Origin of the sequence: Ancylobacter moscoviensis (assembly GCF_007559435.1) — a bacterium.
Classification (GTDB): domain Bacteria; phylum Pseudomonadota; class Alphaproteobacteria; order Rhizobiales; family Xanthobacteraceae; genus Ancylobacter; species Ancylobacter moscoviensis.
On record NZ_VMBP01000004.1, the window covers coordinates 390,712 to 445,300 of the forward strand.

Consider the following 54,589-nt stretch of genomic DNA (forward strand, 5'->3'; position numbering starts at 1 on the left):
CCGAGCGTACCATCCAGATCGGCATTCGCGGCGGCGCCGAATTCCTGTGGGAGTTCTCCTACGACAGCGGCATGACGGTGATCCACGCCGAGGAAGTCACCGGCATGGGCGTACCGGCGATCATCGAGAAGGCGAAGCAGGTGCTTGGCACCGGCCCGGTCTATGTCTCCTTCGACGTCGACAGCCTCGACCCCGCCTTCGCGCCGGGCACCGGCACGCCGGAGATCGGCGGCCTCACCTCCCGCGAGGTGCTGGAGCTGCTGCGCGGCCTCAATGGGCTCGACGTGATCGGCGGCGACGTGGTGGAGGTCGCTCCCCAGTACGACGCCACCAGCAACACCGCCCATGCCGCCGCGCAGGTGCTGTTCGAGATCTTCTGCATGTCGGTGACGGCGCTGAAGGCACGGCGGGGCGACTGATGCGGCTTGCCCTTCTGCAGACGGCGGGCGATCCCGCCAACCGGCCGGCCGCCAATCTCGACCGGCTGGACGCGGCGGCGGCTGCCGCCGTGGAACAGGGCGCGGACCTGCTGCTGGCGCCGGAGATGTTCCTCTCCGGCTACAATATCGGCCGCGATGCCGCGCAGGCCCTCGCCGAACCCGCCGACGGGCCGAGCGCGCGGCGGGCCGCCGACATCGCCCGCACCCGCAACATCGCGCTTTGCTACGGCTACCCCGAGCGTGGGGCGGACGGCGCGATCTACAACGCCGCGCTGCTGCTCGACCGCGGCGGCGCGCCCTTGCTGAACTTCCGCAAGACGCACCTGTTCGGCGATCTCGACCGGGAGATGTTCGCCCCCGGACCCGGCACGGTGGAACTCGCGGAGATCGACGGTTACAGGCTGGGAATCCTCATCTGCTACGACGTCGAATTCCCGGAAGCGGTGCGCGCCCTGGCGCTCGGCGGCGCCGATCTCGTCCTCGTGCCGACCGCCAACATGAAGCCCTACGACGCCGTCTCCCATTTCGTGGTGCCAGCCCGCGCCTTCGAGAACGAGCTCTATGTCGCCTATGCCAACCGCTGCGGCAGCGAGGGCACGCTCGACTATATGGGGCTGAGCTGCGTCGGCGATCCCAATGGCGGCAATCTGGTGCTGGCGGGCGAAGGCGAGGAATTGATCGTCGTCGATCTCTCCCCCGAGCGGCTGCAGGCCGGCCGCGCGCTCAACACCCATCTGCGCGACCGGCGACCGGAGGTCTATGCGGGAGTGACCGGCGAGCGCTGAGCAATATCACACCGTCATCCCCGGGCTTGTCCCGGGGATCCACGCCTTTCTCCTGATTCGAGCTAGGAAGGGGCGTGGATGGCCAGGCCAAACTCGGCCATGACGACGCTCTGAATAAAAAAGCGCCGGGTACTGCCCGGCGCTTTTCGTTTCTCTCTTCGACGGTTTCAGTGCGCGGGCGACTGCTGGCCGACCGCCGCCCCGACGCCCTCCGCCTCCACCGCGCTGCTGGCGATGAAGCGCGCGCGCAGCGGCTTCAGCACGAACATGGCGAGGAAGGCCGCCGCCGCATTGAGCCCGACCGCGATGGCGAACACCGCGTACCAGCCATAGGCGGCCGCCACGATGCTCGCGAGCGGCACCAGCAGCGCCGCCGTACCCTTCGCCGTGTAGAGCATGCCGGCATTGGTCGCGGCGAATTTCGAGCCGAACGTGTCGCCGCAGGTCGCCGGGAACAGCGAGTAGATCTCGCCGAACACCCCGAAGAAGCAGGCCGTCGCCAGCACGAACACCAGCGGGTTCGAGCCGTGATAGACGAGCAGCAGCAGCATCGCGGCCGCGGTGCCGAAGGCGATGAACATGGTGTTCTCGCGGCCGATCCGGTCGGAGACGTAGCCGAAGATCGGGCGGCCGAAGCCATCGAAGATGCGGTCGAGCGAGATCGCCAGCGTCAACGCCACGGCCTGCAGGCCGAGAAGGTTCACTGGCACGTCGGCGACGCCGAGGTCGTGCGCGATGGGGCCGATCTGCGCCGCCGCCATCAGGCCGCCGGAGGCGACCATGACGAACATGAGGTAGAGCAGCCAGAACACCGGCTTGGTCACCGTCTGCGAGGGCTGGTAGTCGACCTTGCTCTGCGGCAGGCTCAGCGCCTTCTTCGGCGCGGCGATCTTGTGCTTGGGCGAACGCAGGAACAGCGACAGCAGCAGCACGATGGCGCCCTGCCCGATGCCGAACCAGAAGAACGCCGCCTGATAGCCGTGCGCGGCGATGGTGTTGGCGATCGGCACCACGGTCAGCGCCGCGCCGGCGCCGAAGCCGGCCGCCGTGGCGCCGGCCGCGAGGCCGCGCCGGTAGGGGAACCATTTCAGCGCGTTGCCGACGCAGGTGCCGTAGACGGCGCCCGCCCCGATGCCGGCGAAGACCGCGCCGGCATAGAGCATGGCCAGCGAGGTGGCGTAGGAGTTGACGATCCAGGCGAGGCCGATCATCACGCCGCCGAACATCACCACGACGCGCGGGCCGTAGCGGTCCACGAACCAGGCCTCGATCGGCACCAGCCAGGTCTCGGTCAGCACGAAGATGGTGAAGGCGGTCTGGATCGCCGCGCGGCCCCAGCCATGGGCCTGGTCGATCGGATCGACGAACAGCGTCCAGCCATATTGAAGATTGGCGATCATCGCCATGCAGAGAATGCCGCAGGCCAGCTGGAACCAGGGTTCCCAGGCGCGTGCGGTCGATGAGCTCGCTTCCATTGACGTTTCCTCGACCTGTTGGACAAGCGCGGCTCTTTTCGGCCGCTTACGGGATCGCAATCGCGCGTATGAGGCGCTGCAAAGGACGCATGTCCGGATGCGCAAGGGCGGGCCCCGCCGCCCGCCGCCTATACTTACCGAACGTCAAATAGTTACGCTTAGTAAGACCTTTAAAGCTCCAGGCACGCGCCATTTGACCAATGCATGACAGATATCAGTTCTTGAAATGGATTCAACATGAAATATACCAAGGTATGTTTACCTAACGATACATCTCCATCTCTTCAATGGTGTCGCCAGTTCATGCGGCATTACGTCGTAGCGGCAGCGATTGTTTTTCAGCGCGCACGGCGCCGCGTTGAATGTGTTGCTCCGCCGGCCGATGTCTTGCGCGGCGCATGCCGCAGCGGCGGATAGCGACCAATGCTTTCCGTCTTCACGGCATCGCCGGCATGTGCCGGACCGCCACCGCGGAGGCCGGGCGATGCGTTGCGTCATCCGCAGGGGAAGGCGTCCGGGAACCGTCCCGGCACTTCCGGCGTTCGGGTACCGTTGCGGCGCTGCCGTGACGGGGATGAACCGGAAACGGGAGAGCCAGATGAACCGGACCCTACTGACCGTCGCCGTCGTGGTGCTGGCGGGCGTGGCCGCCTTCTTCGCCTACCGGGCCTATGAGCGCGACCGGAACTCGCTGCAGATCGAGGTCGGGCCGCAGGGGGTGAAGGTCGACCCGCCCGGTTGAGGCGGGGAAAGGCCGATGCGGCGCGCCGTCCGTTCGAAAGTATGAGCCCGGCCCGCTGCATTTGCCGGCTTCGTGGTCTAAAAGGGCTTCCGAAACTTGCCGTCCCGCGTCCCGTTGCCCGGCCGGCCTGCCGTTTTCGGAGCCTTGAATGTCTTCCACCCTTGTCGCCCCGCATTCCGGGGCCGTTGCCAATCCGCGCTCCCGCGTCATCCTGGCGAGCCTGATCGGCACCACCATCGAGTTCTACGACTTCTACGTCTACGCCACGGCCGCGGTGCTGGTGTTCCCGCACCTGTTCTTCCCGGCGGGCAATGACACGGCGGCGCTTCTCGCCTCCTTCGCCATCTTCGGCGCCGCCATGGTGGCGCGCCCGCTCGGCGCGATCTTCTTCGGCCATCTCGGCGACAAGCGCGGGCGCAAGGCGACGCTGGTCGGAGCGCTGCTCACCATGGGCGTCGCCACCTTCCTCATCGGCCTGCTGCCGACCTACGATCTCGTCGGCTGGTTCGCCCCCGCGCTGCTGGTCGTCATGCGGCTCGCCCAGGGCTTCGCGCTCGGCGGCGAGTGGAGCGGCGCGGCGCTGGTGGCGACGGAGAACGCCCCGCCCGGCAAGCGCGCCGTGTTTGGCACCTTCCCGCAGCTCGGCGCGCCGATCGGCTTCATCCTTGCCAACGGCCTGTTCCTGATCATCGCCGCGGTCATGCCGTCGGAGGATCCCTCACGCCCCTCCGACGCCTTCCTCAACTGGGGCTGGCGCATTCCCTTCCTGTTCTCGATCGTGATGGTCGCCATCGGTCTGTGGGTGCGTCTCAACCTCGTCGAGAGCGCCGCCTTCGAGAAGACCGTCAAGGCCGGCAAGGTCCACAAGCTGCCGCTCGCCTCGGTGTTCCAGACGCACTGGAAGGAGCTTATCCTCGGCACCTTCTACATGCTCGCGACCTACGTCCTGTTCTACCTGATGACGACCTTCTCGCTGAGCTACGGCCGCGCCGGGGTGAACGCCGGACTGCCCGGCCTCGGCTACGATTACACGACCTTCGTGCTGATGATGATCATCGGCGTCGTGTTCTTCGGCATCTTCACCATGCTCTCGGGGCCGTGGGCGGATCGCTGGGGCCGGCGGCGTACCCTCATCTGGGTGACGCTCGGCATCGTCGCCTTCGGCCTCATATGGGTGCCGATGCTCGCGGCCGGGCCGGCGGGCGTGATGGCCTGGCTCATCCTCGGCTTCAGCCTGATGGGCATGACCTTCGGCCCGATGGGCGCCCTGCTGCCGGAACTTTTCCCGGCCAATGTCCGCTACACGGGCTCGGGCATCGCCTACAACGTCTCGTCGATCCTCGGCGCGGCGGTGGCGCCCTTCATCGCGGTGGCGCTGTGGAGCCTCGGCGCCGGCAGCCCGTTCTGGGTGGGCGTCTATCTCTCGTCCATGGCCGTGTTGACGCTGATTTCGCTGCTGCTCGGCCACGAGACCCGCGACGTCGACATGGAAGCGTGAGCGACAGCCGGGAGCCTGCCGCGCACGCGGTCGGCTCCCGGCTGTCTGTCAGTTCGCCGACGATGCGCCCCGCCGTGCCGCGCGCACGGCTTCGCACTGCGCATGGAAACGCTCCGGCAGCTCTTCTTCGTCGAGTTCCTCGATACGGGTCAGCAGCCGCCAGAAATGGCCGGACGGATCGTAGAACTGCACCAGCCGGTCGCCCCAATAGCCGTCCTGCGGCTTTCCATCGGCAATCTGCGGCGAGGCGCCGGCGGCGACCGCCCGGGCGAAGATGGCGTCCACATCGTCGACATAGAGATTGATCCCCGTCGATGGCGCTCCGGCGGAAAGCGGCGAGCGCGGCCAGTCGGCGCGCGGTGCCTCGCCCCAGCGGGGGTTCTCCTTCACCACCGTCAGATAGGCTCCGGCCAGCTCCATCTCGGACGAAAGCGCTTCCTCGCCCGGGGCCTCTCCATGATTGTGCATGTAATTACGGCGCAGCTCCCGCGCGCCCAGCACGTCGCGATAGAAGTCCGCCGCCGCGGCCACGTCCCGCACGATCAGCGTCATGCCGAACTGCCCGACCGCCTGTCTGCCCCGGATCGCCATCATCCCCTCCACCGAATCGCCGTTCATGCAATGTTCCCAGCGTCCAGCAGGGCAAGCAAGCGCCGGGGGCACGGCCGAGGCACGCGGCGCGGCTAGTCGCCGGCCCGGTAGCCGATGCCCGGCTCGGTGACGATCAGCGCGGGATTGGCGGGGTCCGCCTCCAGCTTGTTGCGAAGCTGGCCGACATAGACCCGCAGATACTGCGTGTCGTGCTCGTGCGCAGGGCCCCATACGTCGCGCAGGATCTGGCGATGGGTCAGCACCTTGCCGGCGTGGCGGGCGAGGAAGGCGATCAGCTCGAATTCCTTCGGCGTGAGCTTGATCTCCGCGCCGTCGCGCACCACCCGATGGCGGGGAATGTCGATCTCGATCCCGCCGAGCCGCAGCACCGGCGTCTCGCCCTTCTCCTGCATGCGATGGCGCAGAGCCGCCCGCAGCCGCGCCATCAGTTCGCCGATGCCGAAGGGCTTGTTGACGAAATCGTCCGCCCCGAGGTCGAGTGCCTCGATCTTCTCGATCTCGCGGTCGCGTGCCGAGAGCACCACGACCGGCACGTCCGACCATTCGCGCAGGCGCCGGAGCACCTCCTTGCCGTCCATGTCCGGCAGGCCGAGGTCGAGCACGATGATGTCGGGCCGCCGGTTCACCGCGAGCGACAGCGCCTGCGTGCCCGTGTCGGCGCGCATGGCCTCATAGCCGTTCGCCGCCAGCGCCGGCGCCATGAAACGATGGATGGCCGGCTCGTCGTCGACGACAAGCACACTGATCCCGCTCATGCCGCCTCCTCCTCCGCCGGTGCCTCCGGCGGCAGCGGCAGCCGCAGGGCGATGCGCGTGCCGCGCCGCTGGCCCGGCGCCGGGCTGCGGGCGGAAACGCTGCCGCCATGGGCCTCGACGATTCCCTTGGTGATGGCAAGGCCGAGCCCCGAGCCGTCGCCGCCATCCCCGGAGCCGCGCGAGGCGCGCACGAACTTCTCGAACACATGCGGCAGGGTCTCGACCGGGATGCCGGGCCCGTCATCGGTCACCGCGATCACCAGCTGCCCCTCGATGACGGTGGCGGAGAGGCCGATGCGTGCCTCCCGTCCGGCATAGCGTACGGCATTGGCGACGACATTGCCGAGCGCCTGGTCCATCAGGCTCTGGTCCGCCTGGATCAACGGGAGGTCGGGCGCCGCCGTCACCACGAAGCGCTGCGTCGCGCCGCGCCGGCGCACCGCCGAGACCGCGCGGTTCATCAGCTCAACCGCATCGACCCAATCCTTGTGGATCTCCAGCGCCCCCGCCTCCAGCCGCGTCATCGACAGGAGGTTGCGCACCATCTGGTCGAGGTTCTCCGCCTCCTCGCGCATCTGCACCAGAAGGTCGCGGCGGGTCTCCGCCGGTATTTCCGGCCCGTAGTCGATGAGGCTGGTCGCCGCGCCGAGAATGGAGGCGAGCGGGGTGCGGAAATCGTGGCTGATCGAGGCGAGCAGGATGTTGCGCACCCGCTCGGTCTCGGCAGCAGTGCGCGCCCGCGTCACCTCGGCCGACAGCATGGTGCGCACCAGCGCCGCCGCGGTCTGCTCGCACAGCGAGCCGAGGATGCGCTCGCTCTCCGCGTCCAGCATGGGCGCCTCCAGATCGCGCTCGATGCCGACCACGCCGATATGCGCCCCGCTCTCGGCGGCGCCGAGCGGCTGGAACAGCCAGGGCACGCGCGGCAGCGTACCGGTGCCCGCCCCCGCCGCCTCACCATGCTCGAAGGCCCAGGCCGCCGCCGTCATCGAGCCGGTGTCGAGCCGGTCCTCGGGCGGCCAGGCGGCGGCGATGGAGAGCTCGCCATGTTCCGACAGCAGGATCACGCTCGGATGGCCGAGCGCCGCGTGCAGCTCCACCGCCGCGGCCTCGGCGACGGAGGTCCGGTCGGCGAGCGAGGAGAGCTTGCGGGTGAACTCGTAGAGCCTCCGGGTCGCCCGCATGCGCTGGGCGGCGATGCGGGTCTGCTCGCGCGCCTGCCCGGCGAGAGCCGAGATGATCACCGCCACGATGAGGAACACCAGCAGCGCCAGCAATTCGTGCGGGCGGGCGACGGTGAAGGTATCCACCGGGTCGATGAAGAAGAAATTATAGGCGAGGAAGGACAGGCCGGAGGCGGTGATCGCCGGCCAGACACCATAGAGCAGCGCCGGCAGCAGCACGGCGAGCAGATAGAGCATCGAGACGTTGGGCAGCGGCACGAACCGGGACAGGAACAGCCCGACCACGGTGGCGATGCCCACGCCGAGCGAGGCCGCGACATAACCCATGAACGGCCCCGCCGGCGGCAGGGCGAACCGGCGGCGCGCCGGCACCTCCCCCGCCTCGGCGGTGACGACGTGGATCGCCACGCCGTCCGCCCGCTTCACCAGGACATCCGCCAGCGAGGCGCGCAGCCATGAGGTCAGCCGGCGCCGCCGCGCCTTGCCGATGATGATCTGGGTGACGTTCTCGAAGCGTGCGAAGCGCAGCAGCTCGGCGGCGACGTCCGCCGCGACCAGCGACCGGGTTTCCGCGCCGAGCGTCTCGGCGAGCCGCATGCCGGCCTCCAGCCGCTTGCGGTCGTCGCCGGACATGACGTATCCAGGCCGCTCGACCGTCACCGCGAACCAGCTCGCATCCATCAGGTCGGCGAGGCGCTTGGCCTCGCGCACAACGCGCTCGGCGGCGATGTCCGGCCCGACGCAAACCAGCAGCCGCTCGCCGGCCGCCCAGGGCCCCTCGATGGCCGAGCCCTGCATGCGCTCGACGAGATCGCTGTCCACCCGCGCCGCCACCCGGCGCAGCGCCAGCTCCCGCAGAGCGGTGAGGTTGGACGGCTTGAAGAAGCTTTGCGCGGCGCGGGTCGCGGTGTCCTCGACATAGACCTTGCCGTCCGCCAGACGCTTGATCAGCTCGTCGGAGGGCAGGTCGACGAGGATGATCTCGTCCGCCTTCTGCAGCGCCGTGTCCGGCACGGTCTCGCGCACCCGGACGCCGGTGATCCGCTGCACCACGTCGTTGAGGCTTTCGAGGTGCTGGATGTTGAGCGTGGTCCACACGTCGATGCCGGCCGCGAGCAGGTCCTGCACGTCCTGCCAGCGCTTGGGGTGCCGGCTGCCGTCGACGTTGGAATGGGCGTATTCGTCGACCAGCAGCAGACCCGGGCGGCGGGCCAGCGCCGCCTCGAGGTCGAACTCCAGCACCAGCCGTCCGCGATAGGCCATGCCCTTGCGCGGGAGGATCTCCATCCCCTCGACCAGCGCCTCGGTCTCGGCCCGGCCATGCGTCTCGACGATGCCGACAACGATGTCGCCGCCCGCGGCCTTGGCGGCGCGGGCGGCGGAGAGCATCGCGTAGGTCTTGCCGACCCCGGGGGCGGCGCCGAGATAGATGCGCAGCTTGCCGCGCGCCTCCCGCTCGGCCGCCGCGAGCAGGGCTTCCGGGTCGGCGCGCGGCGGATCCTGTGCGCTCATGAAGCCTTTCCGTCAGGAGCCCGACACAGTGGCCGGCGCCGCCTCGCCCGGAGCCGGGCGGCCTGGCGCCTGCGGCGCGGCCGCGTCCAGCGCTATATTGAGCGCCAGCACGTTGACGCGCGGATCGCCGAACACGCCGAGCGGGCGCTTCTCTATGTGCGCCGTGACGAGATCGCGCACAAGGGCCTCCTCCACGCCGCGCGCCCTGGCGATGCGCGCAACCTGGGCGAGAGCGTTCGCCGGCGAAATATCGGGATCGAGGCCGCTGCCCGAGGTGGTGACGGCGTCGGCGGGGATCTGCCCCTCGACGCCGGCCCCCCGCAGTGCCGCCGCGTCGGTCTTCAGCCGTTCCGCGAGCTTGGCGCTGGTCGGGCCGAGATTGGTGCCGGACGAGGCCGCGGCGTCGTAGCCGTTGCCGGCGGCGGACGGGCGGGAGCGAAAGTAGCCCTCTCCGGCGAAGCCCTGGCCGATCAGCCGCGAGCCCACGACCACGCCGTCCTTCTCGACGAGCGAGCCGCGTGCCTGCGCCGGGAACAGCGCCTGCGCCACCTCGGTCATCGCCAGCGGATAGGCGATGCCGGTGAGCAGGGTGAAGGCGATGAGCAGTGTCACCGCCGGACGGAGTTGAGCGAGCATGATGGTCTCCTCAGGCGAGGCCGATCGCCGTGATGGCGAGGTCGATGAGCTTGATGCCGACGAAGGGCAGCACGATGCCGCCGCCGCCATAGATCAGCAGGTTGCGCGCCAGCACCGTGCCGGCCTCCTGCGCGCGGTACTTCACGCCCCGCAGCGCCAGCGGGATCAGCGCGATGATGATCAGCGCGTTGAAGATGACCGCCGACAGGATGGCACTCTGCGGCGTCGACAACCCCATGACGTTGAGCAGGCCGAGCTCGGGGATGGCGGCGATGAACAGCGCCGGGATGATGGCGAAGTACTTCGCCACGTCGTTGGCGATGGAGAAGGTCGTCAGCGCCCCGCGCGTCATCAGCAATTGCTTGCCGATGCCGACGATCTCGATGAGCTTGGTCGGATCGCTGTCGAGATCGACCATGTTGCCCGCCTCGCGTGCCGCCTGCGTGCCGCTCTGCATGGCCACGCCGACATCGGCCTGGGCGAGCGCGGGGGCGTCGTTGGTGCCGTCGCCGCACATGGCGACCAGCCGGCCGTGGCGCTGCTCGGTGCGGATATAGGCGAGCTTGTCCTGCGGGGTGGCCTCGGCGATGAAATCATCGACGCCGGCTTCCGAGGCGATGGCGGCGGCGGTGATGGGGTTGTCACCCGTCACCATCACCGTGCGGATGCCCATGCGGCGAAGCTCGGCGAAGCGGTCCTTGATGTCGGGCTTCACCACGTCCTTGAGATGGATGACGCCCAGCAGCCGGCCGTTCTCGGCAAGGCCGAGCGGCGTGCCGCCGGAGCGGGCGATGCGCTCCACCGCCGCGTCGAAGGCCGCGACGCCGATCGCCGCCTGCGGGTCGACCGAGAGCACGAAGCGCTTGATGGCGTCGACCGCGCCCTTGCGGATGCGCCGGCCGTCGACATCCACGCCCGACAGGCGGGTTGAGGCCGAGAAGGGCACGAAAGACGCCCCGTCCAGCGCCACGCGGTCGGCGGCGATGCCGAATTTCTCGCGCGCCAGCTCCAGGATGGAGCGCCCTTCCGCCGTCTCGTCGGCGAGGCTCGCCTGCACGGCGATCACCGCCGCCTCGTGCTCGTTGATGCCGGGAACGGGGATGATCTCCGACGCCATGCGGTTGCCGAAGGTGATGGTGCCGGTCTTGTCGAGCAGCAGCGTGTCGACGTCGCCCGCCGCCTCCACCGCGCGGCCGGACATGGCGAGCACGTTGTGGCGGATGAGCCGGTCCATGCCGGCGATGCCGATGGCCGAGAGCAGGCCGCCGATGGTGGTCGGGATCAGCGTGACCAGCAGCGCGACGAGGATCGGCACCGGCACGTCGGCGGCGGAATAGCGGCCGAGGCCGGCAAGCGAGACGACGGCGATCAGGAAGATCAGCGTCATGCCGACGAGCAGCACCGAGAGCGCCAGCTCGTTCGGGGTCTTCTGCCGCTCCGCGCCTTCGACCAGCGCGATCATGCGGTCGAGGAAGGAGGAGCCCGGCGCCGCCGTGATGCGCACGACGATCCAGTCGGAAATGACCGTGGTGCCGCCGGTCACCGCCGAGCGGTCACCACCCGACTCGCGGATGACGGGCGCCGACTCGCCGGTGATCGCCGCCTCGTTGACCGAGGCGATGCCCTCGACGATCTCGCCGTCGCCGGGGATCAGGTCGCCCGCCTCGACCAGCACATGGTCGCCGACCTTGAGGTCGAGCGCCGAGATCCGGTCATGGGCGGTACGGGCGGCCGGATCACGCAGCCGCTTGGCCACCGTGTCGGTGCGGGCCTTGCGGAGCGAATCCGCCTGCGCCCTGCCCCGCCCCTCGGCGATCGCCTCGGCGAAGTTGGCGAACAGCACGGTGAACCAGAGCCAGGCCATGATCTGGCCGGTGAAAGCCAGCGGATTGCCGACCAGGAAGTCCCGCACGAACAGCACGGTGACGAGGGCCGCGACGATCTCGGTGACGAAGATCACCGGGTTGCGCATCAGCACGGCCGGATTGAGCTTCACGAACGCGTCCCGGATCGCCCGCCCGATCAGCTCGGGCGAGGCGAAGGCGGAGCCGCTTTTCGCGGAGGCGGATTTTGCGTGGGGGGAAGCGGTGGACATCGAATGTCTCCGAACGCGATCTGTCAGAAGGTCTTGCCGGCCAGCATCTGCACCTGCTCGGCGATGGGGCCGAGGGCGAGAGCGGGGAAGAACTGCAGACCGCCGAGGATCAGGATGACGCCGACCAGCAGGCCGACGAACAGCAGCCCGTGGGTCGGGAAGGTGCCGGTCGAGGCGGTGAGCCGCGTCTTGGAGGCGAGCGAGCCGGCAATCGCCATCATCGGCACGATGTAGGCGAAGCGCCCGAGCAGCATGGCGAGGCCGAGCGTGGTGTTCCACCAGGGGCTGTTCGCCGAGAGGCCGCCGAAGGCCGAGCCGTTGTTCCCCGCCGCCGAGGAATAGGCGTAGAGGATCTCCGACAGGCCGTGCGGTCCGGCATTGCCGAGGCCGGAAAGCGCGGTCGGCAGAACCGCTGCCACTGCCGAGAAGCCGAGGATCGCCGTCGGCAGGATCAGCACGGCGAGGATCGCCATCTTCACCTCGGCCACCTCGATCTTCTTGCCGAGATATTCCGGCGTGCGCCCGACCATCAGCCCCGCCACGAAGACGGCGATGATCGACATGACGAGCAGGCCATAGAGGCCGGAGCCGACGCCGCCCGGCAGGATCTCGCCGAGCTGCATCAGGAACATCGGCGCGAGCCCGCCCAGCGGCGTGAAGGAGCCGTGCATGGCGTTGACGCCGCCGTCCGACAGGCCGGTGGTCACTGCCGCGAAGAGCGAGGAAGCTGCGAGGCCGAAGCGGACCTCCTTGCCTTCCATGTTGCCGCCGGCGGGATCGACGCCCGCCGCGAGGAGCGAAGGGGTGCCCGCCGCTTCCGCCCAGTAGGCGACCGCGATGCCGGCGACGAGGATGACGGCGATCGTCGCGATCAGCGCCCGCGCCTGCCGGCGGTCGCCGATGAGGCGGCCGAAGGCGAAGACGAGCGCCGTGGAGACGACCAGCATCTGCCAGATCTCCAGCGCGTTGGAGAGCGCGGTCGGGTTCTCGAACGGGTGCGCGGCGTTGACGTTGAAGAAGCCGCCGCCATTGGTGCCGAGCTGCTTGATCGCCATCTGCGTCGCGACCGGCCCCATGGCGATGGTCTGCTGCGCGCCTTCCAGCGTGGTCGCGGCCGCCGTGGCGTCGAGCGTCTGCGGGACGCCCATCCACACCTGCACCAGCGCCGTGATGACGGCGAGCGGCAGCAGCACATAGAGCGTCGAGCGCGTCATATCGACGAAGAAATTGCCGACGGTCGAGGCATTGGAGCGCGCGAAGGCCCGCACCAGCGCGACCGCCAGCGCGAGGCCGGTGGCGGCGGAGAGGAAGTTCTGCACCGTGAGCCCGGCCATCTGGCTGAACAGGCTCATGGTGGTCTCGCCGCCATAGGACTGCCAGTTGGTGTTGGAGACGAAGCTCACCGCCGTGTTGAAGGCGAGGTCGGGGCTCACCCCGGCAAAGCCCAGCGGGTTGAACGGCAGGAAGCCCTGAAGCCGTAGGATGGCATAGAGCAGCACCAGCCCCGCCGCGTTGAAGGCGAGCATGCCGAGCGTATAGGCGAGCGCGCCCTGTTCGCGCGCCGGATCGACGCCGGCCAGGCGGTAGAGACCCCGCTCGACGGGGCCGAACACGGTCGAGAGCAGCGTGCGCTCGCCGGCATAGACGCGCGCCATGTAGCCGCCAAGCGGCACGGCCGCGACGACGACGAGCGCGAGGACGATGGCTATCTGGAGCCAACCGAGAACGGTCATGATGGATGCCTTTCGGCGGAAGTCTTCGGAAGGGGGAGATGCGCGTCAGAACTTCTCGGGCCGCAGCAGGGCGGCCACGAGGTAGACGGCAAGAGCCAGCGCGACGGCGCTGCCGAGAACGAGGTCGAACATCGCCTCACCCCTTCGACACGGTGCGCGCATAGATCGCCATCAGCAGGAAGAAGCCGACGGCGATGGCGAGATAGATGAAATCGAGCATGATCCAGCTCCTTCTATTGAGCTGGCGACGATCTAGGCGTGCTTGGATAAGGGTTCGATCCGAAATACCGCAGCGCCGCATAAAGAACGCATAAAGACGGGGCGGAAGCGCCCTCGCAGGCCCGCTCCCGCCCCGTCCGTCATCACTTACCGGAGCTCGAACAGCTCCTGATGGAACCGACCCTCGACCGGCATGTCATGGGCGGCGAAGTCGGCCCGCAGCGCAGCGCCGAAGCCGCTGGGACCGCAGAACCACAGGCTCGCCTCCCGCCAGTTCGGCACCGTCTCGCGGATGCGCTTGCCGGTCAGCCGGCCGTGGCGCGCGTCGATCAGCAGATGCAGGCGCACATTCGCCGCCTGGGCATCGTGCGCGAGGCGCTCCAGCGCCGCCTCGTCCACCTCCCGCGTGGTGTGGAACAGGTCGATCTCCGGCCGCACGGCGCCGGGCTCCAGCGCCGCCAGCTCCTTCAGCCGCGCCACGAAGGGAGTGATTCCGATGCCGGCGCCGACCCAGATCTGGTGCGGCAGCCCGTCCTCGAAGGTGAAGCAGCCATAGGGCCCCTCGACGGTGATCTTCTGGCCGACCTTCAGCCGGTCCACCAGCCCGGTCGTGTGATCGCCGAGCTCCTTGGCGATGAAGGTGACGCTCGGTGCGGCCGGGTTCCACGCCGAGGCGATGGTGTAGGGATGCGCGCCCTCGAAGGCGTTCGAGGTGGCGAAGGCGAACTGCCCGGCGGCGTGGCCGCGCCATCCGGGCCCCAGCTTCACCACGGCCTCCAGCGAGCGTACGCCGGGATAATGGCGCAACGCAGCGATCTCGCCGGCGATGCGCCGGCCGGCGCCGATCCGCCCCGCGAGCGAGACGAGGGCCGCATAGCAGCCCGCCAGCAGCAGGATCGCCATCACCGGCCCGAGCGGGGTCGTCCACATGCCGTAGTCGAGCAGCACCACGGCATGGAACGCCAGCACGAGATAGGCGACCGGGACGAGCCGGTGGCTGTAGCGGAAGACGTGGTAGGGAATGAGCTTGATCAGTGCGATCAGCAGCAGCGCGACGACGGCGTAGAAGGCCCATTCGCCCAGCCCCTCGGCGGTGCCCCGCAGGTCGAGCAGGAACTGGTGGACCGGATCGGTGATCTCCGGCCGCGGGCCGCGATTCGGGCGCTCAAGCAGGCCGAAGCCGACCGCCCATTTCGGCCCCTGCGACCACAGCCAGTGGAACACCGCCAGTCCCAGCGCGCCGATGCCCAGCCATTTGTGCAGCCGGTACATCTTGTCGAGGCCGCCCAGCCGCGCCTCCGGCCAGCGCGGCCGCAGCGACAGCACCATCGCCACGCTCATCGCCGCCATCGCCAGAACACCGGTGAGCTGCACCATCTGTCCGCGCAGCGCGAAGAAATTCCCGGCGGCGAAGATGCCGGGATTCAGTGCCAGCCAGAACAGGCCGAGCACGATCCAGAAGCCCCAGAACAGGCGGTTGTTGACGCGCGTCATCGTCGTCTCCCTTGCGCATCCGGCTACTATCCGCGCTTGGCAGTCCCGGCGCCATGACGCGGGTCAATTCAGGGGAGAAGAAGAGCGATGCGGCGCGCTCGAAACAAGGCCGACCTTGTCAGCAGCACGCACTCGATTACCGTGCACGCCACCCGAGTTCAGAAAGCATGACATGTTGATCCGTAACGAAACCGCCGGCGATATCCCCGCAATCAGCCGGCTCGTCACCGAAGCGCTCCGGATGCTGGCGCAATCCACCGGAACCGAGGCGGGCATCGTTGAGAAACTTCGCGCGGAGGGCGGGCTCAGCCTCTCTCTCGTGGCCGAGGAGGACGGCGAGATCATCGGCTATCTCGCCGCCTCGCCAGCGCGAATCGGGACTCGGGATGGCTGGAGCCTGATCGGTCCGCTGGTCGTCTTGCCGTCGAGACATCGCGAGGGCATCGGCAGCGCCCTGATGACCGAGGCCCTGCGCCGGCTGCGGGCGACCAGCCGCGGCGCGGCGCTGGTGGGCGACCCCGCCTATTACGCCCGGTTCGGCTTTCGGGCGTTCCCGGGTCTGGGCGTGACTGGCTGTCCTCCCGAGGTGGTTCAGGCCCTGCCCTTCGACGGCACTGAGCCGCGCGGGGAGCTGATTCATCACCCGGCATTCGGCCTGAACCAGAAGGGTTGACCAAAGGCCCGGCCGCTTCATTCCCCCTCAGGATGGCGCGACCGTATGGGCCGTGATCGCGTAGCCGAACGGATCGCGGAACGCGAAATAGCGGCCGAACGGTCCATCCTTGGGCGCGAAGAGAATGGGCACGCCCTGCTCGATCAGATGGTCGTGCAGGGCGTCGGCGTCATCACAGCCGAACCAGACGGCAATGCCCTCACCGAGCTTGTCCGTATCTCCGAGGTCGACCACGGGGATGCGGACGGCGAACGGTATCGGCTTGGTGTCGAACACCACGGCTCCCGGAGGGCTCTTGGCGGCGACCTTCAGCCCCACGACGTCCGCGTAGAATTTCCGTGCCGCTTCGAGATCTTCGGCTTGGATACCGATGAAATCGGGTCCGATCAGATGGGGCATGATTGGGCTTTCCCTAGGCTACGCGAGCCGGTTAATATCAGGAGGCTGATACATAGTTATAAGGGCCCTTATATGTCAAGACGCAAGGTCCGCGCGCAGATGGACGATCCGTACGCGACGATCGGCTTTGCGTTGAAGCAGGCTCAACAGGCGCTTCGCACCCGGCTGGATGGCGGACTGCGTGAGATGGGGCTGACGACGCCCCAATATGCGGTGCTCGCCTTCCTGGAAGTCGAACCGGGTGCCTCGAACGCCGCGCTCGCGCGCCGCGCCTTCGTGACTCCGCAGACCATGCAGGCCATCCTGGTCGGGCTCGAGCGTTCCGGCTTTATCGCGCGGACACCCCATCCCGAACACGGGCGCGTTCAGACGACCGAACTGACGGCCCTCGGCCGTAGCACCCTCGAAGCCGCCTCCGGGATCGTGGCCGATGCGGAGACGCGGCTGCGGAACGCCGCGTCACCTCTTGATCCCCCGATGGTCACGGCACTGCTGCTACGCCTCGCGGAGGCACTCCGTTGAGCCGCTAACGCCGGATGCCCGGTTCTTGCCGAAAGCGGGCCCGTGACGCCGGCCGGAACGGCCAAATGGTTGCCGTGCACCGCATGCAGACTTACCCATGCCCCGACAGCCGCCGGAGTGGGAGGCGCACAGGCGGCATCAGCCTTGGAGCAACGAAAAGGCGTTCACGTCTCACGGTTGATTGTCGAGCAACCAAACGCCAGAGTGAGCGTTGTCTAGCGATGGGTAACATGCCGCATCACTCTCGTTTGGAAGGTATCGTCGATGAAAGTCTTGTCGGTACTACGGGGCGGGCTCCTCGCGCTATCAATGCTCATAAGCGCCGTATCGATGGCGAGCGCCGCCGACGGCTCAATCAGCATCCGGATCTTGAAGGCCGGATTCGTGGTCGGCGGATCGGCCGGAGACGGTGTGCTGACGTTTCAGGGCCGCAAATATCCGCTCTCGGTCGGGGGGCTGAGTTATGGCTTCACCTTCGGCGCTTCTGAGACGCGACTCCACGGAACGGTCAGAAATATCCGCCGTCCGTCGGACGTTTCAGGGGTCTATGCCCAGGGCGGTGCTGGCGCCGCCCTCGGAAAAGGCGCGCAAGTCGTCGTTCTAACTAACCAGAACGGCGCCATTTTGGAGCTGAGCGGCGAGCAAAAGGGCGTAATCGTCAGCCTTGACTTGAGCGGACTAGCTTTGTCGCTGAAGTGAGGAACTCCACGGAGTATCGGCGCCCTCGATGACTTCGCTCGCGTCTCGTCAGCCCGGCGACATCGCCCGCCGGTTCGGCTGTTCTGAGCGCTCGCTGCGTCAGATCGCGAGAAAATTAGCGTTCAGGAGACCACTCACAGCACAAGCATCACGATGCCGGTCGGCTCGTTAGGGCCAAGCTGCCCCTGAGACCCAAGCATATCTGGGCTCCGCAGACTCGGCTGATCGAACGGCATTTTTCCGTCGAACGCTCGACTCCCTCCCGCCCGACGATCATCTCCCGGTCGTCACCTCGACATCGCCTTTCAGACGTGAGCAACAGGCGAGGATGTAGCCCTGGCGCTCCTCCCGCGAGGTGATGCCCCCCTTGTGCGTCATCTCCACCTCGCCGTGAAGCTTCCTTACCCGGCAGGTGCCGCACATGCCTTCCTGACACCCGGTCGGGATGACGATGCCCCCGGCCCGCGCGGCGGCGAGCACCGTCGTGCCCGTGACGGTCGGGATCATCCGGCCGTCGAAGGTCAGCACCGGCCCCGCCGGTGCGGGCGACGCTCCATCCGAAACCGGGGCCGGGGCGTCCTGGTCCTGCGCCGCCTTCGGCGCGCCGAAGCTCTCGGTGTGGAAATGCGCCGCCTCACCGCCCTCGGCGTCGAAGATGCGCCCGATGGCCGCCATGAAGCCCGCCGGCCCGCAGCAGAACACCTCGCGGCGCGCGAGGTCCGGCACCATCAGCGCCATCATGCGACGGTCGATCACGCCGCGATAACCTGTCCAGCTCTGGCCTGCCGGCACGTCGGCGACGACGGTTACGATCCGCAGATTCGCCGTCTCCCGGTCCAGCGCGGCGAGCTCCTCGGCGAACAGAAAGTCCGCCGGCGCGCGCGCGGCGTGCAGGAAGACGACATCAACGCTCTCGCCGCGGTCAGCCAGCCAGCGCAGCATCGACATCATCGGGGTGATGCCGCTGCCGCCGGAGATCAGCGCGAAGGACGGTGCGTAGTGATGGGCGATAGAGAATTGCCCCACCGGGCCGCGCGCCTCGATCTCGACGCCGGGCCGCAGCGCCTCGTGCATCCAGCGCGTGGCGTGGCCGTTCGGTGCCGCCTTCACCGTGAGCTCGACCTCGGCCGGCCGCGTCGGCGAGGAGGCGATGGTGAAGGTGCGCCACGCGATCTCGTCCGGCAGCGGCAGGGCGAGCGTCAGCGCCTGCCCCGGCAGGTGCTTCAGCGGCCGGCCCTCGACATCGCGGAAGGCGAAGGTCACGACGTCGGCGGTCTCCTGCCGGCGGCCGACGCAGGCAAGGCGCATCTCGCGGGGCGACATTACTCGGCCGCCACCCGGAGGCTCGTGGCGCCCGGCGGCAGATGCTCGTGCATCGTCGTCGTATACCAGCGATTGAAGTCGAGGATCATGAACTCGCCCGCCGGCGAATAGGGGCCGGGCTCATAGGCGTCGGACTGCACGCCGAGGAAGTTCTGCTCGGCCAGCACCTGGTCCTGCTGGTTGGTGACCTGCCAGACCTCTGCGAGCCGGTTCACGTCGTAGTCCCAGCCCTCGACGGCGTCCTCGTGCACCAGCCAGGTGGTGCGCACCTCGGTCTCCATCGGGCCGCGCGGCAGCACACGGAAATGGATGATGTGGTCCGAGAGGAAGTGGTTCCAGTTGTTCGGCACATGGAACATGCGCACCGAGCCGAGGTCACGCTCCGTGAGGTCGCCGACCAGCTTCTTGCAGGCCGGTCTGCCGTCCATGGTCATCGAGGTCACACCCTCATTGAACGGCAGGCGGATGCAGCGGAACTCGATGCCGCCCTGCGCCGGCTGGTGCGGCAGGCCGAGTGCGTCCCATTCCTCGCCCTTGCGCTTCATGAGGTCGCCGAACCAGTGGGTGCGGGTGTCGTTCGGCAGCGCCGCCTCAACCAGCGACACCAGAAGCTCCGGATGGTTGCCGGCGCAGTGGTAGCACTCGCGGTTGTTCTCGATGACCAGCTTCCAGTTGGCCTTCTCGATCAGCACCGACTCGAACGCGACCTTGGTGCGCGCCGGCTGGTGCGGGGCGATGTAGGGCGTCACCGTCTGCTTGAAATAGTCGAGGTCCGGCGGCGTCTGTGCGAGGCAGATATAGATGAGGCCGGACACGTTGGCGACGTGCACGGGCTTCAGCGAATAGCGCTTGGGATCGAAGTCGTCCGGCATCTGTGTCGCGGCGAGCAGCTTGCCGTCGAGATCGTAGGTCCACTGGTGATAGGGGCAGACCAGCCGCCCGACCGTGCCCTTGTGCTCCTGGCAGATGCGCGAGCCGCGGTGCCGGCAGGTATTGTGCCAAGCCTGCACCTCGCCATTGTCGTCGCGCACGATGATGATCGAGTTGCGGCCGATCTCGAGGGTGAGATAGTCGCCGGGCTCCTTCACCTCGCATTCGTTGCAGGCGAATAGCCACTGCGTGCCGAAGATGGCCTTCATCTCCATCTCGAACACGTCGGCATCGTAATAGAGCGGGCCCGGCAGGCTGAAGCCCGCCCGGTACTGCGCCATCAGCTCGGACACTTTATCAATCGCGCTCATCGGTCGGCTCCCGGCATTCGACGCAGGCGATTATTCTATTGTTTCGCCTGCGGGTCCGTCCCGAATGCGACGGCGGGTGAAAGGGAGGCGACGTCGGCGAGCTGGCCGAGCTGCCGCCGGCCGGCGCGTTCGCGCAGCTCGCTCGGGCGCATGCCGTAGATTCGCTTGAACCACTGGCCGAGATGCGAGGTCGAGGCGAAGCCGACGGTGACGGCGATCTCCAGGATCGGCTGGCTGGTGTAGATCAGCAATTCGCGCGCGCGGTCGACGCGCAGCGACAGGTAGTAGCGCGCCGGCGTCACGCCGAGATGCTGGTTGAACAGGCGTTCGAGCTGGCGGGCGCTGAGATCGGCCGCCTGCGCCAGCTCGCCGACGCTGACGGGGGTTTCCAGGTTCTTCTGCATCGTCTGCACGGTGCGCTGGAGCGCCGCCGGCAGGCTGCCGACGCGCCGCAGCCGGCCGCCGCGCTGCTCGTCATTGGCATCGCGGATGCGCTCGTGGTGGAACTGGTTGGCGACGCGCTGGGCGAGGTCCGGGTCGTAGCGGTCGGCGATGACGTGCAGCATCATGTCCATCGCCGCGGTGCCGCCCGAGCAGGTCATCCGGTCGCGGTCGATCTCATAGATCTTGCCGGTGGCGATCACCTTCGGGAAGTCCTCCTCGAAGGCGGCGCCGTTCTCCCAGTGGATGGTACAGCGATAGCCGTCGAGCAGGCCGGCCCAGGCGAGCAGATAGCTGCCGGTCGACAGCGAGCCGACCGCGATGCCGCGCCGCGCCGCGTTGCGCAGCACGGCGAGATAACGCTTTACGTCCGTCGGGGCGATCCGCATGCCGCCGCAGACGAAGAGGGCGTGCGCCCCGTCCAGCGCCTGCTCGACCGACAGCGCATCGAGCCGGATGCCGTTGGAGGCGACGACGGGCTCGCCGTCGATGCTGCACAGCCGCCAGCGGAACGCTTCGCGGCCGATGAGCCTGTTGGCCGAGCGCAGGGGCTCGATGGCCGAGGACAGGCTCATCATCGAGAGATTTTCGATCAGCAGGAAGCTGAAGGTGATCGGCTCGGCGAGCGAGTCGTAGAACATGCCGGCACCAACAGGGAAAATGGTGCCTTTAGAATGGCTCGAAAACATCAAGAAAGCAACGAAAGCGACATGCGCACGACGTATATGTGATCCTCACGACGCCATGGCCATGGGTTGCCAGCCCTGCAGCGCCGCCCAGTCGGGCTCCAGCCGGGCGAAGCGCGCCAGGCGCAGTGTCGACAGGTCGGCGAAAGAGCAGGCGCCGTCGGTCACCAGTTGCTGGATGGCGTGGCCTGTCGCTGGCGACAGGCCGAAGCCGACGCCGGACAGCGTGGCGACGGTCAGGTTGTCCCAGCCTTCCGGCCGGTCGATCACCGGCCGCCCGTCGGGCGTATTCTCGATCAGTCCCGCCCACGAGCGGATGATCTTCGCATGGCCGGCGAGTGGCAGCAGTTCCGCCACCCGCTTGGCGATGCTCTGCATCAGTGGCGTGGACGGCCGCGCGCCGCCCGGCAGTTGTTCGGTCTCCACCCATTCATGCGGGCCACCGCCATAGGCGAGGTTGCCGCGCAGCGTCTGTCGGCCGTAGAGGCCGTTGCCGTCGACGCCGCCGAGCGGCATCAGCGGCAGCGCCTCGGTGACGATCATCTCGGCCCGCGCCACCTTCATCGGGATGTCGAGGCCGAGCATGGCGGCGAGCGGCCCGGTCTGCGGGCCGGCCGCGAGGACGAGATGATCGCAGCCGAAGTTCCCCTTGTCGGTCTCCACCGCGACCACCTTACCGCCATCGGCCGCAAAGCCGGTGACGGCAGTGTGCTGCATGATCCGCCCGCCAAGGTCCTGCAACCCCCACGCATAGCCCTGCACGGTCCGGTGCGGATTAGCGTGGCCGCCGAAATGGTAGTAATGGCCGGCGAACACGTTGTCGCCAGCGAGCGGCACCAGCTCACGCACCTGCTTCGCGTCGATCTCGTCGATGAGGAAGCCCTGGTGGCGGGCGTTCACCACGGCACGGCTGTAGAGCGCAAGCTGCTTCTCGTTGAGCGCGATGCGGATGCGGTTCGGCTGGAACTCGGTCGGGTAGCCGAGCAGTTCGTCCATCAGCGGCCAGAGCCGCTGCTCCTCGGCGAAAAGCGGCGAGTGATGATGCGAGCAGCCGCCGCCATTGCGGCCGGAGGCCTCCCAGCCGACGATGCCTTTCTCGATGACGAGCACGTCAACGCCGGCGCGTGCCAGCCACCAGGCGGCGCTGAGCCCCGTCACCCCGCCGCCGACCACGACGACGGACGCGCCCCGACCCTCGGGCTCCCTGATCTCACTCGCTGGCATGCGGCTTTTCCACGGCTAGGCTGGCTACGGTGTACTCGTCGTCCACGTCCCAGAACGGCACCCACTGGCGCGGCATTCCGAACCAGGAATCCCACTGCTCGCCGAAGGCCGGATCCTCGTTCTTCGGCGCCGCCGCAGCGAGGGTGAGCGGACGGACCGGGGCTCGATAGCCGGCGAGCGGCACGGCGCCGAGCGGCACGGCAGATTGCAGGGCAAGCAACGCCTGCACCTGCTCGCGGCAGCGCCGGCCCTGGCACGGCCCCATGCCGGCGCGGGTGAGCCGCTTGATCTGGTCGGGATTGGGCGGTCCTTCGCCGAGGATCGCGGCGAGCGTGCGCTCGCGATTGTCGGCGGCCTGCCAGTTGAGATAGCGGGGTGGCCGCACTTCGAGAATCTCGCGCGCGGTGACCTCCTCGCACTGGCAGACATAGGGTTCGCCGACGGCCTCGATGATGCTCGCGCGTACCCAGTCCTTGCGGTAGGCGCCAATGTCATAGGCCGCTTCGCCCGGGGGCGGCGCCGGCGCGGTCCCTTCACCGACCACCCCCAGAGATGCGGCGACGGCCGCGACCGCGTGGCGGGCCTCGGCCTCGGCGACGGTCGCGTCGCGGCTCTTGGCCGGCCAGATGCCGGCACAGTCGCCCACCGCCTGGATCACCTCGACGCTGGTGCGTCCGTCGGCATCGAGCAGCGGCGTGTAGCCGCCACGCTCGGCCTGGAAGGCGAGCCGGCAGCCGGCTGCGTCGAGGAGGTCGACCATCGGCACCGCGCCGATGCCGAGCACGATGAGGTCGCAGAGGATGGTGCCCGAGCGGGTCACGGCACCGGAGACGCCGTTGAGGTCGGCCTCGACGGCACGCACCACCTCGCCGCAGTGAATGTCGATGCCGGCCGCGCGGAGCTGCACGACAAGATCGGCCGGGCCGACGGGCTCGGCCGCCTGCTCGATGATCGCCGCCACGGTGACGCCGCTCTCGCGCAGGGTGAGCGCTGCCAGCAGCGCCTCGGCGGTCGAGCCGAGCACCACAGCGCGGCTGCCGTCGAGCGCGCCATAGCGTGTCGCCAGCTGCACCGCTGCCGACGCGCCCATCACGCCGGGCTGCTCCCAGCCGGGAAAGGCAAGGCCCATGTCACGCCGTCCGGTGGCGACGATGGCGCGTTCGAAGCTGACGAGGTGCGTGCCGTTCTCCTCGTCGGCAAGGCCAGCGAGCGGGGCCGGCATCCAGCCGAGATTGGCGCCGTTAGCGTAGAGCCCCCAGCACGCCGTGCCGAGGCGCACGTCGACGCCGAGCTCGAAGGCGTCGGCGATGGCAGGCGCGCTCTCCAGCATCGCCTCCATCATGGCGTTGCGGTTGCGCGCGGCGCCGCCGACGCGGCCACCGAAATGCAGCGGCACGCTCTCGCCCATGGTCTCGAACGGCACGGGATTCTCGTCGATCAGCACCACCGAGAGGCCACGCTGCGCGCCCTCGATCGCCGCGGCGAGACCGGCCGGGCCAGCGCCGATGACGAGGAGCTGGGCGTGACCTTCGACGGCGAGTTTCTTGTCGGCGACGGAACGGTAGTCGACCGTCATGCGGCCGCTCCGATCGGCTCCAGCACCAGCTCGGCGAGGTCCGCCGCCGGCGTGCCGGTGCCCATGCCGGTGACCAGTGCCTCGATGGCCTGCCGGCGATTGTCGCCGAGCTCGCCGGCCAGCCCCCGATACTTGGCGGAGATTTCCGCGTCGGACAGAGGATTGGCCGGTCCGCCATGCGCCTGCGTCCATTCCGAGGTGAAACGGCGCCCGTCCTTCGTGCCGAGGGAGACGACGGCGAAGCGCTCGGCGGGGAAGCGGGCGCAGATCGCCGGATCCTCGACGAGGCGGATGGAGGAGGAGAGGTCCAGCACCTCGGCATCCTTCAGTCCGGCGCCGGTGATCTCGTCGGCGCCGATGCGCCCGCGCAGGATCATCGCGGCGAGCGGGAACGGCAAGCTGTACTGCGCCTCCTCCGTCGTGGCGGGACGGGCGGAGGCGAGGCGCACCGCCTCGGCGAAGGAGCGCACCTCGACATCGGCGATGTCCGTGCCGGTCAGGCCGTGCGCCGCCATCAGGTCGCGCGCCGCCTGCACCGCCGGCTGGGCCCAGCGGCAGACCGGATAGGGCTTGAAATACTGTTCGAGGATGTACCAGCGCGAGCCGAGGTCGCCCCACAGCGCCTGCTGCTCGGGCGCCTCCAGCGTCAGCGCGGGCGCGCCGGTGAAGCCGTCGGCGGCGAGATAGGCGGCGGAGACGCCGACCAGCGCGCCCCAGCCCGAGCCGTCCTTCAGCATGGTGGGATAATCGATGCAGCGCATCATCTGGCTGCGCGGGCCGTGATATTCGGCCGTGCCGAGCGCCTCGCGGGTCTGCGCCGACGAGAGCTTCATCAGCCGGGCGCCGAGCGCGGCGCAGGCAAGCGAGTTCCACGCGCCGGAGGTGTGGTAGTCGCAGGCGCTGGCGTGCAGCGCGATGCCGGCGCGGGTGGCGATCTCGTAGCCGATGACGATGGAGGTCAGCACCTCGCGGTCGTCCAGCGCCAGGTCCTCCGCCTCCCAGAAGGCGAGCAGCGCGGGCAGGATGGCGACGCCGGCATGGCCCTTTGTCAGGACATGGCCGTCATGGGCGTCGAAAGAATCGATCAGCGAGGCGCCGGCATAGGCCGCGCCCACCGGTGAGACGCGCCTGCCATCGAAGATCATGCGCGCCCCGCGCCCCTCGCCCGCGCCGAACTGGCGGGCGGCGTGATTGGTGACGATCCGCGCCAGGTCGGTGCGCCGCCCGCTCGCGGCGACGCCGACGAGGTCGAGCAGACATCGGCGCGCGAGCGCTGCGACTGGAGCCGGCAGATCGGAATAACGCAGATCGTGGATGAAGTTCTGGACGTTCATGCTGTCGCCTTTGGACGGCGGGCCATCGATGCGAAGCTAAGGCCCGGCTTGTGCCAATCCTTGCAGCGAGCGCGCGCTTTGCACCCTCGGCTTTGCGACGAGCGGGATCAGAAACGCGACACCGTGCGCCACCCTCCGCTCCCTCAGCCCCAAACCAGGCACGCCCATTCTCCAGGCAGAATTCATCGGCGGAAACCGGCCGATGTCGGAATCCTTTTTCACGGTGTCGAAAATTCCACGAAACCGCGCCGTCCCCCGTGCATGAGTAGAGACGTTGGAGCATCGGGCTCACTCGGAAACGGGATCGGCAACAGGGACTCGTCGTTTGGAGACGCTGAATTTCGCCATTGCCAACTGGCCGCAGATTCTTGCTCGCGGGTGGGAGCACATCTCGCTCGTCGGCGTGTCGGTGAGCATCGCCGTGTTCACCGGCGTGCCCATCGGCATCCTCATCACGCAGAGCCGCGTCGCCGCCGACCGCGTGCTCTATGCCGCGGCCATCATCATGACGATCCCGTCCATCGCCTTCTTCGGGCTGCTCATCCCGGTGCTCTCGCCGATCGGCCACGGCATCGGCTACCTGCCCGCGGTGATCGCGCTGATCTTCTATTCGCAGCTGCCGATCATCCGGAACACCTATGCTGCCATCATGAACATCGACCCGGCGCTGCGCGAGGCCGCGCGCGGCATGGGGATGACGGCGTTCCGGCGCCTGCGCGAGGTCGAGCTGCCCATCGCACTGCCGGTCATCGTCAACGGCGTACGCAACGCCGTGGTGCTGAACATCGCGATCGCTACCATCGCGACCTATATCGGCGCCGGCGGCCTCGGCGTCTTCATCTCGCGCGGCATCTCGCAGACCGACCCGCGCCAGCTCATCACCGGCGCCGTCGCGGTCAGCGTGCTCGCCATCATCGCCGATCTCGGCCTCCTCCTGCTGCAGCGACGGCTCACCCCCGTCGGCCTGCGCCAACCGTAACGTCGGGGCGACATGATCCGGCTGAAGAACCTCACCAAGATCTATGGCGGCATCACCGCCGTCGACAATGTCAGCATAGAAGTCGGCGCCGGCGAGGTTTGCGTGCTGCTCGGCCCTTCCGGCTGCGGCAAGACCACGACGATGAAGATGATCAACCGCCTGATCGAGCCGTCGGGCGGGCGCATCTTCATCGGCGGCAAGGACGTGACCGAGGTCGACCCGGTGCAGCTGCGCCGCTCCATCGGCTACGTCATCCAGCAGATTGGCCTTTTCCCCAACAAGACCGTCGAGGACAATATCTGCGTCGTCCCCGACATGCTCGGCCAGGATCGCAAGACCTCGCGCAAGCGCGCCGCCGAGCTGCTTGAGATGGTCAATCTCGAGCCCGCAGCTTACGCCAAGCGCTACCCGAAGGAACTCTCCGGAGGTCAGCAACAGCGCGTCGGCGTCATCCGCGCGCTGGCGGCCGACCCGCCAGTGCTGCTCATGGACGAGCCCTTCGGCGCCATCGATCCGATCAACCGCGAGGTGATCCAGGACGAGTTCATGAAGCTGCAGGCGGCGATGAAGAAGACCGTGATCTTCGTGAGCCACGACATCGACGAGGCGGTGAAGATGGCCTCGCGCATTGCCATCTTCCGCTCCGGGCGGCTCATCCAGTACGACACGCCGGACAATATCCTCGCCCATCCCGTCGACAGCTTCGTGGCCGACTTCGTCGGCCACGACCGCACGCTGAAGCGCCTGCGGCTGATCACCGTGCGCGACGCCATGGCTACCGAGCCTCCGCGTGTGACGCCGGACGACGACGTCGACACCGCCGTCGCGCTCATGAAGCGGCACGGCCACGTCTCGGTGGTGATGGTCGGCCCGCAGGGCAAGGTGCTCGGCTTCGTGCGGCTGGAGGCCCTGCACGGCAAGCGCGGGCGGGTCGGGGAGCACTACGAGAAGCTAACCAGTGTCGTGCATGTCGACGACAATCTGCGCAACGCGGTGTCGCAGATGTTCGCTAACGACCAGTCCTGGCTCGCCTGCGTCAGCACTGAGGGCGTCTACCAAGGCTATATCACCCAGCGCAGCATTACCCATCTGTTGGGCGCCACCTACCGGGATCGATGATGGTGGAGGCGCATAGACATCAGGCGCGGGCGCTGGCAGCGCTGTGGCGGGTCGCCACCCTTGCCCTCGTCTTCACGCTCGGCGTGTGGGCGAGCACGAGCGGCACGCTGGGCGCGATGATGCAGTATCGCGAGGACATCGCCTTCCTCACCGTGCAGCATCTCGAGCTGGTGGCGATCTCCGGCGGGATCGCCATCGCCACCGGCATCCCCATCGGCATATTGTTGGCGCGCCGCAGCCTCGGCCTGTTCGGACCGGTGCTGACGCAACTCATCAATCTCGGCACCACCGTCCCTACCCTCGCCATCCTGGCGCTGGCGATGACGGTGCTAGGGCTCGGCGCACCGCCGGCGATCTTCGGCCTCGCGGTGCTCACCTTACTGCCCATCGTGCTCAACACCGTGGCCGGGTTGCGCGCCGTGCCGCCGGCTCTGATCGAGGCGGCGCGAGGAATGGGCATGACCAACCTGCAAATCCTGCTGCAGGTCGAGATCCCCAACGCGCTCTTCGTCATCGCCGCCGGCATCCGCACGGCGCTCGCCATCAATGTCGGCACCGTGCCGCTCGCCTTCCTGATCGGCGGCGGCGGGCTCGGCGAGCTGATCTTCACTGGCATCGACCTGATGGACACCGGCCTGCTGCTCGCCGGCGCGATCCCGACCGCCCTGCTTGCCGTGGCGGTCGATTTCATCGCCGGACAGTTGCAGTTCTGGTTGGTGCCGCGCGGCGTCAACCCCTTGAGATAACAACATCCAGAGGAGAAGAAGATGCGTTTCCTGAAGACCGCGGCCGTTGCCGCCGCCTTCCTCGGCGTGGTGAGCGCTGCCAGCGCCACTACCGTCGTGGTCGGCGGCAAGAACTACACCGAGCAACAGCTGATGTCGGAGATGACGGCCCAGTTGCTCAAGGCCAAGGGCTTCAACGTCGACAAGCGCACCGGCCTCGGCACCGCGCCGCTGCGTCAGGCACAGGAGAACGGCCAAATCGACGTCTATTGGGAATACACCGGCACCTCGCTGATCACCTTCAACAAGGTGACCGACAAGCTCGATGCTGCCGCGACCTACGCCAAGGTGAAGGAGCTCGACACGCCCAAAGGCCTCGTCTGGCTCAATCCGTCCAAGGCGAACAACACCTATTCCTTCGCCATGCGCGCGGCCGACGCCAGGGCCAAGGGCATCACCTCGATCTCCGACCTCGCGGCCAAGATCAACGGCGGCGAAAAACTGAGCTTCGGCTCCAACGCAGAATTCTACGCCCGTCCCGACGGGTTGAAGCCGCTGGAGGAGAGCTATGGCTTCACCTTCGGCCGCGACAACGTCAAGCGCATGGACACCGGCATCGTCTACCAGGCCCTGAAGGATGGCCAGGTCGATGTCGGCCTGGTCTTCGCGACCGACGGGCGTATCCCTGCCTTCGACTTCGTGGTGCTGAAGGACGACAAGGGTTATTTCCCGACCTATGCGATGACCCCGGTCATCCGCAAGGCGGTGCTCGACGCCAACCCGCAGCTCGCCGAGATTCTCAACGGCCTCTCCGCCAAGCTGGACGATCAGACCATGGCCAAGCTGAACGCTTCTATCGACGTCGACAAGAAGACGGTCGAGGAAGTGGCAGCCGGCTTCCTGAAGCAGCAGGGGCTGATCTGAGGATCGCTTCGCGGATCAGCTTCATCCTGAGGTGCGAGCGTGGCGAGCCTCGAAGGAGATCGCTCAAACGCACCAGGACGAGCATCCTCGGAGGCCCGGCCTCTGGTCGAGCACCTTAGGATGGAGCGAGCCGGGAAAGCGGGATGGCTGGGCGTTACCCGAGCCGGTAGAGGTCCGAACGGCGATCGGCGAGATAATTGTGCCCCACCCGCCAGGCATGGACGGTGGCGGGCTTCACCTCGGCCTCGATCAGCGCCGGACCTTCCGCCGGTGCGGCGGCGAGCACCGACCCGTCCGGTGCGGTAATGCGGCTCATGCCGATGAAGTTGAACCCCGCGTCAAGGCCGACGACATTGGCATAGACAACGTGGCAGCCATTCTCATAGCCGCGCGCCGGCACCAGCACCTCCGGCACCACGCGGTAGGGATGGCTGGTGGCGCTGATGACGATCAGCGTGTCCGCACCGCGCAGCACGAGGTCGCGGGCCGCCTCGGCGAATTCGAGGTCGTAGCAGATCAACAAACCCAGCTTCAGCCCGCCCCACTCCATCACCGTCGATGGCGTGCCGGGCGAGAACAGGCTCTTCTCGTGCGGCCCCCAAAGATTGACCTTGCGATAATTGCCGCGGATCGCCCCGTCCGAACCGATGGCGATGGCGGAATTGTAGCGCACGCCGTCCCCCTCCTCGGCATAGCCGGCGATGAAGCCCTTCCCTGCGCGGCGGGCGAGGTCCTGCACACGCTCGATGAAGGGGGAGTGTTGCGCTACGGCGAGACGGCGGACTCGCTCGGCGTCGCCATAGCCGCACAGAGCGAGCTCCGGTAGCACGATGAGCTCGGCGGCAGGTGCACCGGCGATAGACTGCTCCAGCAGGGCGATCGCCGCGTCATGGCTTTCCGGCGCCGTTCCCGTCTGGGCGACCGCGATGCGCAGGCTGTCCGTCATGGTAACCTCTCAAGACAGAAGACCGGGATCTCTCGACCCCGGCCCAATCAGTTCAGGCACTTGCCGGAGCCCGCTTCACTTAGGGATGAAACCCTTCTCCTTCAGATAGGTCTCGGCGACCTTCTCGACGTCGATGCCGTCAATGTCCGCCATGCCGTTCAGCTTGATCTGGGTCTCGGTGTCGAGCGAGTTGGTCACCGCCTCGATGGCCGGGCCGATCTCGGGGTGCTTGGCGAGCACGTCGTCGCGCACGGTGATGGCGGCGTTGTAGGCCGGGAAGAACAGCTTGTCGTCGTCGAGCACGGCGAGGCCGACCTTGCCGATGCGCGCATCGGTGGCGAAGGCGACGATCACGTCGACCGAGCCGCTATCGACCGCGGTGTACATCAGGCCGATCTCCATCGGCTTGATCGAGCCGAACTTGAAGCCGTAATGCTTGCTCATGCCGGGATAGCCGTCGAGCGGGCGTGCGGCGAACTCGACCGAGGAGCCCAGCGTCCACTTCGGCGCCTGCGGGGCAAGGTCGGAAATGATCTTGATGTTCAGTTCCTTGGCCTTGTCCGCCTTCAGCGCCAGCGCATAGGTGTTGTTGAAGCTGGTCGGCGACAGCCAGGTGATCTTGTACTGGTCTTTGTAGCCGTCGCGGACCACCTCGAATGCCTTTTTGGGGTCGGTGATCGGGTCCTTCTTCAGGACGTTGGCCAGCGCGTCGCCGGTATAGTCCGGCAGCACGTCGATAGCGCCGGAGATGATCGCCTGCTGGGCGATGCCGGTGCCGCCGAGATTGGGGAAGCGCTCGACCGGCAGGCCAAGCTTCTTCTCGATGACCAGCGCGGCCATGATGCCGAGCATGGCCTGCTCGGTGATGTTGGGCCAGCCGATCTTGATGGCGTCGGCGGCCTGCGCCTTGGGCAGCGAGACGGCGGTGAAGGCGAGCGTGGCCGCAGCGGCGGCGCACACGGCACGGCGGGTGAAGAGCCTGGTCATGTATTCTGTTCCTCTGGATATGCGACGCTGTTTTCCGCGTCGTGGTTGAGACTGCTTTCCCTGGGAATTCTCACGTCCCATGTTCTTGTCCTGGCGAGGGTGTCGCCCTCGAAGAGGTCGAGCCGCGCGGTGAGGCGGAAGCTCTCGGCGTCGCCGGTCATCCGGGCGACGCTCTCGGTGCGGACCGACCAGTCGCCGCGCGCCATGGTCATGGTCCAGCCGGTCTCAATGCGGGCGGAGAGCGGATCGCCGGCCTCGACCTCGTAGGTCTCGTCGTTGATCCGGCCAACGACCATGCCGCTCGACTCGATCAGTTCGTCGCCATAGTCGAGGCGCACATGCATGCGGCGGGTGCCGGAGACGAGCTCGCTCGACAATTCGCGGCGGAAGCTGCCGGCGCGCAGAGTCGTGCGCGGCTCCGGCGGCGGCGCCTGCGGCGGCTCCATGCCGGGCAGGAAGCGCGAGGCGGCCCCCGGCTGCCATGTCGGCAGGTCGAGCCGGCTGGCACCGGCGATGAGGCTCAGCGTCGCCGGCTCCGGCGCCGGCCAGGCGGTCGGCCAGTAGGAGGTGGAGACGGCGACACGGATGCGGTGCCCGGCCTTGAAGCGATGGGCGATGTCGTTGAGCGCAATGTCGACCGCATAGCGGCGGCCCGGCTCCAGCGCGACGAAGCGTTCATGGCCTTCGATATGGTTGAGGTTGAGCAGGCCGTAGCTCACCCGCGACGAGGCGCCGTCGGGGGCGACGTCGTTCAGCCGCACCGCCACCATGGCACGGGGCCGGTCGGTCGAGAGCTCAAGGTGAACGACCGGCTGGCCGATGGCAGAAAGGTCCGCTTCGAGCGGCGGCGTGTCGAAGCAGAGCGAGCGGGCGTCATCCTCGCGCTGGTCGGTCGGCTGGTCGGCGCCGACGCCATAGGCGCACCATTCCCCTGCGCCGAAGCCATTGTCGAGCGGGCTCAGATGCCTCAGCTCGACCTCGTCGCCCCGTGCCGGCTCAAGCCTGCCAACGCCGAGATAAAGCCGGCGCCCGATGGTCTCGGCCGAGGGCCAGCTCTCGAATCCCACCCAGCGCCCGGGGCGCTCGACATGGATGGGCTCCGCGGGAAGCTCGTCCTGCAGCCACACCCGCAACGCCGGAAGCTGGTCGACGGCATTGGCGATGCCCTTCAGCCAGCGGTCCCACCAGCGCAGGCACTCGCGGAGGAAGTCGATCTGCGGGCCGGGCACGGCGAGATGGGGGTAGTCGTGCCCCCAAGGCCCGATCAGCCCCTTCGCCACGCCGGGAAGGCCGGCGACGAGGCGCGGGACGGCGTTGGTGTAGGAATCCGACCAGCCGCCGACGGCCAGCACCGGCACCTCGATGCGGGAAAAATCCTCACAGACCGAACCGTGTTGCCAATAGGGGTCGCGCAGCGGATGACGGGCCCATTCGGCGATGAAGAGCTGCGCGTTGTCGACCCGCTCCAGCCACATGTCGCGCCAGCGCTCACCGACGACCTCCGGGTCCGGCGGCCGGGAGAGGTCGGCGAAGAAGGTCTGTGACCAGGTGAGGTTGGCGCTGAGCGGGCAGCCGCCCATGTAGTGGACGTCGTCGGCGTAGCGGTCGTCGGTCGAGCCGACGGTGATGATGGCCTTGAGCTGCGGCGGGCGCAGAGCGGCAATCTGCAATGAGTTGAAGCCGCCCCAGGAGATGCCCATCATGCCGATCCGGCCATCGCACCAGGGCTGGGCGGCGATCCATTCCAGCGCGGCCAGCGCGTCCGCCTGCTCCTGCGGCGTATATTCGTCCGCCAGCAGCCCCTCGGAATCGCCAGAGCCGCGAATGTCGATGCGCACGGCCGCATAGCCGTGTCCGGCGAAGAAGGGATGCACCCGCGCGTCCCGCGCGGACATGCCGTCGGACTTGCGGTAGGGGATGTATTCGACGATCGCCGGCACCGGCCCGTCATGGCCGGCCGGCAGCCACAGCCGGGCCGCGAGGCGCACACCATCCGGCATCGGAATCCAGACGTTCCGATGGCATTCGACCTCATGGGAGGCTGCGGACTGCTGCATCCTCGCCTCCTCAGCCTATGCTCGCGCGCAGCAAGTCGCGTATATGAAGGCTGCCGCCGCCCTCGACCGCCAGCGCGTCGCGCCCGGTGTCGAGCATGCGCAGGAACGCCGTTTCCAGCGTCGCCTCGCGGCCGACGGCCGGGGCCTCCCCCGGCGCGGCGTCCTCGCTCATGACCGAAGCGACAGGGAGCGTGCTGAGCAGCTTCACCAACCGGTCGTGGCCGATCAACTCGGCGACGAAGGCGTCCTTCGGATGGCGCAATATGTCGACCGGCGGCTCGTGCTGGACGAGCCTTCCGGCGCGCAGTACCGCGACCTTGTCGCCGAGCCGGATCGCCTCGTCCATGTCGTGGGTAACGATGACGATGGTCTTGCGCACCTTGCTCTGGATCGCCAGCAACTCATCCTGGATGCGCACGCGGGTGATGGGATCGAGCGCACCGAAGGGCTCGTCCATCAAAAGCACCGGCGGATCGGCGGCGAGTGCGCGGGCGACGCCGACGCGCTGCTGCTGGCCGCCCGACAGGCTGCGCGGATAGCGCGCGCGGTGCTCGGGCGGGAGACCGACGAGGGCGAGCAGTTCGTCGATCCGGGCGTCTATGCGCGCCTTGTTCCAGCCGAGCAGCTTGGGAACGATGGCGATGTTCTCGGCGACGCTCATATGCGGGAACAGCCCGACATACTGGATGACGTAACCGATCATCCGGCGAAGCTCTTTCAGCGGCATGTGCGAAATGGGAGCGTCGCCGAGATAGATCTCGCCGCTCGACGGCTCGATCAGACGGTTGATCATCTTCATCGTCGTCGTCTTGCCGCAACCGGACGGCCCGACGAGAGCGAGGATGCTGCCGGCCTCGATGGTCAGCGACAGGCGGTCGACCGCCGGCGGCGTTCCGGGGAACTCCTTCGTGACATCGCGGAACTCGACCTGGAGCGCCATGGCGCGCCTCCTATGATACGCGCCGGCTGGCGAGACGTTCCAGCCCGAACAGCAGGTAGTTGACAGTGACGGCGAGCAGCGCGGTGAGGCCGGAGCCGATGATCAGCGGTGTCGTATCCATGCGGGAAATGCCCTGCAGGATCAGGGTGCCGAGGCTGTCGACGCCGATATAGGCGGTGAGGGTCAACACCGAGACGAGCATCACCGCCGAGATGCGCACGCCGGCAATGACGATGGGCAGCACGGCCGGCACCTCCACCCGCAGGAGGATCTGCGCCGGCGACATGCCCATGCCGCGGGCAGCCTCCAGCATGCGCGGATCGATCGAGGCGAAGCCGCTCGTCGTGTTGCGCAGAATCGGCAGCACGCCCTTGACGAAGAGCGGGATCAGCGCGCCCGAAATGCCGATGCCGAGCAGCGGGATCGACAGCGCCAGCAGCACGATCTCGGGGCAGGCCTGCAGCACATTGACCACCGGCACGATCAGCGTGCCGAGCCCCTTGAAACGGTGCACCAGCGTGCCGAGGGCGACGCCGATCACGATGGCGGCGGCGAGCGCGATAGCGAACAGGATGACGTGCTGCTCGAGCAGATAGAGGATGTTGTCGCCGAAGACCTCGACATATTCGGTGAAGCTCATGGCGCGGCCACCTCGCGGGAGCGGGAGAGGCGCTGCTCGGCGAGCTTCAGGAGGAAATCGGCGCCGAGCGCCATGACCAGCACCGGCACCGAGCCGGCGATGACGAGGTTCCACGACATGATGGAGATGCCGCGGAAGATCAGGTCGCCGAGGCCGCCGGCGGCGATGAGCGAGGCGAGCGTGACCATGCCGATGGCGTTGACCACCGCCACCCGCAGCCCGGCAAAGATCACCGGCAGGGCGAGCGGCAGCTCGACCCGGAACAAGCGGGTGAGGCGGCCCATGCCCATGCCGACCGCGACCTCGCGCAGATTGGGGTCGATATTGGCGAGGCCAGTATAGGTGTTCTGCACCACCGGCAGCAGCGAATAGAGCACCACAGCCACGATGGCGGGGATGACGCCGATGCCCAGCAGAGGGATCATCAGCCCGAACAGGGCGAGCGTCGGCACGGTGTAGATGATGCTGACCGTGTTGAGTACCAGCGCCGCCGCCAGCCGGTTCATGTGGCTGAGCACGCCGAGCGGCAGGCCGATGCCGAGCGCGAGCCCGACCGCCATCAGCGACAGCCGCAAATGCCACCAGGAAACGGCGAGGATGTCCTCCCAGCGGGTGGCGAGGAAGTCGTAGAGGCTCATCGGCCCGCGCTCCCCGGCTCCGCGCTCCCGGGTGCGCCGGCGCGCGGCGTCTCGACGGTCCACTGGCGGGCGAAGATGCGCTCGCCATGGTCGTAGGCGTCGTATTCAGCGTGGAGCCGCCAGCCGGTCGGCGTTGCGGTCAGCGTGCTGCGGGTCTCGATGCACGCGTGCCAGTCGCCACGGATGAACTCGGCCTTGCGATAGGCGAAGGAAGAGGCGGCCGAGGGATCGTCGCGCAGCGTCGCATAGGTCTCGCTGCCCAGCGCCCGCAGTTCCAGCCCGGTCTCGGCGATGCGGATGGCGCCGAGATTACGCACCACCTCGACGGTGGTGCGGCCGGTCGCGACCTCCTGGGCGATCCTCAGGCGGCCGCGCGCCGGCGCCTCGACCACCAGCGTCTCCAGCGGCGGCGGCGACCAGGCCCCGCCCAGATCGGGGGCAGCAGCCCCCTCCCCGCGCCGGACCGGCAGGCTGAGGGAGCCCGCCTCCAGCGTCACCGCCGCCGCGACCGGCAGCGGCATGGTGAGCGGCCAATACTGTGTGGAGACGGCGAGCCGCAGCCGGTGCCCGGCGGGAATGCGATAGCCGCTGACCTTCAGCGGCACTGTCACCTCGACGCTCTCGCCGGGAACGAGCGGCTTGCCGGCCGCGAAGCCGCCGCGATGGGCGAGGTTGATCAGGCCATAGGTGACGCGGGCGCTGGTGCCATCCGGCGCGACGGTGTTGAGCCGGACGGCGAGGACCGCCTCCGGCCGGTCCACCTTGAGGTTCAGTGTCACTTCCGGGCGGCCGAGGATTTCGATTGCCGCATCGAGGGGCGCGCTGTCGAAGCAGGCCGAGCCGGCATCGTCCTCGCGCTGGTCGCCCGGCATGTCGGGGCCCCAGCCATAGGGGCACCATTCGCCCGAGGCGAGGCCGACCGTTGCCGGCGACTTCACCGTTACGGCGAAGGGTGCTCTCTCCTCGCCCAGCCCGTCTGGAGAGAGGTAGAGCGTATGGGGCGCCACGTTGGCGCTCGGCCACTGCGCCTCCGCCACCCAGTGGCCCTGCCGCACGTCATATTGCGGCTTCGGCGGCTCGTAGTCCTGCATCCAGGCGGTAAGCATCGGCTCCGCCTCGATGCCATTGTCGATGTCCTTCATCCAGCGATCGAACCAGCGGGTGGCAACGCCGATGAAGTCAAAAGCAGGGCCGGGCGTCGCGACATGCGAATAGGCGTGGCCGTTCGGCCCGATCACGCCCTTGCGCGGCCCCGAAAGATTGGACAACAGCCGGTGCACCGCATTGGTGTAGCCGTCGGCCCAGCCGCCGACAGCCAGCACCGGCACCTCGATACGGGAATAGTCCTCGCAGACCGAGCCGCTTTGCCAGTAGGCGTCGCGATCGGCATGGCGCATCCAGCGTGCGGCCGGCGGCTCGCTGATCGCCTCCATGCGAGCGAGCCACATTTCGCGCCAGCTTGTCCCCACGATCTCCGGGTCCGGCGGGGGCGCCAGCCAGGTGAACAGAGTCGAGCCGTACTGCAGATTGTCGTTCAGCAGCGCCCCGCCCATGTAGTGCATGTCGTCGGCGAAACGGTCGTCCGAGCCGCAGACGGTGACGATTGCCTTCAGTGCCGGCGGTCGCGTGGCAGCGATTTGCAGCGCATTGAAGGCGCTCCAGGAAAGCCCGATCAGGCCGACGGCACCGGAGCACCAGGGCTGCTGCGCAATCCAGGCGATCACCTCATTGGCGTCGGCCCATTCCTGCGGCGTGTATTCGTCATCCATCGTGCCGTCGGAATCGCCGGCCCCGCGCATGTCCACCCGGATGGCCGCGTAGCCGGCGGCGGCGAGGCCTGGATGCAGGATGGCGTCGTCGCCGCGATGGCGGTCTCGGCGGCGATAGGGCAGATATTCGAGGACGGCCGGCACCGGCCCTGCGCTCTCTGGCAACCACAGCCGCGCCGCGAGCCGGCAGCCATCTTTGAGGACGATCCAGACAGTCTCTTCAGCAGGCATGGCGTCCTTCGGTATCGCGCGGAATACCGCCACTGATACACGCCGTGCCGCCCGGCCAAGCCACGTATCCGACTTCCCGCGTCAGATTGACGACAGATCGGGACGGGCCGAAGCACCCCGCAGGCGACGTGCCGCGGAAGGAAGCGGTGCTGGTCGAAGGTCAGCTCGTGGAGGTCAAGAAATGAACATCCACACCACTCCCGCCCGTGCCGTCGACCAGATCGACCTGGAGAACGCAATCGAGCGCACCCGACACGCCGTTGGTCTGGTGCGACTGGCGCTGACCTACTTGCGATCAAACGATGCCGAAATTCCGCGGGCGTTTCGACAAGCCGCGTGTGATCAAACCAGTTCGTTAGTGCAATTCTGCGGTTATGACGCCCGTGCGGCCAAAGCCAGAAAATCGCAAAAAACTCAATAAATCAACGGTATTGGCGGGCCGAAAGCGATGAATCGGAGAACTACCTCTACGCCCTGTCCCTCTAAATCCTTCTCTAATGCAGGTGCGGCACGGGAAGCTCCCGCGCCGCACCTGCGTCTGGCCTCAGGCCATGTGCTCGCGGAACCAGTCGGCGGCATGGCCGACGGTCCGGTCTACAACATCAGGCTGTTCGTAATACTGGAAGTGATTGGTCCCATTCTCCCAGAGCAGCTTCTTGTCCTTGGTCGGGATGGAGTCGAAGTGCCGGCGTGCCGCTGCCGGGTTCATGCACATGTCCGAGTGGATGATGAGGGCCGGCTTGTCGAGCTTCGCCACGCCGGGCACGGTCGTATAGTCGAAATGGTCGAGGTCGCTCATGACGGCATAGCGGTTCTCCCAACCCCTCAGCGTCCAGGGGCCGTACCAGCTCCAGACCAGCGGCCCCGGCAGCCCTGCCTCCGAACCGGCCTTGCGGTCACCGAGTTCCGGCGCGACGAGCGGACGATAGATCACCTCGCCTGTTGCTTCGTAGCGCGCCTTCGCGTCGCGCGCGCGTACGAGGCGGGCCGCAAGCAGCGCCTCCAGTTCCTCGGTCGTGGGGGCGGTCGCCTTGTCGAACGGGTTTTCCGCCACGCCGGCTGCGATCATGAACAGGTCGGTCTCGCGGTCGCGATAGTATCCCGTCACGGAGGCGACGGCCTTGATGCGATCATCATAGGAGGCGATGTCGAGCATCTCCGGTCCGCCTTGGCAGATGCCGAGACCGAAGACGCCGTCGGGATCGACATCCGGACGGGTCAACAGATAGTCAAGCGCCGAGACGGCATCCTCGTTCTTCATCTTGGGATTCTCAAGCCGGCGTGGCGTACCGCTGCTCTCGCCGACAGTGCGCGGATCGAAGGCGAGCGCCAGAAAGCCCTCATCGGCCAGTCGCGTTGCATAATAGGTTGGGGCCTGTTCCTTTTCGAAGGAGTAGGGTCCGAGCAGAACGACGGCCGGGAACGGGCCATTTCCCTTCGGACGATAGACGACCCCGACGAGGTTTTCGCCATGCGACGGGAATGCGACTTTCTCGGCGGTGTAGTTGCCATGCTTGGCCATCGTGACGTTCTCCTTTTCCGAGTGCCGCGAAGCTAACCACCCTTGATTGTCTGAACAATCTCGCCAATTCTTGATAACGAGATGAACGACATTCACCAATCGAAATCCGGCGATCTGTTCGCGCTCAGCGTGTTCCTGGCGGTCGCGAACCACCGCAGCTTTCGCGCGGCATCGGTCGAGCTCAACGTCACCCGGTCGGCGGTCAGCCACTCGGTGAAGAGCCTCGAACAGCGCCTCGGCGTGCGCCTGTTCAATCGAACGACGCGCAGCGTCTCATTGACCGAGGCGGGCGAGCGGCTCGCTGCCAAACTCCGCCCGGCCATGTCATCGATTACGGAAGCGCTGCAGGAGGTCGACGATTTTCGCGGCACGCCCAGCGGGACGGTCCGGATCAACGCCAGCGACGTGGCGATCCGCATGGTCCTGCGGCCGCTGCTCGCCCGGTTTCACAAGGCCTATCCGGAGGTCCATCTCGATATCGTCACGGATGGAAGGCTGGGAGACATCGTCGCTGAGGGCTTCGATGCCGGCATTCGTCTGGCCGAAGCCGTGCCGCAGGACATGATCGCGGTCCGCATTATCGATACCGTCCGTTTCGCAGCGGTCGCCTCGCCCAGCTATCTCAAGACCCATGGTCGTCTAACCGTGCCCCAAGACCTGTACCGGCATGATTGCATCCGCTTTCGCTTCGAAAGTGGAGCGATTTATCGCTGGGAATTCGAGCGTCATGGCATCGCGGAGACCATCAACGTCACCGGGCCGCTCACGCTGACGGACCAGGTCCTGATGGTGGAGGCCGCGATCGACAGTATCGGGATTGCTTTCGTTCCCGACTTTCTTGTCGCCGAAGCGCTACGGGAGCATCAGCTTGAGCGCGTGCTGGACGAATGGTGCCCGGCGTTTCCGGGAGTATGCCTCTACTACCCCGGCCGCCGTCACGTCTCGCCCGGCCTGCGGGCACTGATCGAAACGATCAAAACAAACGGCAGGACGTGCGAGAACCTCTCCGCTTAGGCCAGCCGCCACAACTGGATATCTCATTGATAATCAAGGAGATACCCTATCAATTTGTACGGTAATCGGCGGCAAATGGCGGAGACGGAGGGATTCGAACCCTCGAGACCCTTTTGGGGGTCTGCTCATTTAGCAAACGAGTGCCTTCAGCCTCTCGGCCACGTCTCCAGCCGGCCCCGTGCCCCCCTGCGGCGGCTGCGGTTTCAAGCCGGCGACCTGTCTAGGTTTCCGCCGCCCCCCGGTCAAGGCCGAATGCGCAGACGGTCCACCGATCGCCACGCGGGCATGCACCGTTCAGGGGCGCGCGCGCTGGCCGAACAGCACGCTCTGCGCCTGCTGGTCGGTGGCAATGTCGATCTTCGTGCGGTCCTCGGCGTTCAGCGCGAGGCCGCGCTTGACCGCCGGCCGCGCCAGCACCCGCTCCAGCCAGGCGGCGAAATGCGGGAACTCGGCGATGTCCTGCCCCTGCCGCTCCCACAGCTTCGCCCAACCGACGCAGGCGATGTCGGCGATGGAGTAATCCCCCGCCAGGAACGGTCGGTCGGCAAGACGCCGGTTCATCACGCCATAGAGCCGGTGCACCTCGTTGGTGTAGCGCTCGATGGCGTAGGGGATCTTCTCCGGCGCGTAGATGCGGAAATGATGCGCCTGCCCGGCCATCGGCCCGAGACCGGACATCTGCCAGAACAGCCACTGGTCGACCTCGATCCGCCCGCGCTCATCGGCGGGGTAGAACAGGCCGGTCTTGCGGCCGAGATACTGGAGGATGGCCCCCGATTCGAAGATCGAGATCGGCTTTCCGTCCGGCCCCTCGGGATCGACGATGGCGGGCATCTTGTTGTTGGGCGAGATGGCGAGGAAGTCCGGCTTGAACTGGTCGCCCCGGCCGATATTCACCGGAATCACTTCATAGGGGAGGCCGCACTCCTCCAGCATGATGGCGATCTTCCAGCCATTCGGCGTGGGCCAGTAATAGAGCTGGATCGGGCGGGTCTGGAGCTGGGCCATGGAATGAGTGCCTTCGCATCGCCCGTCGCGGGCGGTTCCCCACCAGAACTAGAGCCGCCCTTGGATGCTGGCAAGCGACCGCCCCCCTGCCGGCGTCTCGCCCCGCTCGCATCGTCCGGCCGAACCGGATAGATTCGACCGTCGGCCGCGAGCCGTGCCCGAACCAGAGATGAGATACGCATCGTGAAACGGACTGCCCCGCTCCGCCTTCTCATTCCCGCCATGCTCGTCGCCATGACGGCAGGGGCACTGGCGCAGAGCGCTCCCTCGCCCGCCAAGGTCTGCGCGGACCGCTGGAACGAGATGAAGGCGAAGAACCAGACCGGCGACCAGACCTATCGCGACTTCTCCCAGAAGTGTCTGGTGGATGTCGGCGGCAAAGCGGCCAAAACCGATTCCGGCAAGACGGACTCCGGGAAGGCTGATTCCGGGAAATCGGATTCGGGAGCGAGGACCGCGACCCCGGCCGCCGATTCGGCGCCGAAGCGCACGACCCCGACCGGACCCAACGCCACCGCCGCGCAGCCGACGATCAAGCAGTGCGCCGACCGCTGGAACGAGATGAAGGCGAAGAACCAGACGGGCAACCAGACCTATCGCGACTTCGCGCAGCAGTGCCTCGCCGGCTCGCCCGCCGCGATCAAGGAAGACGCCGCGCCGAAGAGCGAGGGCAAGGACGGCGCCGCCAAGCCGCGCACCTCCGTTCCGTCCGTCTCCTCGCGCCAGACCTCCGAGGCCGCCGGGCGCAAGAGCAAGGATTCCGACGAGAACGACCGCGAGGCCCTGAACCGCTGCAATTCCGAATGGCAGGACTACAAGGCCAAGAACAGCCTCTCCGGCGCCAAGGCCTGGCACGTCTTCATGGCGCGCTGCCTGCCGTGAGAGGCGGCATCCCTGTCGCGGACGGCTAGAACTCCATCTTGAAGCCGTCGAGCCGCTTCTCGAAGCCGGCGCGCTCGTAGAAGCGGTGCGCGTCGAGGCGCTTCTTGTTGGAGACCAGCTGGAGCGAGGCGGCCCCGCGCCGCTTCGCCTCCTCGGCGGCGAAGGCCATCATGGCGCCGCCGACGCCCTGCCCGCGCGCCTCCGGGTGCACCTGCACCGCCTCGGCGATGGCGAGCACGGCGCCGTGCCGCGTCAGCGCCCGCATCAGCAGAAGCTGGAAGGTGCCGAGCACCCGGCCGCCCACCCTCGCCACGTAGAGCGTCGTGCGTGGGTCGTCGGCGATCGCCGCGAAGGCCTGCTCATAGTCGGCGAAATCGGCCGGATCGACGCTGTCGCGCACGCCGAACATGGTTTCGAGCGCGAGAATTTCGACGATGGCCGGCAGGTCCGCGCGGGTCGCCGGCTCGATCAGCACAGGACCGACGGAAAGCACGGCGTCGAACTCGGCGGCCATCTATCTTCCCATCCGATCGACCGTCATGGCCGGGCTTGACCCGGCCATCCACGATTTCCTACCCGCGCATAAAAACATGGATACCCGGGTCAAGCCCGGGCATGACGACACTCTTATCGGCACTGGTGCGCCGAACGACGCTCATATCCCGAGCTTGCCCTTCAGCAGGTCGTTCACCGCCTGCGGATTGGCCTTGCCGCCGGTCTGCTTCATCACCTGGCCGACGAACCAGCCGAGCATGGTCGGCTTGGCCTTCACCTGCTCCACCTTGTCGGGGTTGGCAGCGATGATGGCGTCGACAGCCGCCTCGATGGCGCCGGTGTCAGTGACCTGCTTCATGCCGCGCGCTTCCACGATCTCGCGCGGGTCGCCGCCCTCGGTGAAGACGATCTCGAACAGGTCCTTGGCGATCTTGCCGGAGATGGTGCCGTCGGCGATCAGGTCGACGATGGCGCCTATCTGCTGGGCGGAGACCGGCGAGGAGGCGATGTCCTTGCCTTCCTTGTTCAGCCGGCCGAACAGCTCGTTGATGACGAAGTTCGCCGCCGCCTTGGCGTCGCGCCCGGTGGCGCAGGCCTCGTAATAGTCGGCGGTGTCTTTCTCGGCGACCAGCACGTCGGCGTCATAGGCGGACAGGCCATAGGCGGAGACGAAGCGCGCCTTCTTCTCGTCCGGCAGCTCCGGCAGATGCGCCGCGAGCTCGGTGACGAAGGCGTCGTCGAATTCGAGCGGCAGCAGGTCCGGGTCGGGGAAGTAGCGGTAGTCATGCGCCTCTTCCTTCGAGCGCATGGAGCGCGTCTCGCCCTTGTTCGGGTCGAACAGCCGCGTTTCCTGGTCGATGGTGCCGCCGTCCTCGATGATGCCGATCTGCCGGCGCGCCTCGGTCTCGATGGCCTGGCCGATGAAGCGGATGGAGTTGACGTTCTTGATCTCGCAGCGCGTGCCGAAATCGTCGCCCGGCTTGCGCACGGAGACGTTCACGTCGGCGCGCAGGTTGCCCTTCTCCATGTCGCCGTCGCAGGTGCCGAGATAGCGCAGGATGGTGCGCAGCTTGGTCACATAGGCCTTCGCCTCCTCCGACGAGCGCAGGTCCGGCCGGGAGACGATCTCCATCAGCGCCACGCCCGAGCGGTTGAGGTCGACCAGCGACTGGGTCGGGTGCAGGTCGTGGATCGACTTGCCCGCGTCCTGCTCCAGATGCAGGCGCTCGATGCCGACCTCGATCTGCCCGTCGGCGGTATCGACCAGCACCACGCCCTCGCCCACGATGGGGCTCTTGTACTGGCTGATCTGGTAGCCCTGCGGCAGGTCCGGGTAGAAGTAGTTCTTGCGGTCGAACACCGAGCGGTTGTTGATCTGCGCCTTCAGGCCCAGCCCGGTGCGCACCGCCTGTTTCACGCATTCCTCGTTGATCACCGGCAGCATGCCCGGCATCGCCGCGTCGACAAGCGAGACATGGCTGTTGGGCTCGCCGCCGAACTCGGTCGAGGCGCCGGAGAACAGCTTGGAGTTCGAGGTGACCTGGGCATGGATCTCCATGCCGATCACCACTTCCCAGTCGCCGGTGGCGCCCTTGATGAGCTTCTTCGGGTCGGCGGGGCGAGCATGCATGTTCATGGGCGGCGTATCTCGTCACAACGGATTTCGTCGACCGTTTCCCTACTCCCTGGCCCCCGATGCCGCAACCGGCTCGCGCCCATCGGACGCGCCGGTTTACCGCCCGGCCGCAATCGCCTATTGCTCGGCCCTCCTCTCCACCGGCCGAGTTCACCCGCATGTTCACGCTCGACGAGCTGGAAGACGCCCTCCGGCAGGTCCATGCCGTGTTTCCTGGCACCCACCAGTATGCCTGGCCGCTGCTGGCCGAGCGGGTCGGCGCGGAAGTCTGGGTGAAGCACGAGAACCAGACGCCGACCGGCGCCTTCAAGGTGCGCGGCGGGCTCATCCATCTGGCGCGGCTCGCCCGCGATGGCGTGGCGGGCGCGGGCATCATCTCCGCCACGCGGGGCAATCACGGCCAGTCCCTCGCCTTTGCCGGCCGCCGCGTCGGCATCCCCGTCACCATCGTCGTGCCGGAGGGCAACAGCGTCGAGAAGAACGCGGCCATGCGCGCGCTCGGCGCGCGGCTGGTCGAGCACGGCGCCGATTTCGACGCCGCCCGCCAGCACGCCATGCGGCTCGCCGCCGAGGAGGGTTTGCTCTTCGCGCCGTCCTTCCACCCCGATCTGGTGGTCGGCGTCGCGACCTGGGCGCTGGAGCTGTTTCGCGCCGCGCCGCCGCTCGATGCCCTCTACGTGCCCATCGGCCTCGGATCGGGCATATGCGGCACCATCCGCACCCGCGACCTGCTGGGGCTGGCGACCGAGATCGTCGGCGTGCAAAGCGCCCACGCACCCGCCTATGCGCGCTCGCTGGAGGCCGGCCGTCCGGTGACGCTGGAAAGCGCGGACACCATGGCCGACGGCCTCGCCGTGCGCGTGCCCGACCCCGCCGCTCTGGAAATCATCCGCGAAGGCGTGTCGCGCATCGTCACGGTTCCCGACCACGAGGTGGCGGAAGCGATCCGCGTCTACTGGACCGACACCCACAACCTCGCGGAAGGCGCCGGCGCCGCCGCGCTCGCGGCCCTAATGCGCGAGAAGGATCGCGCGGCCGGGCGGCGCGTCGGCGTGGTGCTGTCGGGCGGCAATATCGACCTGCCGGTGTTCAGCCGCTGGGTCGGGGCACCTTGATCGAGATCAAGGTGCCCTGCTGACCTGTCCCCCACCTTGCTGCCTCAATCGAGGGAGGCAAGCGATGCGGGTGGACACCATCGACGAGCGGCTCCAGCTCTTCCGTCGCATGATTGAACATGCCGGGCTCGACCCCGACGATCTACAGACCGCCTCCGGCGAGGCCCTGCGCGCCGCCGCCCAGCGCTGCCTCGGCTGCCGCGCCGGCGAGGAGTGCCGCTCCTGGCTCGACGACGTGCCGGACACACAGCCCCTGCCCGGCTTCTGCCGCAACGCCGGCCAGTTCCAGGACTGGGTCGAGCAGGAGATCGCCCGCGATCTCGCCGCGCTCAGCGAGCGCATCGACGCCGCCAGCCGCCTCACTGGCGCGTGCGGTTCCGCCGAGGACTGACGGCCCGCCTATCCGAGCCGCTCGTTCTCGTAGTCGATCACCCATTCGATCAGCACGCGCCAGAGCTTTTCGGCCAGCTCCGGCGGCACGCCATGGGTTTCCGCGCGCACGCTCACCTTCTCGATCACGTCATCGACGCGCTCCGGCAGGAAGGCCGCGAGACCTTCCGTCCTCTTCACCGCGACGACGTGCTTCACGACCTCGAAGCGGCGCGCCAGCAATTCGACCATCTGCGCATCGATGGCATCGATCTCGGCCCGGAAGGGCGCGAGGGAGCGCTCATTCTCGGGCAGCTGGCGCATCGCCTACTCCCACCAGCGTTCGGCGATCTCGAAGCGGCCGGCGGCCTCCTCGATCACCTGGGCGAGGGAGAACAGCCCCTCCTCGCCGAAGGGGCGGCCGATGAGCTGGAGCCCGAGCGGCAGGCCCTCGGAGGAGAGCCCCGCCGGCACCGCGATGCCCGGCAGGCCGGCCATGTTCAGCGTCACCGTGAACACGTCCTGCAGGTACATCTCGACCGGATCGCCGCTCGACTTCTCGCCGATGCCGAAAGCGGCCGAGGGCGTCGCCGGCGCGAGCACCGCGTCGATGCCCTCCGCGAAGGCGATCTCGAAATCGCGCTTGATCAGCGTGCGGACCTTCTGCGCCTTGAGGTAGTAGGCGTCGTAATAGCCGGCGGAGAGCACATAGGTGCCGATCATGATGCGCCGGCGTACCTCGTCGCCGAAGCCGGCGGCGCGGGTCTTCTCGTACATCTCGACGATGTCGCGGCCGGGCACGCGCTCGCCATAGCGCACGCCGTCATAGCGCGCGAGGTTCGACGAGGCCTCGGCCAGCGCGACGATGTAGTAGGCCGGCAGCGCGTATTTGGTGTGCGGCAGGCTGATCTCGACCACCTCGGCGCCGGCATCGCGCAGCATGTCCGCGCCCTTGTCCCAGAGGCGCGCGATCTCCGCCGACATGCCGTCGACACGGTATTCCCTGGGGATGCCGATCCGCTTGCCCTTCACCGAGGCGCCGACCGCCGCCTCGTAATCCGGCACGGGAAGGTTGGCGCTGGTCGAATCCTTCGGGTCGTGCCCGGCCATCGAGCGCAGCAGCAGCGCCGCGTCGTTCACCGAACGGGCGATGGGACCGGCCTGATCGAGCGAGGAGGCATAGGCGATGATGCCCCAGCGCGAGCAGCGCCCGTAGGTCGGCTTGATGCCGACCGTGCCGGTGAAGGCCGCCGGCTGGCGGATCGAGCCGCCGGTGTCGGTGCCGGCCGCCGCCGCGCAGATATGCGCCGCCACCGCCGCCGCCGAGCCGCCCGAGGACCCGCCCGGCACCAGCGGCTGAGCCGAGCCGTTGCGCCGCCACGGGTTCACCGCCGGGCCGAAGGCGCTCGATTCGTTGGACGAGCCCATGGCGAACTCGTCCTGGTTGAGCTTGCCGAGCAGCACCGCGCCGTCCCGCCAGAGCTGCGAGGTGACGGTCGACTCATAGGGCGGCACGAAGTTCTTGATAATGTTCGAGCACGCCGTGGTGCGCACGCCGTTGGTCGCGAACATGTCCTTGATGCCGAGCGGGATACCCTCCAGCGGCCCCGCCTCGCCCTTGGCGATGCGCTCGTCGCTGGCCTTGGCCATCTCCAGCGCCTTGTCGGGCGTGGCCAGCACATAGGCGTTGAGGTCGCCGGCCGGCGCGATGGCGTCGAGATAGGCCTGCGTCAGCTCGGTGGCGGTGAAATGGCCCTGCGCCAGCCCTTCGCGGGCGGCGGTGACGGTGAGGCGGGTGAGTTCGGTCATGGCGCTCACTCCACCACCTTGGGAACGGCGAAGAAGCCGTCCTCGGCCACCGGGGCGTTGGCGAGCACGCGCCGCGCATCGCCGCCGTCGTTCACGACGTCGGTGCGCAGGGGAAGCTGCATCGGAATGACGCTGGTCATCGGCTCGACGCCGGTGGTGTCCACTTCGCCGAGCTGCTCCACAAAGGCGAGGATGGCGTTGAGCTCGCCCTGGAGATGGGCCACCTCGTCCTCCGTCACGGCGATGCGCGAGAGATGCGCGACCCGCCGGACCGTCGCCTGATCGACCGACATCCGAAATCCCAATCAACTGAAACCGATGCGCGCCCTATAGCAGGCGGGCACCGGGCCCCGCAACGCGCGGCGCCCGGTATCGACGGTTTCGGATATCGGTCGAGGCGTCTTTCAGGAACGCGCCTGCTGGAGGCAGGCACCCGCCGCCTGGGCGTTCGTGCGGGCGTTGCCGCGGTCGATCTTGCCGGACATGACGAGGGACTTGGTGATGTCGGTGACGACGCTGCGCAGGTCGCCGCCGGGGCCCGTGCCCATCACGGCGGCATAGATGGCCTTGCCGTCCGGCGAGAGTGCGGCCGCGCAGGCATCGCCCGCCGCCTTGTCGGCGAAGGCCGGCGCGCTGCCGAGAAGCGCCGCCAGAGCGATGGCGGCAACCGAAGCGGTGCGAAGACGGATCATGATATCCTCCAGCGTGGTGAAAGCGGTCAGCGCAATCCGGGACGGTTCACCGGCCCGCCGGCATTGACGCCCGGCCCCGGCCGGACAACGGCGCGCGCCGCCGGCGCCGCGACGGCGCCACCCGCCACGCATCCGACCGGATAGCCCGGCCGCGTGCAGTAGACGGCGGCGCGCGCGGCCGGCGCATAGGGCGTCGGACGCACGATGCATCCGGCCGGAATGCCCGGAGCCGTGCAGTAGACGACGGCCGCGCGGGCGTCGCCGCCGAAGGCCGAAAGCAGGGTGCTGCCGGCGACGACGGCGGCGAGTAGACCGGTGCGTGCGCACATGCGAGGACGAGAAATCGTCATGCCGTTCCCTCGATCAGGCTTCCGCTTGGGAAAACGGCGCGCATGATGCTCGCCGCGCAGGGGGCGGCAATGTCGATTATTGGTCGCAATGGCGGGAGAGACATGTTTGCGAAGACCGCTCCGGCATGGAACCCGGACCTCACCGCCGCGCCTGAGAGCCCGCTGACGCCCGGCGAGCTGGAGGCGCGGGCGCGCCTGCGGGCCCGCCCGGATTTCCCGGAGATCGCCCGCCGCGCCGCCGTGAACCTCGGGCGCAGCTATCAGGGCAACGTCCTGCTCACGCGGCTGCTGAACGACCGCGCCCGCATCGCCCTCGCCCTGCTGATGCTCGACATGCATTTCGAGCCGGCCGAGGCGCCCGGCCTGACGGCGGGCCGGCTCAAGGCGGAAGCGGTCGCGCTCGGTCTGTGCAGTCCCGGCCGGGTCGGCGCGGTGCTGGCCGCCGCGCGGCTGCTCGGACTGGTCGCGCCTGCGCCGGACAAGGACGGCCGGCGCCGGCGTCTCGTCGCCACGCCGCGCCTGCTCGACATCCACAGGGAGCGCTGGCGCGTCCTGTTCGAAGCGATGCACCCCGCCCTGCCGGAGGGCGGGATCGGACTGTCGCGGCTGGACGACCCCGGCTTCGGCGCCGCTTACGTATCCGCCCTGCTCCGCCCATTCCGGGCGGGCTGGCGCATCGCGCACGACATCCCCCGCGTCGACGTCTTCGCCGACCGCGACGGCGGCCTCATGATCGCGTTCGCCCTCTACGAGGCGACCCGCGCCGGAGAGACGCTGACCATCCTACATCTGGCGCAGACCTACCGGGTCTCGCGCTCTCATGTCGGCGACATCCTGCGGAAGGCCGCCGAGACCGGGCTGGTGCGCCGAGTCGAGGCGCCGGGCACCGGCAGCGCGGGCTTCGTCGCGGAGCCGGCATTGGACGAGGCGATCGACACCTTCGTCGCCATCGCGCTGGTGCGTCAGGCCTTCGCCATCCGCGAGGCGGTCGCCGCCACCTCCGCCGGGCCGCGCTGAAGCGCGCCGCTCACGGGCGGCGCAGTTCCGTCGCCACGCCCTTCTCGGGAACGATCACCGTCGCCTCCTCGCCCACCAGCGAGACGAAACGGTCGGCCTTCGGCTCCAGCAGGCCGAACGAGCCGTAATGGGCGGGAATGATCGTCAGCCCGCCGAGATAGCGCGACACGGCCACCGCCGCCGTCTCCGGCCCCATGGTGAAGCGGTCGCCGATCGGCACGATGACCACGTCCGGCTTGTGGATCTCGGCGATCAGCGCCATGTCCGAGAAGATGTCGGTGTCGCCCATGTGCCAGACGGTCGGCTCGCCCGGCGCCTTGACGATCAGCCCGTTGGCATTGCCGAGATAGATGGTCGCGCCGTCGCGGACCATGCCCGAGGAATGGTCGGCCCGCACCATGCTCACGGTGAAACCGTCGAGATGGATGGTGCCGCCGGCGTTCATCATCTCCAGCTTGCCGACGCCCTGCGTGCCGAGCCAGCTCGCGAGGTCGGCGTTGGCGACCACCGTCGCCCCGCTCCTGCCCGCGATATCCACCGTGTCGCCGACGTGATCGCCATGGCCGTGGGTGAGCAGCACGTGGGTGACGCCCTCGGTCGCCTGCGCGGCCGAGCCGGTGAAGGCCGGGTTGCCGGTCAGGAACGGGTCAATGAGAACAACCTTGCCGGCGAATTCCAGCCGAAACGCCGCATGGCCAAACCAGGTGATCTTCATCGCCGCTCTCCATCTGTCCCGCGTGCCTGCCGGGTTGCCGCGGCAACATAATGCGCGACCCCGGGGACTCAAGCCCGTCCGGCGCGCCTGTCCCGCCACGCGGCCATGGCTTCCGGCCGGCCGCCGTGCTACGCGCAGGGCACCATGGTTGCCGCGATCATCACCGTCACCGACGCCGCCCCTCTCCTGCCGCCGCGCGGCGGGCTGATCGGCCTCGATCTCGGCACCAAGACCATCGGCGTCGCCAGTTCCGACCCCGACCGCCGCATCGCGGCGGGCGTGGAAACCGTCGCCCGCAAGCAGTTCACGCCCGACGCCCAGCGCCTGCTCGCCCTCGCGGCGGCACGGGGAGCGGTCGGCTTCGTGCTCGGCCTTCCCGTGAACATGGACGGCAGCGAGGGCCCGCGCGCGCAGGCTTCGCGCGCCTTCGCCCGCAATCTGGCGAAGCTGACCGAGCTGCCGATCATCCTGTGGGACGAGCGCCTGTCCACGGCCGCCGTCGAGCGCGACATGATCGCCACCGACATGAGCCGCGCCCGGCGCGCCGAAGTGGTGGACCAGCAGGCCGCCGCCTTCATCCTGCAGGGCGCGCTGGACCGCCTGCGCTTCATCGCCGAGCACGGCTGATGGAGCGCGGTTGATGGAGCGCGGCTGACCATGGCGGCGGTGCTCGGCGCGCTGGTGCCGGTCTTCCTCGTGATCGCCCTCGGCGTCGTGCTGAAGCGCGGCCTGCTGCCGGAAGCCTCGCACTGGATCGCGCTGGAGCGGCTCACCTATTTCGTGCTGTTCCCGGCGCTGCTGGTGGTCAGCATCTCGCGCGCCGAGCTCGGCAACGTCGCCGTGGTCGAGGTCTCGGTCGCGCTGCTCGGCTCCATCGCCGTCGTCGGGACCCTGCTCAGCCTGGCGCGCAAGCCGGTCTGCCGCGCCTTTTCGCTGCCGGGGCCGAGCTACACCTCCGTCTTCCAGGGCGCGCTGCGCTGGAACACCTACATCGCGCTCGCCGTCTCCGGTTCGCTCGCCGGCCCGCGCGGCCTCGCCGTGGCGGCGGTCGGGCTGGCGGTGATGATCCCGGTGCTCAACGCGCTCAGCGTCATCGTGCTGGCGCGGCACGGCGAGAACGGCGGCGGCGGCAACCGCCTGCTGCTGCTCCAGCTCGTGCGCAATCCCTTCATCTGGTCCTGCGCCGCCGGCGCGGCGATCAACGCCACCGACCTGCCGATTCCGCCGGTGCTCGTCACCTTCGGCGATATTCTCGGCCGCGCCTCGCTGGCGCTGGGGCTGCTCGTCGTCGGGGCGGGCCTGCGCCTCGAGGATCTGCGCTCGCCACGCGCCGCCACGTGGTTCACCAGCCTGATCAAGCTCGCCATCCTGCCGGCGCTCGCCGTCGGCATCGGCCTTGCCCTCGGCCTGCGCGAGGTGGACCTGCTCATCGTCGCGGTCGGGGCGTCCGTGCCTTCCGCGCCCAACGGCTACGTGCTGGCGCGGCAGATGGGCGGCGACGCGCCGCTGCTGGCGGAAATCCTCACCGTGCAGACCCTCCTCGCCGCCGTGACCATGCCGCTGGTCATCGCCGCCGTCGCCCATCTTTGAGCGCGTCGGGCCGCGAAAGTCTGGACAGCGCTCTTATATGCTTGCGGCGCGCGCCGGCTGCGTCTATCCAGCCGACTTCGATATGACATCGAACCCGACTGCCAGCTTCACCCTCCAGCGCCGGCACCTGCTTGGCATCGAGGGTCTGTCGCCCGACGAGATCGTCGGCCTTCTCGACCTCGCGGAAGAATTCGTCGTTCTCAACCGGCAGGTGGAGAAGAAGCGGACGACGCTGCGCGGCCGTACCCAGATCAACCTGTTCTTCGAAGCCTCGACGCGCACGCAGTCGTCCTTCGAGATCGCCGGCAAGCGCCTCGGCGCCGACGTGATGAACATGTCGGTCAGCACCTCCTCGGTGAAGAAGGGCGAGACGCTCATCGACACCGCCGCGACGCTGAACGCCATGCACCCGGACGTGCTGATCGTGCGCCACAGCGCCTCCGGCGCCGCCGAGCTGCTCGCCCGCAAGGTGGACTGCTCGGTCGTCAACGCCGGCGACGGCGCGCACGAGCACCCGACGCAGGCGCTGCTCGACGCCCTGACCATCCGCCGCAACAAGGGCCGCATCCAGGGCCTGACCGTCGCCATCTGCGGTGACATCACCCATTCGCGCGTCGCCCGCTCCAACATCCTGCTGTTGCAGGCCCTCGGCGCGCAGGTGCGCGTCATCGCCCCGCCGACCCTGCTGCCCAAGGACATCGAGCGCTTCGGCGTCGAGGTTCACGGAGACATGCGCCGGGGGCTGGAAGACGTCGACATCGTGATGATGCTGCGCCTCCAGCGCGAGCGCATGAACGGCTCCTATGTGCCTTCGGTGAAAGAGTATTTCCATTTCTGGGGGCTCGACGAGGCGAAGCTGCGCTACGCCCGGCCCGACGCGCTGGTCATGCATCCCGGCCCGATGAATCGCGGCGTCGAGATCGACTCGGCCGTGGCCGACGGCGCCCAGTCCCTCATCCGCGAGCAGGTCGAGATGGGCGTCGCCGTCCGCATGGCCGTGCTGGATGCCCTGTCGCGCACCCTGCCGGGGAATTCGTCCAATGCCTGATCCCCGTCCCATCCTGCTCGCCAAGGCGCGCATCCTCGACCCCTCGCGCGACCTCGACACCAAGGGCGACATCCTCGTCGCCGACGGCGTGATCAAGGACATCGCGCCCGACCTCACCGCCGCCGGCTTGCCGGCGGACACCGAGATCGTGGACTGCCGCGGCCTCGTCGCCGTGCCCGGCCTCGTCGACATGCGCGCCTTCGTGGGCGAGCCCGGCGCCGAGCACCGCGAGACGCTCGCCTCCGCCAGCCAGGCGGCGGCGGCGGGCGGCGTGACCACCATCATCTGCCAGCCCGACACCGACCCGGTGATCGACGATCCCGCCATCGTCGACTTCATCATGCGTCGGGCGCGCGACACCGCCATCGTCCATGTCCATCCCATGGCCGCCCTGACCAAGGGGCTGGAAGGCCGCGAGATGACCGAGATCGGCCTGCTCGGCGCGGCCGGCGCCGTCGCCTTCACCGACGGCACGCGCTCGGTTCCCTCCGCCCAGGTCCTGCGCCGCGCCCTCACCTACGGGCGCGACTTCGGCGCCCTGATCGTCCATCACACCGAAGACGCCAGCCTCGCCGGCGAAGGCGTGATGAACGAGGGCGAACTCGCCTCGCGGCTCGGCCTCGCCGGCATGCCGAAGGCGGCGGAGACCATTGTCTTCGAGCGCGACGTGCGCCTCGCGGCGATCACCGGCGGGCGCTACCACGCCGCCTCGCTGACCTGCGCCGAGTCGCTCGACGTGCTCCGTCGCGCCAAGGAAGCCGGGATCAACGTCACGGCGTCGGCCTCCATCAACCACCTCACGCTCAACGAGCGCGACGTCGTCGGCTACCGCACCTTCTTCAAGCTCACCCCGCCGCTGCGCAGCGAGGACGACCGCGTGGCGCTGGTCGAGGCGGTGGCCGAGGGGCTGATCGACGTCATCGTCTCCGACCACAATCCGCAGGACGTCGAAGTCAAGCGCCTGCCCTTCTCGGAGGCCGCCTTCGGCGCGGTCGGGCTGGAGACCATGCTGGCCGCCGGCCTGCGGCTGGTGACGGATGGCCGCCTCGACCTCATGACGCTGATCCGCGCCATGTCAACGCGCCCGGCCGAGCTGCTCGGCCTGCCGGCGGGGACGCTGCGTCCCGGACGACTCGCCGACATCGCGCTCATCTCTCTCGACGAGGCGTGGATCCTCGATCCCACCTCCCTCAAGTCGCGCTGCCGAAACACCCCCTTCGACGAGGCGCGCTTCGAGGGCCGCGTGGTGCGTACGCTGGTTGCCGGCCGCACGGTATATGAATACGTGTGAGCGGACGGGCCTTGCCGCGCCCGTCCCCTGTGCTTTCCGTCAAAAGCCTTTAAGGTCGTCTGCATGAGCCTGACCCTGCCCCCGCTGTCGAGCTATGTGGCGCTGCTGCTCGGCTACGCGCTCGGCTCGATTCCGTTCGGCCTTCTGCTCACGCGCTGGGCCGGCACCCAGGACCTCCGCAGCATCGGCTCCGGCAATATCGGCGCCACCAACGTCCTGCGCACCGGCCGCAAGGGCCTCGCCGCCGCGACGCTGCTCGGCGATGCGCTCAAGGGCACCGTGGCCGTGCTGCTGGCCGGCTGGTTGATCGGCGAGAACGGCCCTCTGCCGGCGGCCCTCGGTGCCTTCCTCGGCCATCTCTTCCCGGTCTGGCTGGGCTTCAAGGGCGGCAAGGGCGTCGCGACCTTCCTCGGCGTGACGCTCGCCCTCGTCTGGCAGGCGGCGCTGGTGTTCGCGGCGGCGTGGCTCACCGTCGCCTTCGTCACCCGCTATTCCTCGCTCGCGGCGCTGGTGGCGAGCGTGCTCACCGTGCTCGCCGCCTTCGTGCTCGCCTCCCCGCAGACCTGCCTGCTGCTGACGATCCTCACCGCGCTGCTCTGGGTCATGCACCGCGCCAACATCCGCCGTCTCGTCGACGGGACAGAAGGCCGGATCGGCAAGAAGGGATAGGCCTTGAGCGGGCGCGGCGTTCACCTCGATCCGGGACAACGTCGCGACTGGCTCCGCCTGATCCGCTCGGAGAATGTCGGCCCCCGCGCCTTCCGCAGCCTGATCAACCGTTTC

56 protein-coding genes and 1 tRNA gene (2 of these 57 running past the window's edge) are annotated in these 54,589 nt (G+C 68.1%); 23 read left to right on the forward strand and 34 right to left on the reverse strand.

What is annotated here, in order from left to right; all coding sequences use genetic code 11:
* A protein-coding gene (gene speB, locus FO470_RS14325; protein ID WP_144343632.1) for an agmatinase crosses the window boundary here: on the forward strand, positions 1-419 show its final stretch. It extends 637 nt beyond the left edge of the window; the window shows 419 of its 1,056 coding nt (coding positions 638-1,056); the start codon falls outside the window, past its left edge; it ends in the stop codon at positions 417-419.
* Positions 419-1,225 (forward strand): carbon-nitrogen hydrolase family protein, encoded by an 807-nt coding sequence (locus FO470_RS14330; protein WP_144343633.1) that lies wholly within the window; start codon positions 419-421, stop codon positions 1,223-1,225. The genes speB and FO470_RS14330 overlap by 1 nt, the downstream gene beginning before the upstream one ends.
* Positions 1,226-1,392: 167 nt before the next feature.
* Here FO470_RS14330 and oxlT read toward each other — a convergent pair whose 3' ends face one another.
* On the reverse strand, positions 1,393-2,700 hold the full coding sequence (oxlT, locus tag FO470_RS14335; RefSeq protein WP_144343634.1) for an oxalate/formate MFS antiporter: 1,308 nt from the start codon (positions 2,698-2,700) through the stop codon (positions 1,393-1,395).
* A gap of 598 nt (positions 2,701-3,298) precedes the next feature.
* On the opposite strand from oxlT, the gene FO470_RS19570 reads away from it, so the two are divergent.
* The gene (locus FO470_RS19570; protein WP_186291968.1) at positions 3,299-3,442 is read left to right on the forward strand and encodes a hypothetical protein; all 144 of its coding nucleotides are present in this window, start codon (positions 3,299-3,301) and stop codon (positions 3,440-3,442) included.
* A 148-nt stretch (positions 3,443-3,590) separates the two neighbouring features.
* On the forward strand, positions 3,591-4,940 hold the full coding sequence (locus FO470_RS14340) for an MFS transporter (RefSeq protein ID WP_144343635.1): 1,350 nt from the start codon (positions 3,591-3,593) through the stop codon (positions 4,938-4,940).
* Positions 4,941-4,988: 48 nt separating this feature from the next.
* On the opposite strand, the gene FO470_RS14345 is transcribed toward FO470_RS14340, so the two are convergent.
* From FO470_RS14345 to FO470_RS14380, 8 genes are all read right to left on the reverse strand, one after another.
* Positions 4,989-5,558, reverse strand: coding sequence for a VOC family protein (locus tag FO470_RS14345; protein ID WP_144343636.1), 570 nt, complete (start codon positions 5,556-5,558; stop codon positions 4,989-4,991).
* A gap of 65 nt (positions 5,559-5,623) precedes the next feature.
* On the reverse strand, positions 5,624-6,307 hold the full coding sequence (locus FO470_RS14350) for a response regulator (protein WP_144343637.1): 684 nt from the start codon (positions 6,305-6,307) through the stop codon (positions 5,624-5,626).
* On the reverse strand, positions 6,304-9,003 hold the full coding sequence (locus FO470_RS14355) for a sensor histidine kinase (RefSeq protein WP_144343638.1): 2,700 nt from the start codon (positions 9,001-9,003) through the stop codon (positions 6,304-6,306). The genes FO470_RS14350 and FO470_RS14355 overlap by 4 nt, the downstream gene beginning before the upstream one ends.
* A gap of 12 nt (positions 9,004-9,015) precedes the next feature.
* Complete coding sequence (gene kdpC / locus FO470_RS14360; RefSeq protein WP_144343639.1) at positions 9,016-9,639, reverse strand: potassium-transporting ATPase subunit KdpC; 624 nt, start codon at positions 9,637-9,639, stop codon at positions 9,016-9,018.
* A gap of 10 nt (positions 9,640-9,649) precedes the next feature.
* Positions 9,650-11,734 carry a potassium-transporting ATPase subunit KdpB gene (gene kdpB / locus FO470_RS14365; protein ID WP_144343640.1) on the reverse strand — a complete coding sequence of 695 codons (2,085 nt, stop codon included), beginning with the start codon at positions 11,732-11,734 and terminating at the stop codon, positions 9,650-9,652.
* Positions 11,735-11,757: 23 nt separating this feature from the next.
* Positions 11,758-13,467, reverse strand: a complete 1,710-nt coding sequence (gene kdpA, locus FO470_RS14370) for a potassium-transporting ATPase subunit KdpA (protein ID WP_144343641.1) — start codon at positions 13,465-13,467, stop codon at positions 11,758-11,760.
* Between the two features lie 45 nt (positions 13,468-13,512).
* Positions 13,513-13,629 (reverse strand): K(+)-transporting ATPase subunit F, encoded by a 117-nt coding sequence (kdpF, locus tag FO470_RS14375; RefSeq protein ID WP_200837705.1) that lies wholly within the window; start codon positions 13,627-13,629, stop codon positions 13,513-13,515.
* Positions 13,630-13,833: 204 nt separating this feature from the next.
* Complete coding sequence (locus FO470_RS14380) at positions 13,834-15,180, reverse strand: ferredoxin reductase family protein (RefSeq protein ID WP_246659592.1); 1,347 nt, start codon at positions 15,178-15,180, stop codon at positions 13,834-13,836.
* A gap of 172 nt (positions 15,181-15,352) precedes the next feature.
* Between FO470_RS14380 and FO470_RS14385 the strand changes: the two genes are divergently transcribed.
* Complete coding sequence (locus FO470_RS14385) at positions 15,353-15,853, forward strand: GNAT family N-acetyltransferase (protein ID WP_144343642.1); 501 nt, start codon at positions 15,353-15,355, stop codon at positions 15,851-15,853.
* 27 nt (positions 15,854-15,880) lie between these two features.
* Here the strand turns inward: FO470_RS14385 and FO470_RS14390 are convergent, their stop codons facing one another.
* Positions 15,881-16,252, reverse strand: coding sequence for a VOC family protein (locus FO470_RS14390; RefSeq protein ID WP_144343643.1), 372 nt, complete (start codon positions 16,250-16,252; stop codon positions 15,881-15,883).
* A gap of 99 nt (positions 16,253-16,351) precedes the next feature.
* Here FO470_RS14390 and FO470_RS14395 point away from each other — a divergent pair, with 99 nt between their 5' ends.
* Positions 16,352-16,774 carry a MarR family winged helix-turn-helix transcriptional regulator gene (locus FO470_RS14395; protein WP_144343644.1) on the forward strand — a complete coding sequence of 141 codons (423 nt, stop codon included), beginning with the start codon at positions 16,352-16,354 and terminating at the stop codon, positions 16,772-16,774.
* A 264-nt stretch (positions 16,775-17,038) separates the two neighbouring features.
* Positions 17,039-17,473: a lipid-binding SYLF domain-containing protein gene (locus tag FO470_RS14400; protein ID WP_144343645.1), complete on the forward strand. Its 435-nt coding sequence runs from the start codon at positions 17,039-17,041 to the stop codon at positions 17,471-17,473.
* Between the two features lie 273 nt (positions 17,474-17,746).
* On the opposite strand, the gene FO470_RS14405 is transcribed toward FO470_RS14400, so the two are convergent.
* The 6 genes from FO470_RS14405 to FO470_RS14430 form a co-directional block, all read right to left on the reverse strand.
* Positions 17,747-18,796 carry an FAD-binding oxidoreductase gene (locus FO470_RS14405; protein ID WP_144343646.1) on the reverse strand — a complete coding sequence of 350 codons (1,050 nt, stop codon included), beginning with the start codon at positions 18,794-18,796 and terminating at the stop codon, positions 17,747-17,749.
* A complete protein-coding gene (locus FO470_RS14410; protein ID WP_144343647.1) occupies positions 18,796-20,037 on the reverse strand; it encodes an aromatic ring-hydroxylating oxygenase subunit alpha in 1,242 nt (413 codons plus the stop codon). Before FO470_RS14410 ends, FO470_RS14405 begins: the two co-directional genes overlap by 1 nt.
* Positions 20,038-20,072: 35 nt before the next feature.
* The gene (locus tag FO470_RS14415; protein ID WP_144343648.1) at positions 20,073-21,119 is read right to left on the reverse strand and encodes a GlxA family transcriptional regulator; all 1,047 of its coding nucleotides are present in this window, start codon (positions 21,117-21,119) and stop codon (positions 20,073-20,075) included.
* A gap of 93 nt (positions 21,120-21,212) precedes the next feature.
* On the reverse strand, positions 21,213-22,388 hold the full coding sequence (locus tag FO470_RS14420) for an NAD(P)/FAD-dependent oxidoreductase (protein ID WP_144343649.1): 1,176 nt from the start codon (positions 22,386-22,388) through the stop codon (positions 21,213-21,215).
* Positions 22,375-23,964, reverse strand: a complete 1,590-nt coding sequence (locus tag FO470_RS14425) for an FAD/NAD(P)-dependent oxidoreductase (protein ID WP_144343650.1) — start codon at positions 23,962-23,964, stop codon at positions 22,375-22,377. Before FO470_RS14425 ends, FO470_RS14420 begins: the two co-directional genes overlap by 14 nt.
* Positions 23,961-25,298: an MmgE/PrpD family protein gene (locus FO470_RS14430; protein WP_144343651.1), complete on the reverse strand. Its 1,338-nt coding sequence runs from the start codon at positions 25,296-25,298 to the stop codon at positions 23,961-23,963. Before FO470_RS14430 ends, FO470_RS14425 begins: the two co-directional genes overlap by 4 nt.
* A gap of 325 nt (positions 25,299-25,623) precedes the next feature.
* Here FO470_RS14430 and FO470_RS14435 point away from each other — a divergent pair, with 325 nt between their 5' ends.
* The 4 genes from FO470_RS14435 to FO470_RS14450 are packed head-to-tail and all read left to right on the forward strand — an operon-like array spanning position 25,624 to position 29,045.
* Complete coding sequence (locus tag FO470_RS14435) at positions 25,624-26,277, forward strand: ABC transporter permease (protein ID WP_144343652.1); 654 nt, start codon at positions 25,624-25,626, stop codon at positions 26,275-26,277.
* 12 nt (positions 26,278-26,289) lie between these two features.
* A complete protein-coding gene (locus FO470_RS14440) occupies positions 26,290-27,396 on the forward strand; it encodes an ABC transporter ATP-binding protein (protein ID WP_144343653.1) in 1,107 nt (368 codons plus the stop codon).
* A complete protein-coding gene (locus FO470_RS14445; RefSeq protein ID WP_144343654.1) occupies positions 27,393-28,142 on the forward strand; it encodes an ABC transporter permease in 750 nt (249 codons plus the stop codon). Before FO470_RS14440 ends, FO470_RS14445 begins: the two co-directional genes overlap by 4 nt.
* A gap of 21 nt (positions 28,143-28,163) precedes the next feature.
* On the forward strand, positions 28,164-29,045 hold the full coding sequence (locus FO470_RS14450) for a glycine betaine ABC transporter substrate-binding protein (RefSeq protein WP_144343655.1): 882 nt from the start codon (positions 28,164-28,166) through the stop codon (positions 29,043-29,045).
* Between the two features lie 154 nt (positions 29,046-29,199).
* On the opposite strand, the gene FO470_RS14455 is transcribed toward FO470_RS14450, so the two are convergent.
* The 7 genes from FO470_RS14455 to FO470_RS14485 form a co-directional block, all read right to left on the reverse strand.
* A complete protein-coding gene (locus FO470_RS14455) occupies positions 29,200-29,991 on the reverse strand; it encodes a nitrilase-related carbon-nitrogen hydrolase (RefSeq protein WP_144343656.1) in 792 nt (263 codons plus the stop codon).
* Positions 29,992-30,066: 75 nt separating this feature from the next.
* Positions 30,067-30,978 carry an ABC transporter substrate-binding protein gene (locus FO470_RS14460; protein WP_186291969.1) on the reverse strand — a complete coding sequence of 304 codons (912 nt, stop codon included), beginning with the start codon at positions 30,976-30,978 and terminating at the stop codon, positions 30,067-30,069.
* Positions 30,975-33,035, reverse strand: a complete 2,061-nt coding sequence (locus FO470_RS14465) for a CocE/NonD family hydrolase (RefSeq protein WP_144343658.1) — start codon at positions 33,033-33,035, stop codon at positions 30,975-30,977. The genes FO470_RS14460 and FO470_RS14465 overlap by 4 nt, the downstream gene beginning before the upstream one ends.
* Positions 33,036-33,045: 10 nt before the next feature.
* The gene (locus tag FO470_RS14470) at positions 33,046-33,975 is read right to left on the reverse strand and encodes an ABC transporter ATP-binding protein (RefSeq protein ID WP_144343659.1); all 930 of its coding nucleotides are present in this window, start codon (positions 33,973-33,975) and stop codon (positions 33,046-33,048) included.
* Between the two features lie 10 nt (positions 33,976-33,985).
* Positions 33,986-34,615: an ABC transporter permease gene (locus FO470_RS14475; RefSeq protein WP_144343660.1), complete on the reverse strand. Its 630-nt coding sequence runs from the start codon at positions 34,613-34,615 to the stop codon at positions 33,986-33,988.
* A complete protein-coding gene (locus FO470_RS14480) occupies positions 34,612-35,253 on the reverse strand; it encodes an ABC transporter permease (protein ID WP_144343661.1) in 642 nt (213 codons plus the stop codon). Before FO470_RS14480 ends, FO470_RS14475 begins: the two co-directional genes overlap by 4 nt.
* On the reverse strand, positions 35,250-37,253 hold the full coding sequence (locus FO470_RS14485) for a CocE/NonD family hydrolase (protein WP_144343662.1): 2,004 nt from the start codon (positions 37,251-37,253) through the stop codon (positions 35,250-35,252). Before FO470_RS14485 ends, FO470_RS14480 begins: the two co-directional genes overlap by 4 nt.
* A gap of 181 nt (positions 37,254-37,434) precedes the next feature.
* Here FO470_RS14485 and FO470_RS14490 point away from each other — a divergent pair, with 181 nt between their 5' ends.
* A complete protein-coding gene (locus FO470_RS14490) occupies positions 37,435-37,674 on the forward strand; it encodes a hypothetical protein (RefSeq protein ID WP_144343663.1) in 240 nt (79 codons plus the stop codon).
* 123 nt (positions 37,675-37,797) lie between these two features.
* On the opposite strand, the gene FO470_RS14495 is transcribed toward FO470_RS14490, so the two are convergent.
* Positions 37,798-38,871, reverse strand: a complete 1,074-nt coding sequence (locus FO470_RS14495) for an alpha/beta hydrolase (protein WP_210244924.1) — start codon at positions 38,869-38,871, stop codon at positions 37,798-37,800.
* Here FO470_RS14495 and FO470_RS14500 point away from each other — a divergent pair.
* A complete protein-coding gene (locus tag FO470_RS14500; protein WP_144343664.1) occupies positions 38,857-39,789 on the forward strand; it encodes a LysR family transcriptional regulator in 933 nt (310 codons plus the stop codon). The genes FO470_RS14495 and FO470_RS14500 overlap by 15 nt on opposite strands.
* Before the next feature lie 76 nt (positions 39,790-39,865).
* On the opposite strand, the gene FO470_RS14505 is transcribed toward FO470_RS14500, so the two are convergent.
* Positions 39,866-39,957: transfer RNA gene (locus tag FO470_RS14505), tRNA-Ser, on the reverse strand.
* 126 nt (positions 39,958-40,083) lie between these two features.
* The gene (locus FO470_RS14510) at positions 40,084-40,797 is read right to left on the reverse strand and encodes a glutathione S-transferase N-terminal domain-containing protein (protein ID WP_144343665.1); all 714 of its coding nucleotides are present in this window, start codon (positions 40,795-40,797) and stop codon (positions 40,084-40,086) included.
* 183 nt (positions 40,798-40,980) lie between these two features.
* Here FO470_RS14510 and FO470_RS14515 point away from each other — a divergent pair, with 183 nt between their 5' ends.
* Positions 40,981-41,679: a hypothetical protein gene (locus tag FO470_RS14515; protein WP_144343666.1), complete on the forward strand. Its 699-nt coding sequence runs from the start codon at positions 40,981-40,983 to the stop codon at positions 41,677-41,679.
* A gap of 25 nt (positions 41,680-41,704) precedes the next feature.
* Here FO470_RS14515 and FO470_RS14520 read toward each other — a convergent pair whose 3' ends face one another.
* Together FO470_RS14520 and gatB are read right to left on the reverse strand one after the other, a co-directional pair.
* Entirely contained in the window at positions 41,705-42,193 is a 489-nt protein-coding gene (locus FO470_RS14520; RefSeq protein WP_144343667.1) for a GNAT family N-acetyltransferase, read from the reverse strand.
* A gap of 141 nt (positions 42,194-42,334) precedes the next feature.
* The gene (gene gatB / locus FO470_RS14525; RefSeq protein WP_418655056.1) at positions 42,335-43,810 is read right to left on the reverse strand and encodes an Asp-tRNA(Asn)/Glu-tRNA(Gln) amidotransferase subunit GatB; all 1,476 of its coding nucleotides are present in this window, start codon (positions 43,808-43,810) and stop codon (positions 42,335-42,337) included.
* Positions 43,811-43,968: 158 nt separating this feature from the next.
* On the opposite strand from gatB, the gene FO470_RS14530 reads away from it, so the two are divergent.
* Positions 43,969-44,925, forward strand: a complete 957-nt coding sequence (locus tag FO470_RS14530) for a threonine dehydratase (RefSeq protein WP_144343668.1) — start codon at positions 43,969-43,971, stop codon at positions 44,923-44,925.
* A gap of 64 nt (positions 44,926-44,989) precedes the next feature.
* Positions 44,990-45,316 carry a DUF6455 family protein gene (locus FO470_RS14535; RefSeq protein WP_144343669.1) on the forward strand — a complete coding sequence of 109 codons (327 nt, stop codon included), beginning with the start codon at positions 44,990-44,992 and terminating at the stop codon, positions 45,314-45,316.
* Positions 45,317-45,324: 8 nt separating this feature from the next.
* Here FO470_RS14535 and FO470_RS14540 read toward each other — a convergent pair whose 3' ends face one another.
* From FO470_RS14540 to FO470_RS14560, 5 genes are all read right to left on the reverse strand, one after another.
* Positions 45,325-45,618 carry a chorismate mutase gene (locus FO470_RS14540; protein WP_144343670.1) on the reverse strand — a complete coding sequence of 98 codons (294 nt, stop codon included), beginning with the start codon at positions 45,616-45,618 and terminating at the stop codon, positions 45,325-45,327.
* A 3-nt stretch (positions 45,619-45,621) separates the two neighbouring features.
* The gene (gatA, locus tag FO470_RS14545) at positions 45,622-47,103 is read right to left on the reverse strand and encodes an Asp-tRNA(Asn)/Glu-tRNA(Gln) amidotransferase subunit GatA (RefSeq protein WP_144343671.1); all 1,482 of its coding nucleotides are present in this window, start codon (positions 47,101-47,103) and stop codon (positions 45,622-45,624) included.
* A gap of 5 nt (positions 47,104-47,108) precedes the next feature.
* A complete protein-coding gene (gatC, locus tag FO470_RS14550; protein ID WP_144343672.1) occupies positions 47,109-47,396 on the reverse strand; it encodes an Asp-tRNA(Asn)/Glu-tRNA(Gln) amidotransferase subunit GatC in 288 nt (95 codons plus the stop codon).
* 111 nt (positions 47,397-47,507) lie between these two features.
* Positions 47,508-47,795: a hypothetical protein gene (locus FO470_RS14555; RefSeq protein ID WP_144343673.1), complete on the reverse strand. Its 288-nt coding sequence runs from the start codon at positions 47,793-47,795 to the stop codon at positions 47,508-47,510.
* Positions 47,796-47,821: 26 nt separating this feature from the next.
* Positions 47,822-48,124, reverse strand: coding sequence for a hypothetical protein (locus tag FO470_RS14560; protein ID WP_144343674.1), 303 nt, complete (start codon positions 48,122-48,124; stop codon positions 47,822-47,824).
* Positions 48,125-48,247: 123 nt separating this feature from the next.
* Between FO470_RS14560 and FO470_RS14565 the strand changes: the two genes are divergently transcribed.
* Positions 48,248-49,162 (forward strand): hypothetical protein, encoded by a 915-nt coding sequence (locus FO470_RS14565; protein WP_144343675.1) that lies wholly within the window; start codon positions 48,248-48,250, stop codon positions 49,160-49,162.
* A gap of 10 nt (positions 49,163-49,172) precedes the next feature.
* On the opposite strand, the gene FO470_RS14570 is transcribed toward FO470_RS14565, so the two are convergent.
* Complete coding sequence (locus tag FO470_RS14570) at positions 49,173-49,877, reverse strand: metal-dependent hydrolase (protein WP_144343676.1); 705 nt, start codon at positions 49,875-49,877, stop codon at positions 49,173-49,175.
* A 144-nt stretch (positions 49,878-50,021) separates the two neighbouring features.
* On the opposite strand from FO470_RS14570, the gene ruvX reads away from it, so the two are divergent.
* The 6 genes from ruvX to dprA form a co-directional block, all read left to right on the forward strand.
* On the forward strand, positions 50,022-50,504 hold the full coding sequence (ruvX, locus tag FO470_RS14575) for a Holliday junction resolvase RuvX (protein ID WP_144343677.1): 483 nt from the start codon (positions 50,022-50,024) through the stop codon (positions 50,502-50,504).
* A 30-nt stretch (positions 50,505-50,534) separates the two neighbouring features.
* Positions 50,535-51,467, forward strand: coding sequence for an AEC family transporter (locus FO470_RS14580; RefSeq protein ID WP_144343678.1), 933 nt, complete (start codon positions 50,535-50,537; stop codon positions 51,465-51,467).
* 82 nt (positions 51,468-51,549) lie between these two features.
* The gene (locus FO470_RS14585) at positions 51,550-52,515 is read left to right on the forward strand and encodes an aspartate carbamoyltransferase catalytic subunit (RefSeq protein WP_144343679.1); all 966 of its coding nucleotides are present in this window, start codon (positions 51,550-51,552) and stop codon (positions 52,513-52,515) included.
* A complete protein-coding gene (locus FO470_RS14590) occupies positions 52,508-53,806 on the forward strand; it encodes a dihydroorotase (RefSeq protein ID WP_144343680.1) in 1,299 nt (432 codons plus the stop codon). Before FO470_RS14585 ends, FO470_RS14590 begins: the two co-directional genes overlap by 8 nt.
* Positions 53,807-53,869: 63 nt before the next feature.
* On the forward strand, positions 53,870-54,475 hold the full coding sequence (gene plsY / locus FO470_RS14595; protein WP_144343681.1) for a glycerol-3-phosphate 1-O-acyltransferase PlsY: 606 nt from the start codon (positions 53,870-53,872) through the stop codon (positions 54,473-54,475).
* Between the two features lie 3 nt (positions 54,476-54,478).
* On the forward strand, positions 54,479-54,589 hold the beginning of the coding sequence (gene dprA, locus FO470_RS14600) for a DNA-processing protein DprA (protein ID WP_144343682.1). 1,005 nt of this gene lie beyond the right edge of the window; the window shows 111 of its 1,116 coding nt (coding positions 1-111); the start codon lies at positions 54,479-54,481; the stop codon falls past the right edge of the window.

What these genes read in the sequence shown, in the direction of transcription:
- FO470_RS14330 (WP_144343633.1), top strand. Translation starts at nt 419, where the DNA reads ATGCGGCTTGCCCTTCTGCAGACGGCGGGCGATCCCGCCAACCGGCCG.
- oxlT (WP_144343634.1), bottom strand. Translation starts at nt 2,700, where the DNA reads ATGGAAGCGAGCTCATCGACCGCACGCGCCTGGGAACCCTGGTTCCAG.
- FO470_RS19570 (WP_186291968.1), top strand. Translation starts at nt 3,299, where the DNA reads ATGAACCGGACCCTACTGACCGTCGCCGTCGTGGTGCTGGCGGGCGTG.
- FO470_RS14340 (WP_144343635.1), top strand. Translation starts at nt 3,591, where the DNA reads ATGTCTTCCACCCTTGTCGCCCCGCATTCCGGGGCCGTTGCCAATCCG.
- FO470_RS14345 (WP_144343636.1), bottom strand. Translation starts at nt 5,558, where the DNA reads ATGAACGGCGATTCGGTGGAGGGGATGATGGCGATCCGGGGCAGACAG.
- FO470_RS14350 (WP_144343637.1), bottom strand. Translation starts at nt 6,307, where the DNA reads ATGAGCGGGATCAGTGTGCTTGTCGTCGACGACGAGCCGGCCATCCAT.
- FO470_RS14355 (WP_144343638.1), bottom strand. Translation starts at nt 9,003, where the DNA reads ATGAGCGCACAGGATCCGCCGCGCGCCGACCCGGAAGCCCTGCTCGCG.
- kdpC (WP_144343639.1), bottom strand. Translation starts at nt 9,639, where the DNA reads ATGCTCGCTCAACTCCGTCCGGCGGTGACACTGCTCATCGCCTTCACC.
- kdpB (WP_144343640.1), bottom strand. Translation starts at nt 11,734, where the DNA reads ATGTCCACCGCTTCCCCCCACGCAAAATCCGCCTCCGCGAAAAGCGGC.
- kdpA (WP_144343641.1), bottom strand. Translation starts at nt 13,467, where the DNA reads ATGACCGTTCTCGGTTGGCTCCAGATAGCCATCGTCCTCGCGCTCGTC.
- kdpF (WP_200837705.1), bottom strand. Translation starts at nt 13,629, where the DNA reads ATGCGCGCACCGTGTCGAAGGGGTGAGGCGATGTTCGACCTCGTTCTC.
- FO470_RS14380 (WP_246659592.1), bottom strand. Translation starts at nt 15,180, where the DNA reads ATGACGCGCGTCAACAACCGCCTGTTCTGGGGCTTCTGGATCGTGCTC.
- FO470_RS14385 (WP_144343642.1), top strand. Translation starts at nt 15,353, where the DNA reads ATGTTGATCCGTAACGAAACCGCCGGCGATATCCCCGCAATCAGCCGG.
- FO470_RS14390 (WP_144343643.1), bottom strand. Translation starts at nt 16,252, where the DNA reads ATGCCCCATCTGATCGGACCCGATTTCATCGGTATCCAAGCCGAAGAT.
- FO470_RS14395 (WP_144343644.1), top strand. Translation starts at nt 16,352, where the DNA reads ATGGACGATCCGTACGCGACGATCGGCTTTGCGTTGAAGCAGGCTCAA.
- FO470_RS14400 (WP_144343645.1), top strand. Translation starts at nt 17,039, where the DNA reads ATGAAAGTCTTGTCGGTACTACGGGGCGGGCTCCTCGCGCTATCAATG.
- FO470_RS14405 (WP_144343646.1), bottom strand. Translation starts at nt 18,796, where the DNA reads ATGTCGCCCCGCGAGATGCGCCTTGCCTGCGTCGGCCGCCGGCAGGAG.
- FO470_RS14410 (WP_144343647.1), bottom strand. Translation starts at nt 20,037, where the DNA reads ATGAGCGCGATTGATAAAGTGTCCGAGCTGATGGCGCAGTACCGGGCG.
- FO470_RS14415 (WP_144343648.1), bottom strand. Translation starts at nt 21,119, where the DNA reads ATGTTCTACGACTCGCTCGCCGAGCCGATCACCTTCAGCTTCCTGCTG.
- FO470_RS14420 (WP_144343649.1), bottom strand. Translation starts at nt 22,388, where the DNA reads ATGCCAGCGAGTGAGATCAGGGAGCCCGAGGGTCGGGGCGCGTCCGTC.
- FO470_RS14425 (WP_144343650.1), bottom strand. Translation starts at nt 23,964, where the DNA reads ATGACGGTCGACTACCGTTCCGTCGCCGACAAGAAACTCGCCGTCGAA.
- FO470_RS14430 (WP_144343651.1), bottom strand. Translation starts at nt 25,298, where the DNA reads ATGAACGTCCAGAACTTCATCCACGATCTGCGTTATTCCGATCTGCCG.
- FO470_RS14440 (WP_144343653.1), top strand. Translation starts at nt 26,290, where the DNA reads ATGATCCGGCTGAAGAACCTCACCAAGATCTATGGCGGCATCACCGCC.
- FO470_RS14445 (WP_144343654.1), top strand. Translation starts at nt 27,393, where the DNA reads ATGATGGTGGAGGCGCATAGACATCAGGCGCGGGCGCTGGCAGCGCTG.
- FO470_RS14450 (WP_144343655.1), top strand. Translation starts at nt 28,164, where the DNA reads ATGCGTTTCCTGAAGACCGCGGCCGTTGCCGCCGCCTTCCTCGGCGTG.
- FO470_RS14455 (WP_144343656.1), bottom strand. Translation starts at nt 29,991, where the DNA reads ATGACGGACAGCCTGCGCATCGCGGTCGCCCAGACGGGAACGGCGCCG.
- FO470_RS14460 (WP_186291969.1), bottom strand. Translation starts at nt 30,978, where the DNA reads ATGACCAGGCTCTTCACCCGCCGTGCCGTGTGCGCCGCCGCTGCGGCC.
- FO470_RS14465 (WP_144343658.1), bottom strand. Translation starts at nt 33,035, where the DNA reads ATGCAGCAGTCCGCAGCCTCCCATGAGGTCGAATGCCATCGGAACGTC.
- FO470_RS14470 (WP_144343659.1), bottom strand. Translation starts at nt 33,975, where the DNA reads ATGGCGCTCCAGGTCGAGTTCCGCGATGTCACGAAGGAGTTCCCCGGA.
- FO470_RS14475 (WP_144343660.1), bottom strand. Translation starts at nt 34,615, where the DNA reads ATGAGCTTCACCGAATATGTCGAGGTCTTCGGCGACAACATCCTCTAT.
- FO470_RS14480 (WP_144343661.1), bottom strand. Translation starts at nt 35,253, where the DNA reads ATGAGCCTCTACGACTTCCTCGCCACCCGCTGGGAGGACATCCTCGCC.
- FO470_RS14485 (WP_144343662.1), bottom strand. Translation starts at nt 37,253, where the DNA reads ATGCCTGCTGAAGAGACTGTCTGGATCGTCCTCAAAGATGGCTGCCGG.
- FO470_RS14490 (WP_144343663.1), top strand. Translation starts at nt 37,435, where the DNA reads ATGAACATCCACACCACTCCCGCCCGTGCCGTCGACCAGATCGACCTG.
- FO470_RS14500 (WP_144343664.1), top strand. Translation starts at nt 38,857, where the DNA reads ATGAACGACATTCACCAATCGAAATCCGGCGATCTGTTCGCGCTCAGC.
- FO470_RS14510 (WP_144343665.1), bottom strand. Translation starts at nt 40,797, where the DNA reads ATGGCCCAGCTCCAGACCCGCCCGATCCAGCTCTATTACTGGCCCACG.
- FO470_RS14520 (WP_144343667.1), bottom strand. Translation starts at nt 42,193, where the DNA reads ATGGCCGCCGAGTTCGACGCCGTGCTTTCCGTCGGTCCTGTGCTGATC.
- gatB (WP_418655056.1), bottom strand. Translation starts at nt 43,810, where the DNA reads ATGAACATGCATGCTCGCCCCGCCGACCCGAAGAAGCTCATCAAGGGC.
- FO470_RS14530 (WP_144343668.1), top strand. Translation starts at nt 43,969, where the DNA reads ATGTTCACGCTCGACGAGCTGGAAGACGCCCTCCGGCAGGTCCATGCC.
- FO470_RS14535 (WP_144343669.1), top strand. Translation starts at nt 44,990, where the DNA reads ATGCGGGTGGACACCATCGACGAGCGGCTCCAGCTCTTCCGTCGCATG.
- FO470_RS14540 (WP_144343670.1), bottom strand. Translation starts at nt 45,618, where the DNA reads ATGCGCCAGCTGCCCGAGAATGAGCGCTCCCTCGCGCCCTTCCGGGCC.
- gatA (WP_144343671.1), bottom strand. Translation starts at nt 47,103, where the DNA reads ATGACCGAACTCACCCGCCTCACCGTCACCGCCGCCCGCGAAGGGCTG.
- gatC (WP_144343672.1), bottom strand. Translation starts at nt 47,396, where the DNA reads ATGTCGGTCGATCAGGCGACGGTCCGGCGGGTCGCGCATCTCTCGCGC.
- FO470_RS14555 (WP_144343673.1), bottom strand. Translation starts at nt 47,795, where the DNA reads ATGATCCGTCTTCGCACCGCTTCGGTTGCCGCCATCGCTCTGGCGGCG.
- FO470_RS14560 (WP_144343674.1), bottom strand. Translation starts at nt 48,124, where the DNA reads ATGTGCGCACGCACCGGTCTACTCGCCGCCGTCGTCGCCGGCAGCACC.
- FO470_RS14565 (WP_144343675.1), top strand. Translation starts at nt 48,248, where the DNA reads ATGTTTGCGAAGACCGCTCCGGCATGGAACCCGGACCTCACCGCCGCG.
- FO470_RS14570 (WP_144343676.1), bottom strand. Translation starts at nt 49,877, where the DNA reads ATGAAGATCACCTGGTTTGGCCATGCGGCGTTTCGGCTGGAATTCGCC.
- ruvX (WP_144343677.1), top strand. Translation starts at nt 50,022, where the DNA reads ATGGTTGCCGCGATCATCACCGTCACCGACGCCGCCCCTCTCCTGCCG.
- FO470_RS14580 (WP_144343678.1), top strand. Translation starts at nt 50,535, where the DNA reads ATGGCGGCGGTGCTCGGCGCGCTGGTGCCGGTCTTCCTCGTGATCGCC.
- FO470_RS14585 (WP_144343679.1), top strand. Translation starts at nt 51,550, where the DNA reads ATGACATCGAACCCGACTGCCAGCTTCACCCTCCAGCGCCGGCACCTG.
- FO470_RS14590 (WP_144343680.1), top strand. Translation starts at nt 52,508, where the DNA reads ATGCCTGATCCCCGTCCCATCCTGCTCGCCAAGGCGCGCATCCTCGAC.
- plsY (WP_144343681.1), top strand. Translation starts at nt 53,870, where the DNA reads ATGAGCCTGACCCTGCCCCCGCTGTCGAGCTATGTGGCGCTGCTGCTC.